Origin of the sequence: Bradyrhizobium sp. CCBAU 25338 (assembly GCF_028128965.1) — a bacterium.
Taxonomy (GTDB): domain Bacteria; phylum Pseudomonadota; class Alphaproteobacteria; order Rhizobiales; family Xanthobacteraceae; genus Bradyrhizobium; species Bradyrhizobium liaoningense.
Genome location: NZ_LFKY01000031.1, coordinates 57,672 through 114,185 on the forward strand (window position 1 = coordinate 57,672; position 56,514 = coordinate 114,185).

Below are 56,514 nucleotides of genomic sequence, written 5' to 3' on the forward strand. Positions count from 1 at the left end.
GAAACAAGCTTAGTGTCCTCGGCGAGATCGGGCATGCTCGGCGCGGCGGGTTCAGGAAACGCTGTCAAACTCGCTTTCTTCGACGTGGGGAACTGGATGTGTGACGAATACGTTTGATCGAGCCTAACCCGACGACAAGGTTATCTGCACGGTGGAAACGGCTGCCGACTGAAACCGCAGCGCTCAGGAGATGTCACCGCGTTCGGAAGGCGGTGTTTTCGGCAAACTGAAGGTTCGCGACTTGCTAGGTACAGCGGGACTCGGTCCCCTTCGGATGAACGCGAAGAAACGGCTGACGCTAGCGCCGAGGCACGAGCGATCTCAGTGCAGGCTTGACTCATTTGCTTAAGGCACCGGACGTGCGTTCCGTTCGCCGCAAAAAAACAGTTCGGCGGGTTGCATGTATGACGTGGTTGGTATCGGAATTGGTCCCTTCAATCTCAGCCTTGCCGCTCTCGTAAAGCCGACGGGCCTGCGGTGTGTGTTTTTTGAAGATAAGCCCGGTTTTTCCTGGCACGCCGGCATGGCCTTTTCCAGCGCCAGGTTACAAGTGTCACATCTCAAAGATTGTGTGTCGCTCGTAGATCCAACCAGTCCGTTCTCATTTCTCAATTTTCTGCTTCAGACCGGACGACTCCATGCGTTCGTCAATCGACGGTCCGGCGGGGTCTCCCGCAATGAGTTTGGTCAGTATTACGCCTGGGTTGCAGATCAGCTTCCGTATCTCAGATTTGGACAAAAAGTACTGGACGTGTGCTCCGAAACCACACATTTCCGCGTCTTGACAAGCCAGACGGAATGTCGCGCTCAACACGTCGTGCTTGGGCTCGGAATCTGTCCTGACGTCCCGGATTGCGCGCGGCCGTTGTTAGGCGAACGTGTCTATCACGTAGCAGAGTATCTAAATAGACCGCCGCTAGCCGCGGGAGAACGGGTCTTGCTCGTGGGTGCCGGGCAAAGCGGCAGCGAGGTGATGGAACAGTTGCTCTCCGGCCCACCCCTGAAGCAGATACTTTGGGTTACCCTCTACGATAACCTCGAACCAATGGATGATTGCGCATTCACGAACGAGTTCTACACGCCCGCCTATTTGCGCCACTTCCAAACTAAGGCCCTCTCGCGTCGACGAGAATGGGTGCAGGCCAAGAGGCTGAGCAGCGATGGAGTGTCGCGGGATCTCGCAAATCAGCTATTCTCCCAAATATATGAACACCGCTTCGTCGAGAACAAGAACGCCGGCGTCCAGCTGGTTGTCAGTGCTCGCCTTGACAGCCTGCGGCAGAACGATGCGGCTTTCGAAGCTGTCCTCAAGTGTACCGAGACAGCAGTAACGCGCAGGGTGGCGGTCGATCGTGTGATCCTTGCCACTGGTTTTGTGTCAAACACTGCGCCATTTCTTGACCGGATCATGCAGCTCGCCTGCACTGAGAATGGTTTGCCCAAGATCAGAGCAGATTGTTCACTGGAGAGTCGGATTGCCCTACCAGGCAAGATCTACCTCCAGAACAGAACACGCATCCAGCACGGTTTACAAAACCCGAATCTGTCTCTCGTCGCGTACCGCAACGCAACCATCATCAACAGCATCATGGGAAAGGAGTTCTATCCGCTGAACTCGAACCGCTCAATGCTTTCGCGTGTGGCCGAATTGCGAGAGGAGCGATGAAAAAGCTGCGCGACAACGTGGCTACCCGCCACTTCAACGCATCGAAGTTCTCTCTCGAGAGAGGCGAGTCCACAAGCTTTGACTGCCATGCCGATCACGAGATGCTGTTCGTGTTCTCCGGCGTCGGCGAGGTTACCTATGGTGACGGAACGCTTTCCACGGAGCAGCTCACCCCCGGAGACATGATACTGATGCCGCCGTTCGCTGCCCATCTTATAAAGAACACAGGAGCAGAAACCCTTGTGATGGGAAATGTGTGGTGGGAGGACCGGCAGACCATTGACGAACGGGTCAAGGCACCGAAAAGCGAGCGCCGTCTGCGCGTGGTTCTGCCAAGCTTTACGACACCCAATGGACGCATGCATCTCGGCCATCTGGCCGGGCCGGTCGTCGCTGCTGACATATTTACCCGGGCGCAACGGACACTCGGGTTCGATTGTTACCAGCTTTGTGGCTCATTGGGCTTTCAGACGCATGTGGGGATAACCGCTGCGCGCGAAGGGCGAAGCTATCGTGAAACGTCGCGAATGTACTCGGATGATTTCCTCGCCAATTACCGTCTGCTGAAAATAGATTTCGATGTGTTCGCGACGCTGGATGAGCTTCCGCGGTTCGAAGAGATCGCGCGCGAGTTCTTGAGCGCCCTGGACGCCTGCGGCCATCTGATCGAGAAAACCACTCGCGTTCCGTACTGTGAGCATGGGCACGGATACCTGTTTGAAGCAAACGTGCGAGGCTTGTGTCCGCACTGCGGCGAAAAAATAAGCTCGGAATGTGAGAACTGCGGGCTGTTTGTGCCTGATGAAGAACTGGTGGATCCGGTGTGCAATCACTGCGACCGCGCAGCAGCATGGCGCCCGCTAAAGCGCATGTTCGTGCCACTAGAGCCGCATCGGGTCGTGCTCGAGCGGCTCCTGATGTCGGGGGCCTACGTCGGCAAAATGCCGGATTTCGTCGCCAAGGTGCTGCAGCACAAGCTACCGAACATTCCACTCGGAATCTCTTCATCGGAGGGAGTCGCTCTCCCGTTCCGCGGGCAAGAGGACCTGAAGCTCTATTCGGCTGTTGAGCTCGTCCCCCGCTTCTTGACGGCACAGGATATGCTCGCCTCCAGTGCGGAACTCGGCTCGGGCGAAGTAGAGCTTGCGCTGTTCTTTGGCTCCGACAACGCGTATCTGCGCTGCATCATCTTTCCGATTTTGCTGCACCTTTTTGATGCCAGCAGATTTCGCATCGTGGGGTTTTTTGCCAACGAATTCTACCAACTTGACGGCTACAAGCTCTCCACCTCTCGGGGCCATGTCATATATGCTGATGATCTCATTCGCCGGGGAATTCCCGCCGACTGGCTGCGCTTATATGTTTGCCATACGCGTCCTGCGGTTGCCGCGACGAGCTTTAGCCTTGGTGAAGCGTTCGATTGGATCGAACGGCGCCGCAGACGACTCGCATCCGTCATTCAGATTATCAGCAACGCGGTCGAAACGCATCACCGCGGGACAGTGCCGGAGCCCGGCACTTGGGAGCGCCTGCATCGCGCATTTTATCAGCAGCTTTGCGAGCGCCGGCATGAGGGCGGGCGGCTATTCTCGGTCGAAGGTTTCGAGCCGCGGCAGATCGCAGAGTTAATCGATCGCTTGCTTCGCGATCTTGACAGGTTTGCAGTAGAATCGCTGCACTCTCGCTATCATCCGGGCATCGAGCGCGCCGCTTGCGCTCTCAGTCTTGTGGGCCTGCGGCTGTGGGCGACGCTTGCCTGGCCTGTGATGCCTGAGCTGTGCACCGCAGTCCTAGCGCGCCTCGGGAGCCGAGAAACGCCATGTCTGAACCGCGCCTTGCAGTGGGTTCCCGCCGGGCGATCCTTTGACATTGGAGGCTGGGCTGCATGACGGAGTTTCTACTCTATATCAATTATCGCCGACTCATACGAGAAAGCATTCGTGCATTCGAAGCGGCGCATCGGCTCGGTTACCGCGTTGCCGTGCTTGGTCAGCCGCTGCCCCCGGAACTTGCCAGCTACGTCGACGAGTGGCGTCAATGCAATCCGGCGAGCCTTGACTCGCTTGAGAGCGCGGTCGAGGAGTTCAGAAACTCTATCCAAATCGCCGGTGTGGTCTGCTTTACGGAAACTGCTGTCGAAGCCTGCGCCATCGTTGCCGCGAAATTGCGGCTGCCCGGGTTGCCGCGGGCATCCGTGTCTGGGGTGCGGGACAAATCGATACTGCGCGAGCGAACCCAGTCGGTTTCCGGCGTCACGCACCGCCTTTTGCACAATGATAGCGATCTGGAAGAGTTCATCGGTGTGGCGGGGCTCCCCGTCATCGTCAAGCCGTTGAATGCCTCGGGCAGCACCGGAATTTATCTCATTCGCGAGTCTGCCGACCTGGATGTCTTTCATTCCAGTAGCAAGAAGATCGGAAATCCGACGTACGACCCGACCTTGCGCCGGGAAACGCTCACGTTCCTGGCCGAACGTTATATCGCCGGGCAGGAAGTGAGTGTGGAAGGATACGTCTCCCACGGTGAAGTCACCGTTGTCGGGATCACGCACAAGCTCACCTCGGATCCTTATTGCCTAGAGGTGCGGCATATCTTCCCTGCCGACCTCGACGGTGAGATGCGCGGCATGATTGAAGAAAAGGCCAAAGACTGCGTGCTGGCGCTGCGTCTTGACAATGCATCCTTCCACCTCGAAGGCAAGTACGACGGCCCGCAGTTCACGGTCATTGAGGTCGCTGCCCGGCCGGGCGGGGATTACATCGCGTCGCATCTTGTCCCGCTTGCGTTGCAATATGACTTTTACGAAAACCTTGCTCGCATTGCAGTGGGCACGGTGCCTCTCCCCCCGCCCGCGCCGCAGCGCGTGGCAGGGATCCATTACGTCTTGGCCCAACAGGAGGGGCGGCTGCTCGGCTACCATGGCCTTGAGGCGGTTCTCGATCACCCTTGGGTTGAGCAGGCGATCGTCGAAACATCGGTCGGTACACACATTGTGCTTCCGCCAAACGATTTCCGTCTTCAACGTCTGATCGCGGTGATCAGCACCGCGCCGAGCCAAGCACTGCTCACAAAGCATCTCGATTGGGTATCGAAGACGATCACCCCGGTCTTCGCCCGCGAGTGAAACATGCAGGCTGACGTCATAGGCGCTGGTACGATGGGCAGGGGAATGGCGGCGCTCCTGCGCGAAGCGTTTCCGCGGTGGACGGTCCGTCTCATCGATCGCGATATGAGCGCGCTCACAGCTGCGCGAGACGCGTGGAGATGCGAGATCTTGTGCACCGACCAGCCGCAGCACGCAGGCCTCGCACCCGTCGTAATCTGTGCCGCCACGTGGCCGGTAACGCTCGGCGTGATCGAGAGCCTGGCGGGCCGCGCTGCACGTGGCTTGCTTGTGAGCATCAGTCGGCCCGCTAACAAGGACATGCCACGCGTGCAGCAGGCGCTGATCCAAGCTCCGACTCTTGCGGTGGTTCTGCCCTGCGGGCTGGAGCCGGGGCTGACGGAGATCCTGGCCTGCTATTTGCTGGAATCCACTCAGGAGGTGCAATCCCTTCGTATGTGCTGCGGTGGGATTGTGGTGCCACGCCCGGCCAATCCTCTCGGCTACAAAAGGCTCTTCGGAACTTCCCACCTCCCGCTCGCGAAGCGCGACGCCTATTGCATCCGCGATGGCGCCCTCTGCGTCGTTCCGCGCTTTTCCGATGTTCAGCAGCTCGCCTGGCCCGACATCGGAGTTCTTGAGCACTGGCATGACGGGATGCAACCGAGGCTATCGGAATATCCGAAATTGTCTCGGCCGGGAGCCAATGTCGACCAACGCACGTTGCGTTGGACGGGACATGCCGAAGTGGTCGCGTTGCTACACCATCTCGGCGTCCTGGCCGAGGATGCCGTAGATAGAGATACCGGGCTCACCTCAAAGCAGCTTTTCGAACGCGCCGCTCAGCGGACTCTTGGCCTGGCCGAAGGCGAACAGACAGTGACGCTTCTAGCAATCGATCTCGCCGGGCTTCGGCACGGACGACGGCACATGCACAGCTTGCGGCTTAATTTCACCGACCGCCCCGATATACGCTCGATGGCTCTTGCTACCTGCTTGCCAGTGATCTTCCTGATCAACTGCCTGATCAGCGCCGGAAACGCCGTTAGCGGATTGCATTACCCTGAAAACATCATCACGCCCCGGATGACGCCAGGCCTGCTCAGATGGCTGGCGCATCAAGGTGTGGCGATAACAATGGATAGATCCGGTGACAATGCAGAAAGAATTGCTGGTCTTGGGTGGAGTAAGCTCGATTCAGTCCCGCCACGTTTATGATCAGGCGCGCGCGCAAGGCCTGCGGGTGGTGTTGACGGACAGGCCCGAGCGTCTTGAGCCGGCCGGTCAGCTGTCGGATTTCGCCGATGAGGCCCATCCGCTCGATTTCGAGGATGTGAGCGCCTGCCTCGACTGGGTCAGTACCTATCCCCGGCGTGAGCTCCTTGCAGGAGTATTCAGCTTCAAAGAGAAAGCGCAGCCGGCGATCGCCGGACTTGTTCGCCGCTTTGGATTCAGGGGCCCGGGTGAACGTGCGCATGAGTGCACCACCAATAAGTCGGTTTGCCGCGAAACGTTGCGGGCAGCCGGGTTTGCGCAGCCGGAAATGGTGGTGTGCCGATCAGGCGAGGCGGTCGATCGAGCGTTCGCCGAGCTCTCGCGCCGGTATCGCAGGCTTATTCTCAAGCCGATGACCGGTTACGGCAGTGAGAGCGTCTTTCTGCTGGATAGTGCGACGTCTGTTGCCGTTGCGTTGGCGCAGGTTAGGCCGTCGGCCGAGCGACCATTCCTGCTCGAATCGTTTGTCCAGGGGCGAGAGTTCAGCGCGGAAGGGGTGTGTGTCCGTCGCTTGCCAATGGTCTTGAGTCTGACCCGAAAATTCCTGATCGGTGATCGCAATTTCGTCGAGTGCGGCCATGTCGCGCCGGCAGATCTCGCACCTTCCCTGAGTGAGCGCGCGATCAGCCTTGTGCAGGGCGCCGTTCACGCCGTCGGGCTGACTTTCGGCATATTCCATGCGGAATTCTGGGTTTGCGATACCGGTGAGATCGTTATGGGCGAAATTCATTCGCGACCCGGAGGCGATTACATTACGCACCTGACCCAGTACGTGACCGGCATCGCGTATTACGGCAGCGTCTTCGCCCAGATGCTGTGCCCGGAGGCCGGCCTGGTGATGCTTTCATCGGAAAGATACGGCGCGGCCGGCATCCGATATTTCCTTCCGCCCGCTGGCAAGGTGCGGCAAATAGCCGGATATGACCGGTTGGCCGAAATGCCCGGCTATGCCGGTGCCGAGTTGACGATCAAGGTCGGCGATACCGTGAAACCTGTCTGCCACTCGTTCGATCGTGTTGGTCATGTGCTTGCCACCGGGGCAAGCGCTGGCGAAGTCGACGACCGGCTCGACCGTATGATTATGACGGTCACCATCGCCGTTCAATAAAAAGCCTGTGCGCCACCATGCTGAAACTGAAACCCGCACAGCGAAAATTCTGCAATGTATTTGCTCTGAATTTCCTCAACAACTACGGCTACTTTGCGCCGCTCTCCGCGCTTGGCCTCTATCTTCTCGATCGATCCCTCTCGGCGGCTCAGGTCGGTACTCTCTTGCTGCTGCTGTCCGCTTCCGGGCGAGCCTCACGTGCCGTGTTCGCTCCGCTGCTTGATCGCACGCCCACCCGTTATGGTTTGACGATAGCCTATCTCGTGATGGGCGCGGGCCATATAATGGTGGCAGAGAGCGCCGCGCCTGTCGGAACCGCGCTCGGACTGGTTTTGGTCGGCACTTCTTACGGCGCCTGCAGCCTCCTGCTGCGGCTCATTACGGTCCACCTGGTGGAAGATCGATCAGTCCGTTTGACGCTGGCGAAGTTCGCCGTAGGAACGAATATCGCCGCCACGCTCGGACCGTTGCTCTCTAGCCTGATGTACGTGCAAATCGCACCAAACGCTCCTTTTCTCTTCACCGGCGTGGTGATGTTATTGGCTGGACTGCTCTGCCATGCCTCGTTGGGCAAGGGTCTGCACGTTCCGGATCGCCCTGGCAGTTGGTGGAAGCCACTGCTGCACAGCATAACGCGGTCCGACCTCCGTCTGGTATTCGTTGCAACTGCCTTTACTTGGTTCGCTTTGGCCCAGATCTTCTCATTTGCACCGATCGTACTCGGCCGCTTGCTGGCAGGCCCGCAGATTGTTTGGACGATTGCCGCCCTCAATGCAGCCTTGGTAGTTGGGGCATCGATCCCGTTAATGAAGACGCTCGATCGCGCGCATGCAGAGGACGTCGACATGTTGATCTTATCGGCCGTCCTGATCACGGCGTGCTTCGCGCTGTTATCAGCCCTTCTGAACTTGTTTACGCTTTACCTCGCCGTCGTATTGTTGACAGTTGTGGAGATTGTCGCCCTGCCATCGTTGTCTGTATTGCTCGTACGGAATACCCCAGGAAGGGATCACCTCGCCTTGCTAGGCATTAACGCTGTCGCTATGGGTATTGGAGAAGCGCTCGGCACATTTGCTGGCGCTCTGCTCAGCACATCAGGGCTTCAAAACACGTTCGCTTTCGCGGCGATCGCCGCCCTTTATGCCCTGGGCACGATTTGGCTCTACAGCTTTCGCGGTGAGATGCTGGGCCGGAAACCCACGCAGGACGGCGTTGACCTCGGGTAGCAGTTGAGGAGATTCCCTCACCCTAGAATTACGAAGCTGCGCATACAGCAAGCGACATTTGTACATCCGTGCATGCCGACCTTACACAGTCCCGCGGCTCGCACCATGAGTCTTGCTCGCCGGAAGCGCATCGCCGAAGTCGATGAGCAGCTCGATCGTAATAGAGTATGACGTTTACGGTTTTTTCTTCACCGAGCGTCCTGTGCCAATCGCGTCGTTGGCACCAACCCGCTCCTTCTACGTCACGTCCTACTCCAAATGTCTTGCGCCAGCCTTTCGGCTGGGCACATTGACGGTCCCGGCAGCCTACACTGCTCAAACTGAGCTCCTTCTGCACGCCTCCGCCTGGTTTGTGGCTCCGATACCGAGTGAGGTGGTGGTGCGGCTGATCGACGGCGGTCAGCTTGAAACGCTTCTGCGCGAGCGGCGCCTGCAGGCGCTTGAGCGCTACCGCGTGATCCTGCATATCTTTCCGAAAGCCGCAAAACTCCAGTTTCCGGCCTTCTACGGATGGTTGCCATTGCCTCAGGAGTGGTCCGCAGATCAATTTGCCGCCGCCGCCGCCCGCGGTCGCGGCATACTTGTGATCCCACGCATTGCGGCCGCGGTTGGGAAGGGCGACCCCGGCGCAAGCCGCATTTGCCTTGGCGCGCCTAGAGATGTTGTCGCACTGTCTGATGTGCTCCAGACTCTGCGGAATATCCTGGCTCGGCACGCAATAACGTTGTTTCTGTAGCCTGACCTGGGATCCCGTCGGCCAGAGGAAAGACTTACGCTACGCAGCCCGTCGCGGAATCGTACTCTCGACCAAACGCAAGAATCGGGTGTTGCGAGCCCCGGCAACCACCAACTCTTGCGTAACCGGCGACGGCACTCCGGAAAAGGCGCCGCTCGCGTCCCGAGTTCCATTTCGCAGCGATCGGGTGTTGCGGCTCCCCGATTTGAACCTATCGATCGATGGCTGGTAGTCGCAGTTGACCCCTGTAAAGTCCGAGTAGCGCGTGTTCGGATATCCGGCAGTGCAATCACTACGATCGTGCGACGAATGCCCACTTTCAGTCGGATAAGCCCAGTGGTGCGACCAGTAAGTCATTGATTGTTCTCAACCCAGGGCTGACTCTTAATCAGCGGGTCCCAGGTTCGAGCCCTGGTGCGCCCACCATATAAATCAAAGACTTACCTGAGCTGTGCACCAGAACGGACCTTTCAGTTGGGAGGTCAGTTGGGAGTTTTTGTTCGGTTTTCGTGCCCGTCGACAGTGCCTATCTGCTCAACAATTGACTGGCGGGATGGCTACGCGTTCCCGCAGCATTCCCGGCGGAGCGGAGCGCTCTCTCACGCAGAAGCCTTGGCGCCGGTGAACGCCTTCACCTGGAACCGTGCACATCTCAAATCCTCGCTGCTGCTCTATCCGTAGACCGCGCTCAGCTTCTTGATCGCTGATTCCGCGAGTTCGACGCGACCCCCGAGGTAGTGTGCGTCCAGTATCTGCTGCACCGTAGCCATGGAGTGTCCAGTAATCGCGGCGATCTCGGGCACCGAGCAATTCGACAGCGCAAGCCGGGTGACCGCCGTTCCGCGCAAATCATGGAAGTGTAAGTCTTTCAGCGACGTCTTTTTGAATGCCTTGTCCCAGCTCGTTCGGAAACCGTCCTCCGTCCACGGCCGACCAAACGAGTTGACCAAAATGGTGACGGCTGAACGCTCCTCCTTAAGCGCAGCATCAAGGGCCTCCTTTAGCGGCGGTCCGACCGGTATTGTTACGCGCTGTCGCCCCTTATTGCCCCGTCCCTTTGACTGACGCATCCGGATATAGGTGCCGTCGTAGTGGCTCCAGGTCAGCCGAAGCAGATCTCCCTGGCGCTGGCCTGTCCATAGTGCAAGCAGGAGAGCGGCCTGAAGTTCAATGGACGCCACACCGCAAAAGGCACGGATGTCGTCGGCGGTCCAGATTATCTCCGAGCGATCGGATTCATAAAGCCTACCGCCGCGTTCGCAGACGTTTACGCCGATCTTCCCGTGGTCCTTTGCGACCGAGAGCACACGCGCGATAGTCGTCCAGACGTAATCTGCCTTACGTGGTGTGGACGCGAACGTATTACGAAATGCCTTGAAGTCTCCCCGAGCACGTCTGTCCTCAATCGCGCCAAGCGGCATCGCGCCAAACTGGGCATCGATCAGCGCGAGATACTGATCGTAGGCGCGTTTGCTCTTGTCGCCAAGACCTGTGTATTCGCTCTGGTCCTTGAAATAGTCGATGAGCGAGCGAAAGGTTTCTGCGTCCTTGTTCGGTTTGGCCGCGATTGCCTCACTATACAGCCGCATGAAATCCGGTGTGCCAGGCTCTGCATCGATACGTGGACCACCCTTCCAAGCGTACCAGTACGTCTTGACCGTCCCGTCAGCGAGCCGCTTTGTTAAGCTGTTGATGCCTCTGAGCCGCATCCGCATTTTGCGAAGCCTTCCATTCGTCGTAGGGTGACAGCTGCGGTCGAATTTTAGAGTCGAGACCGGACATCCGGTCAAGGGCTGCGTCGATTGCTTTTCTATCCCATTTGCGTGTTCCAGGAATCGACTTCGGCATAATTCCGCGTCGGACCCAGTCGTTGAACGCCGAAATTGACTCGCAACCTGCGTAGGCGGCAGCCTGTTCTTTCGACATGCCACGGGACTCAATCACTCGTCGCGCTCCATTGCCACTTTTGAATGGTGTCGAATTTCGGCAGCTGTTGATCAATGCCGAGAACGTGGGCGGCAAAACAGTGGAAGGCTAAGCATCGCAAATTCGGCTAGCGCGGAGTGGGAATCGGATAGATCAATTCATGCGAACTACTCCAGAATTGACTTTGTTTTTCTGTGCGGTGAGCCTAACCCGCGTGCGGAAATCCTGTCTCAACGAAATGCACTTCGGAGGGCGCCGCGGAAAGTTCGCAAGAGGCGGCAGCGAAAGGGGCGGCTGTCCGGTCCCTGATGGATCGTTCGCACGAAGCGAAAAAGTGCCGGCCAGCCCTTGACTACATACGGCCCCTCTTTTTTGAAAGGCGGCAACGTCTGAGTAGGCTGGGTATCCCGGCCGCGCCGCCCTTGGAGGCGGTTAACCCTCCTCGGCACCCTATCTCGAAAAATAGCGTCAGCCCTTGATCTCGCGCGGCAGTTGCGTTTGGATATATCGCCTTTGGGGGAGAGGAAATGCGTTGGCCGAGTATTGCGGTGCTCTGTGTGGCACTGGGGGGATGTTACGCAACAGGCGCAGACGTTCGCGCGAAGTTAGGCCAAGAGTACGTCGGGAAAAACGTTGATGCTCTTGTCGTGCGGTGGGGGCCGCCCGCAAGCAGCTTCAAGATGAACAGCGGCGAAACCGCCTTTAGCTGGCAGCTAGCGAGTGGGAGTTCTGTTTCTGTCTCTCGTGATGGTCCGTCCAGCGCATCGGGAAATTCGCGAGCGTACGCTTGCAAAGTCAACGTCGTTGCAGCGCCAAACGGAACGATCAAAAGTCTCGATACCGAAGATAAAGACAGCAGCCTTTACTACGGGCCTATTCCCACTGGCGTCCAACTTGGCAGTGTTTGCGCAGAGCAACTTGGAATGAAACAGCAGTAGAGGCTGACGTTCCAGCCTCTTGACCTACTGACAGGCGGATGATCGCCTATGCGTCAAACGTCATGGCTCGTTCTTATTGGTCTGATTGCGATCTTCTCGCCAGCTTCAGCGGCAATCAATCCGATGGCTAGCTCCATGCACCTGGGCTACGCATCCGGGGCCGGTGATCAGTGGCAGCGGATTTATCTACGGCTTTCGGGCCTCTCCCAGCGAAATAGGACAGAGATCAAAGTCATCATCCGCACCAAGGGTCCCAGCATGCAGGGCTTGATCCGGGTGCCAGGTGCACCAGCATCCAACTTCGACACCGGCAACGGTATGACCGCTGTTGATCTAATCAACGTTCGAAGTGACAGCAGCGAGTATGCTGAAATTGCAATTCTAGAAATACTGTTCACCCAGTCGATGCCTGGGCAGTTCTATGAGGTGTTTGCCGTCGAGGACAGAGACCAAGCCAAGTAGATTTGCTAAAGTGCCATTAATGCGGACGTGCGCCGATGGCAAACTCGCTCGTCATACGCCGAGGAACGAACTTAGAGAAGCGTACCCGGGCTTTGCGTGCAGCGCAGTACGTCCGAATGTCGACTGAGCTTCAGCGGTATTCGATACAGAACCAAGCTGTTGCCATAGCCGCATATGCCCAGCAACGGAATCTCACGATAGTTCGAACCTATGTTGACGAAGGCCGCAGCGGCCTGAGGATCAAGGGTAGGCCGGGCCTTATTGAACTGATTGAGGACGTCCAATCTGGTAACGCGGATTTCGGTCACATCCTCGTTTACGATGTCAGTAGGTGGGGTCGCTTTCAGGATGTTGATGAAAGTGCGCACTACGAATTCATCTGCAAACAGAATGGCGTTTGCATCGCCTACTACGGACATTCATAGAGGACGAGCCCGCGTCCCTCGTGGCACGCACACTGCGCGCGATGTGGGCCTACCGTCAGGCCATTGCCTTTACGCCTTACGGGGCGACCCCAGAGGACTGCAAAAGGCAGGAAACTAATCTCTTCGGCATTATCAATCGCATCGAATCCGGTGGGGGAACGCCTGCGATCGATGCCGTGGTCGCGTTCACGCACGACGAGACGCTCGAGGAGCTGGTGCAGGCCATCCGCAGGGATGCTGAAGCGGACAAACCCCAGGCCGCTCTCGATCGCCTACACACTTATTCGATGAAGAAGTTTGCCCACCTCCTCAGGCTGCATGGCGCTCCAACCAGCCAAGAGGAGCCGCTGCATAGCCGGGTAGGGCGCTATATCAAATTGCTGGAAGCCGAGCGTGAGTTGAAGCCGATCACCAAGCAGATTTTGAAGAACTGCATCGGCATTTTCCAAAGCTATAACGACGTGCGTAACTCCCACTCGTTCGCGCACGACAATACGGTCATCGAGAAAGAAGAGGCCCGGTTCATTTTCGAGACCGTGGTTTCGATGTTGCGCTTTGTCCGGTCCGTCGAGGCTGCGAAATTCGAAGCGGCTAGCTAATAGTCAAAACCGCAAACGCCGCCGTACGGCTGTTGGAGCATGCGCCTCGTTCAATCAGCGTTCAGAAACTCATGGCGGTCATAGTTCCACTGGTCAAAGTTCACGCCGCTGAACGTTAAGCTGCTGGCTGCGCGTGCTTCGAGCGGATTGGTGCCTGACTGCATACGGTTCAACAGGATCTTGTGAATGATGGGCTTCTGCTCGTTCCACCAACTCATGCTCACGCACGTATTTTCAAGGTATTCGAACGCCGTTTGGATCGCCAAGGCGCTGTATTGCAATGAGTCTTGGGCAATGAACGAATCGGCGAACTGCCGACCGATCTTGGGCCGCCCTTTGGGCCAGAGCATGATGACAGCGGCGTGGTCCTTTGCCGCAAGAATATTGAAGCAAACAATGTCGGCGATGGTCTCAAGATCGTAGATGAGCTGTAACGGCTTTGCGTTGTAGTCATATAGAGGAAGAACGCTTCCCACAGCCATGATTGAGGGTAGCTTCTTAAAATGAACGACAAGCGCGCTGACTTGGTCGTACTTTTGTCCGAACAGATTCGTGGCGCATGCGTCGAAAGCTGTGCCGATATCTCGAACGCTGGCAAACGTGTTGATAGCCTGAGCTTTGAGAAACTCTATTGCTTCTTTGTCTTTTGGCTTCTTTGATTGCTGCTGTTCGATCTGATGCAGTGTCGACTGATAGCTGCTCACCCTCCGATAAAGTTCCGACGCCAGCGTTCGATATTGAAGGAGTGTCAGCTGATGGCTGTCAAAGACAAGCTCATCATCTTCAATGTGAGCGAAGATCTTCTTGTCATGCGTGGCGCAGAAGCAGTTCAAGACCGAGAAATTCCGGATGCCGTATTTCTTCATCGTGAATTGCCCATCTGATCGGGCAAGGTCTGCGAGAGTGGCGCCAATGGCATACACATGGCCATCAGACGCGATTTTGGCGAGTTGACTGTACGGAATGGTATGCGCGGCGATGATTTTCCCCTGGCAGGTCTCGGACGAGTGAGGCTTTGCCAGGCACGTCTTCGTCTCGAAGATGCCCTTCATGACCTCGGCAGTGGTCCAGTATTCGTTTGGCATTTTTGGTTCGGCCATCAGCCCAGCTCCCGTCTTCAGGCCGCCCTCCGACCGAGCGTCCCATTGGCTCAAAATAACCGGCTACTTAAGGTGGTCAACCGGAGCGCACCATTATGAAAGAGAATTCAATGGCTTAAGCGATGGCAGGGCGGGCCTGGGTGATTGTTGTCGGCTACTGTCGGCATTCTGCCGTGTTCGACCCTGGCGGGCCAGGCCTATGATCTGGGTCACAGGAGAACGAAATGAACATCACCTTGCTTGACCCTAAAATGCTCGGCTTTTGGGCCCGTTGCGTCCGGGACGCTCAGCATCTTTCCCAGGATGCGCTAGCCGCGAACGCCTCCGTCAACATTCGGACGGTCCAGCGATTTGAATCCGGACAGCCCATCAACGTGATGTCACGTCGCGCGATCGCCAAGGCGCTCGGCTACGACGATCCGGATATCTTTGATGACCCTAAATTCATCGAGAGCGTCCTGAGCTTCTTCGATAACCTCAAGGACGTGAAACAGAAGCAGCTGGATAACCAGCACCCCGATCAGATCCGGGTCAAGGCAGAGATCATTGCTTCTGGCGAAGACGCCGTCGGATTTGCGGATACCGTCAACGCGGCGTCGTTCACGATCGACGCCGACCTTGGTGAAGAGGCCAAGGAGCTCGGGGCTGCATTCTGCGACTATCTCCGGGATCTGATGGACGTGGACGATATCGCGATGTCGGCCCGCCTGGCGTTCGCGAAGGACGTAGGCGAGATGTTGGATGATCTTCGCAGCAAGGGGGCGTCGGTCTACAGTGCCATACGCGACCACCAGCTCCGTAATGACAGCTGGAATGACCAGTCTCCTTGGCCGGTCAAGGTCGGTTTTCTGGCCGTCGTCCCTGCGGACCGGCATCTCGAAGTCCTGTACGTCCCTAAGCGCACCCGCTTCGCCTAACGCGAGTCGCAGAGCCAGCGCTTAAAAGCTGCTTAGCCTTTCGGGTACCTGGGGTTATTCTGCTGCGGTTGGGGAGGCATGCGATGTGGTACGACGAGCTAGCAGGGAAATCTTGGTTCAGTCTCTGGTCCGGCTACATGTTGTGTGGAGGCGATTGTCCGGGTATCCGTCGGCACGAAGGTCCGTGCCCTGCCTGCGGTGCAGCCCCGGCTGATTTCTCGTCGACGAGAACAACCAGTGATGGTCGAACAACGTTAGCTTATATCGTCGCCGGGGCCGAAGGTCGCTATGAGGACTATATCTACCTTCAGATGCTTCAGCGTGAGTGGGAGCGACCGGTTGTCGAATTCCAAGCGCTTGCACACTCTTCCAATGTCGAGCGTCCATCTGCGCAAGCGGCCCTCGTACTGCTGTTCTGGGGGTACTTTGAGACCCGGATCGAGAGACTTCATCGCTCGGCGATGCGGAAGCTTCCACAGCGCGTTCTAGAGGATCAGCTGAAGCGCCATTCCGGAATCGGAAGCCGTCTGTTCGATCTGTACAGGATATTCTTCGGTACGACCTATTTCGATGATCTCCGCGACCAAGGTTTTGCGGCTGTTGCCGATCTGCTGAGCGACATTCACAAGCGCCGGAACGAGTTCAGTCACGGGAAGCCTCAGGCGATTAACGACGCGACCGTGAAGGCCCTGGTCGAAAATCTCAAGGCCGAGCATGAGGCCTGGATCGCGGTTTACAATAATCGTGTGAGGCCCTGAAAAAGTGGGCGAAGCGAAGCGAAAAAGAGAGGCGGTACTGAATGGCCCGTGCCCGTGCGGTTCAATGCGCCCTGGGCGGTCATGTTGTTTCAATGGCAAGGACTGGTACAAGCCATCCGCGGTCCTTGCGTTAAGGGCACTTCCCCAAGCATCAAGCGTCGCCAAATGCTATATGCGCGACCTTGGTTCGTGCGTCGGCCCTATTTCGGGCGAGCACATTATTTCGGAGTCGGTCATCCGCGTGTTGATGGGCGACGGCGATTTCTCCGTCGGCGGACTCCCGTGGCTCGCGCCGGACGAAGAGAGGGTACTCGCGCCCCAAAATCTGCGGACGAACTGTCTTTGCGCTAAGCACAACAGCACTCTTCATCCACTTGATGATGCCGCCAAGTATTTCTTCTCTTCGCTCAAATCGTACCTGGAAGTGGATGCGGGATCGCGACACGCCCTCGTGTCGGGGCATGACCTGGAAAGATGGCTGCTCAAGACGGCCAAGGCGGCGGCAGTCTCGAAGAATCTCGCAAGGGGAAGGGCGCCGCTATCTGGCGCCTTCTCGCGCGACGCAACGCTATTGGACATGCTCGACGATCCCCGTCATTGGCCGGAAGGTGCTGGGCTCTACTGCACCATGAATACGGGTGACCGAGCCCTCAACCATAAGCGCTTCCAGCTGCAGCCGCTCACAAATGCACAGGAAGATATCGAAGCGCTGGCGCTGAATATCTTAGGCCTAAGCTTTGTGTTGATGCTCGAACCTCTGGATGAGGGCAAGTATCCGTTTCTGCGCGGTGCTCGATATCGGCCGGGAAGAATCATCATCGCGTACCCCGCCTCGACCAACTGGCTGACAATGAGCTGGGATGACGGTAGGGCGCACGCGCCCCTGACGATGCAATTCGTGCGGCCGATATCCTAGGGGTTCAGACGATTTGCGAGGCGTGGGCCGACTCGTAGATCTTTTTGCCTTCTTGGGTTTCAAGGCGGAGCAGGCAGTAGAGCTGCCAATATTGGCCCCAACGCGCATCATCCGGCGAGAGATACTCAATCGGCAGACCAAGTTGCTTCGCATCGGCGAAGTCGATCGGCTGACCGTGGGTCTTCCATTGGCTGGCGCTCATCAAGGCTTGAGAAATCGTCGAACTCGGCGCGCCACGTCTCTTGAGCATATCCTCGGCAAACGTCCTCACGCGGTCGCGGATGCCCTGGAACTTCTTAACCGTCCTGGCGTCGAAGCTGTCGAGCATCAGCAGGGCAATTGGATCGTTAGGATTTTTGCGCATCGCCTCGCAGTGTTCCTCGTAAGCCTCCAAATAACCCATGACAGAATAGGGCAGGTCATTGCCGCGCGAGTCCTTAAGGAAGACCTGCGGATCGATCATGCCAAGCTCGGAGGTGTTGCTCATGATGATCTTGCTGGCGGCAAGCGCCATCAGGGTGCCGGCGCTCTTTGCCAAGTCGGGGACGATCACCCGGAAGGGCTGCGTGCCAGCTTTTGCGAGCATCAGCTTGACCAGCTTCTCGCAGGCATCGACGTCACCACCACCGGTGTTGAGAAGCAGATCGATCGCCGAATTTTCGCGTATATTGTGGAGCATCTCCACAAAGCCCATGACGTCGTTGCGATCAATCTCGGCTTCCAAGCTCGAAACGTAGCAGATGAGCTTTGTGCCCTCGGATGCGTTTATCTGCTTGATGAGTTCCTGCCGTTGGTAACGGCCCGCGTTCATTGCCGCATACATTGGCGTCTTTGTAAGTGGACGCTCGGTTTTGTGCGGTGCGGCTTCGGACGCCGGCAAGGTCTCCTGACCGTTATCGCTCACCAAATGAATCCCCCATCCAATCAACTTTTCCGTTTTTTATGAAGTAATGGCATCTGCGCCGACCATTATGGTAGTTCACGCTCGGCGAAAGCGACAGAGTACCCTCAACCGTAGATAATTGCCAGAACGGGCTGCGACCGCGATCGAGGTTCAGCATGATGCGATGGCCGCTTCTGCAGGGGCAATCGAACGCGATCCATTTCAGTCGCGAGGCGTCGCCGACAACGACTGCGGTATTGCTTGGCAGCTTCTCAGGTATCTCATCGGCTGATTCGACCTGACCGATGCAGTACAGCGGCGGCTGATCCGTTAGCCACTGAGGAAGCCAGCCGAGCTGTAGCCACTTCCATCGCGGCAAATGCGCCAGGCGCGGTGGAAGCCAGTCGGTCCATCGCCACTGCCACCAACGAATCTTCATGCGCCGGGCCACGCCTGTTCGAGGAAGGGATCGCCATCGCCCTTGCCGATCTTCTGGCTTTCCGGGTTGCAATAATGACCCGGCCGCGGCTTAGCGTTGTTGGTCGAAATTTCCCTCTCGTGCCAGCGGAAGAGCACCTCCGTCGGCCTCGGGCTCGGTCCAAACCCGATCAGGCGCTCCAGAAGCTCGTTAATGGCGGCTGAAGCGATGCTGGTCGTGAAGGTCACCACCGCTGGTTCTATGCCTCCCAGGACGGGCGCATAGCCCTCATTTTCAAGCCGTATCCGCTCCTCCGGCGTTCGCAGCTCTGTTTGCGCGCGCGCAAGGTCGATCCGGTCGCGGCAGACGAGGCAGGCGCCGCCTGGGGTGAGGGTGGTTACGCGGCCATTGATGCTTGCCAAGGCCCCATCGCCGCCCAGCAGCACGCCGCAATCGATCACGGGGGTAGCCAGGAAGGTCGAGAACCGCGACAGAACCAGGCGGCCGGCGTTGTCATCAGTGCAACCAAAGACAACGTCGCACGGGATCAGTTCGCGCGCCGTTTTCTCAAGGGTCACCATCGCCGGCACGGTATGGCAGTCGAGATCGGGTGCTATCGCTGTCAGATGGCTTTGCAGCATCTCCGTCTTTGGTTTGCCGACTGCGGCAGGCGTGGAGCCGTAGACACGGGTGACATTGCTCTCGGTCAGCGTATCGGCGTCGATCAGCGTAAGATGCCGCACGCCGATACGCACCAACTGCTCGGCGACCGCCGAGCCGGTGCCACCGCAGCCAACGACCCCTACTCGCAACGCCCCGAGGGTTTGCTGGACATCGGTGCCGAACGCACGGACGCTCCGGTCAAAGATCGCAGGGATCTGCGGCGCGCTCGAATTGAAAGAATTCACAAGCTGCCATTTGTCGCCGACGCGCCAAAGGCGATCGATCGGCGCTTTGCCGCCGTCGCCGAAATGTACCTCGCCGGTAAACGTGATCCCGTCGTCGCGCGGCGACGCGATAAGCGTGACGTACAGTTCCGAGCCCGAACGCAACCGGAAAAGGTCGGAGATGTCCTGGTCGACTTTGCGGTCGGCCATGCTCGGTGTGGGGTGACCGACCATGCCAGGATGCGTGTGAAACCAAATCGGAATGGCGCCAATGCTCTCGGCTTCGGCAAGGGCAGGCACGTACCCCTGTGACGCGATCGCGAGATGGTCTCCTTCACGCGCGAGATAGGCGTCTTGAGGCACCCAGCGCATTCCACGCCCGAGGAGCCGGATGTCGCCGTTCGGCGCGCGGGCGATACCCGCAAGCAGCACGCCCGCGGTTTCCACCGGAAGTCTAGCGGTCTGCTCGATCTCCTGGAAAAGCGGTTCTATCAGGACCAGTGTAATTGTCATGATGCTCCTGGGGCCGCTTTCAGCAGCTCATTTCTGATCAAGGCGAAGTAGCTTTGAAGCGAGTCGATGCCTGAGCGCCATTGGCCCGCTGTAAAATGCCGCGACCAGCGCTGCCATTGGCGCCCGAGATGGCCCTCGCGCGCTTCGGTAGCTGGAATGACAACACCGTCGGTTCGGCGTACCGGTGGGTCGAACCACCACATATCCGGCGGTACATCGGGATAACCAGGGGCCAGGCGAATCAGCAGGTCGCTGGCCTCCTGGTCGAACCCCTTAGGAAGCGGGTACGATGGAACGAGGACGCAGATGACGCCGCCTTCAGTCGTGACCTGATGGCCGGGGGCCTTGGCGCTCAGAAATTCCATATCGTGTGAAGGCAGCACGGCGGTCGTTCCTTAGACGAGGCCCGGATTGATCTGCGCGGGCGCGGTGAAAAAGCGCAGGCCGTCGCGCATTTTCACTTTCTGAGTGTCCGCGATCTTTTCGTCGGAGCCGCCCGGCACGACCTCGAACAGGTCCCGGTCGGGGCCGATGGGCGGATTGGGCAGTGCCCGCAGTTGGGCGCCCGTGAGGAAGTGCTCCGTCACCTTGAACTCGGTGCGGTCGATCTTGATCTCGTAGGGATGCTGACGCTCCTCGAACTCCTTTAGCTCTTCCAGCTCATGGCGCTCGAACTGTTCCAGCTCCTGTTTCTGGCGCTCCTCAAACTCCCGCAGCTCACGCAGCTGGCGCTCCCTGAAGGCTTCCAGCTCCTTCTCGCGGCTTGTCGAAGCGCCGGTCTCGTCATGCTCAGTCATCGTGGTACCTCCATTGATTGATACCAAGATACCACGATACTGTGGCGCTTGACAAGCCCGGTGTTAAGGTGCAGATTTCCCGCATGAAAACCACGAAAGCCATGACGATCCGCCTGACCGACGAGCAGGCCGAAGCGCTCGAAACCGTCGCATCGGTCGAGCAGCGGGCTATTTCGGATGTGATTCGTGCCGCGATCAGCGAGCACATCGAGAGCCGGCGCAAAGACCCCGCCTTTCAGGAAGACCTGAAGGCCCGTTTGGCCCGCGCGCGCAAACTCCTGGCGCGTCAGGCCGGCGAGTAGCTCAAAGCAGTTTCCGCAGCTCGTTTTTGAGCAGACCGATCTTACCGTGGAAGCTCGCGATCATCGCGGGCATGAAGGTTTCGGCGTCAACTCGATCAAAGTTGAGCGGGTAGCCGACATGGCGGCTGAAAAGATGCATGAAGGCCAATTGGGATCTGCCGTTCCCCTCGCGAAATGCATGAATGGCGTTGAGCTCAGCCAAAAAATCCGCGGCTGCATCCAAGAAGTCTTCTGCGGTTGTGCCACGCTGTAGCGCCGGAAGCTCAAGCTTCTTGAACAGCTGGTTCATGCTTGAGGAGATGTGTTCGGGGTAGCAGAACCAGTTCCCGCCCTTTGCCGTGCGGACTGTCCGGTATTTCCCGGCCCAAGTATAAACGTCCTGGAACAAATGGTGGTGGATGCTTCTATAATGCGTTGGCGTGAAGCGCCCCTCAGGCAAGGGCTCTCGCGACCTCAGCGCCATCATTTCGAGTTCAAACGCATCCAGGGTTTTCGCATCCCTGAGGCGGGCTCGGTTCTTAAGGACCGACGTGCCTTTGTAGCAATAGGGGTCGTCGGATACGTCGTAGCCGCTCAATTCGGTTAGCGGCCTTTGGGCTGAACGTACGCCCTCAATACCTCAGCTCGCTTTTGAGCGGGCGTCAGCTTCGATTTGTTGAGGGCTGACAGGCGCTCCTTAGAAGCTTTGCCAAGCTTCAACCCTTCGACAGCCGAAATGGCCGCAAAAGTCTTGTCTCCCAAAATGCGGGAGGAAGAATTGATGCTGGAGCCTTTGCGCTTGTCGGTCATGGGCGAACCATATCACGGATTCTAGGGGGTGGTGAACACGAACTTTCAGATACGCCATCAGGCGTTATCGCTACCTTATCGAAGATATAGGGGTGATCTTGCTAGGCGCACCACCTCGTATTTGCGATTTTGCGCCGCCTGCTGTGAGGGACAGGTAATGGGCCCGGACTTGCCAAGCCGCGCCAAAGCTTGAGTTGAAAGAGCTGGCTTGGCGTTGGTTGAGAGGCAGAGTTCGGACCAGGGGCTAAGGATGCCATCCTTTCCTTACTGTTCGCGTAAGGAAAGGAAAATGGACTTTCCTTTCCTTATTCCATCCTCGCCGTGAAAACGTGCAATCGCATTTGCGGGTTTACGACGTGCGCACCGAGAAAACCTCTGTGGCTCTGGCCATCGCTGATACGTCCACATTTGCCGCTTCCTCTGTCGCAAAATATCTCAGTAGAAGCAGAGCTTAAGGAATACCTAGGGTTGCCGGCTTGCCGCTTTGTTTGCCGGTTGGGTTAGCGGACCACACCTGCCGATAGCGGGAAATCAGTGGATTTCCAGCTGAAAATGCCCGGAAGCGATGCGTATCGCTTGACCGTCCAGATTGGCTTGTTCTAATTTTGTTCTCAAATGTGCGGGGGCGATTCTGTCAGCCCCGCAGCCAGCTTTTCAACGAAAACAGGAAACGCCCAGCCGGGCAGGAACCATGCACGAGATCATCTGCCCCCACTGTACCAAGGCCTTCAAGGTCGATGAGTCCGGTTATGCGGATATCCTGAAGCAGGTCCGTGACGGCGACTTTGAAAAGCAGCTGCACGAACGGCTGGAGTTGGCCGAGCGCGACAAGCAGAGCGCCGTAGAATTGGCCAAGGCCCAGGTCAGCGGCGATCTGCAGAAGACCGCCGCTGCCAAGGATGCCGAAATCCAGGAGCTGAAGTCCAAGCTTGAGGCCAGTGGAGTTTCGCAGAAGCTCGCGGTGAGCGAAGCGCTAAGCGCCGTCGAAAAAGAGCGGGACAGGCTCGCGAACGCGCTGGCCGAGTCCGAGCGCGAGAAGAAGGCGGCCTCGGAGCTTGCTGAGGCGCTTTTGGCCAGCGAGCAGCACAAGATCACGGCCGCCAAGGAAAAAGAAATCCAGGAGCTGAAGGCTAAGCTTCAAGCCGTCGAGCTGGAGAAGAAGCTCGCCGTGACCGAAGCCGTCGGCGCCGTCGAGAAGGAGCGCGATGAGCTGAAGAACGGCATCAAGCAGGTCCAGCTTGAAAAGCAGCTGTCCGAGCAGTCGCTCAAGGACAAGTACGAAACCCAGATCAAGGATCGCGATGACGCGATCGAACGCCTGAAGGATATGAAGGCCCGCCTGTCGACCAAGATGGTCGGCGAGACCCTCGAACAGCACTGCGAGGCCGAGTTCAACCGGGTGCGCTCGATGGCGTTTCCTCGGGCGTATTTCGAGAAAGACAACGACGCCCGGACCGGCAGCAAGGGCGACTACATCTTTCGCGATGCGGACGAATCCGGCACCGAGTTCATCTCGATCATGTTCGAGATGAAGAATGAAAGCGATAGAACCGCAACGAAGAGCAGGAACGAGGATTTCCTAAAGGAGCTTGACCGCGATCGCACCGAGAAGGGCTGCGAGTACGCGATCTTGGTCTCCTTGCTCGAACCCGACAACGAACTCTACAACACGGGCATCGTCGACGTCTTCCACCGCTATCCCAAGATGTACGTCATCCGGCCGCAGTTCTTCCTGCCGATGATCACGCTACTGCGGAATGCCTCTCTCAATTCCTTGAAATACCGGACTGAGCTGGCGCTGGTTAAGGCCCAGAATATCGACATCACCCAGTTCGAAAGCCAGTTAGAGACGTTCAAGACCGCGTTTTCAAAGAACTACGATCTCGCCTCTCGAAACTTCCAGACGGCAATTGCCGAGATCGACAAGTCCATCGACCATCTGCAGAAGACCAAGGATGCGTTGATGGGTACGGATCGCAACCTGCGCCTTGCGAACGACAAGGCGCAGGACGTGACGATCAAGAAGCTGACGCGGGGCAATCCCACGATGGCAGCGAAGTTCGCGGAGCTGAAGAGCTCGCCTGCGGAAGCGGCTGAATAGCTGATTCACGACTTCAAGATTCGTCTCTGGAAGGTCAGCGTTTCTAGGCTGAATAGACGTGATCCGTCCGGCCTAACGTCTATTTGAGTGTGGGGTGGTGTCTTGACAACCGAAGTCGAGCGCTCTCCATTGATGCAATCCATGATTTTGCATTTCCAGATATACAATTTCCGCCGGAACGCATATGGCAAGCGATAATGAACTATTCGATTGGTGCGTTGCACGCCCGCGCTGGCAACAGGAAGCCATACGGCTCCTCACCACCAAGCCGGCTCTCGACACAGATGAACTCAAACAGCTAGAAGATGCGGTAAGGGCGGAAGCAGGGATTACCGCCGGAAAGGCGCCCGACTGGCCTGCGCTGACGAAAACTCACCTCAAGGCGGGCAATCAGTTCGCGCCGGTCACCGTCCTGGGCTCGATCGGGCCGTTGCGCAATATCGACCGGTTGGCTGCGGCACAGCCGCCGCTCAAGTTTGCCATCAACGGCGTGACGCTGATTTACGGTCCGAACGGTTCGGGTAAGAGCGGGTATTGCCGTATTGCCAAGAAAATTTGCCATTGCCTGCACGACGTAACCCTACGGGGTAACGTGTTCGAGCCGGCCACATCCAATCCCCGGGAGGTGAGCCTGACCTTCCGCGTCGATGGTGACAAAACCCGCAGCGTGCTCTGGGATGACAGAAAGGCGGCGCCGCCGGAACTGGGCCGAATCTCGGTCTTCGACAGCGATGCTGCAGGACTGTACGTCGACGCCGAGCGCAACATCGAATTCTTGCCCTTCGAGCTTGCTCTGTTGACCAACCTCGCCGAGGTTCTGCGCATCCTGGACGCCCGCTTCAAGGCTGAGGAAGCGGCCTTGAACAAGGTGCATCAGGCGCCGTTGCCGCTCGGATACGAGAAGCGCACCAAGGTATCGGCGCTGATTGGGGCCTTGAAGGCGGACCAGAACCTTCCTGACGCCCAGGCGTTGCGGGCGTTGGCCGCTTGGACTGAAACGGACGAGTCTGCCTTTCAGGCGCTCGCGCTCGAGCTCAGCAAGGACCCGGTTCTTCTGTCGAAAGTGAAGGAGGCCACCAAGTCGACCGTCGAGACGCTGGTTGCTGATGCAAATACCCTCGTCGATGGGATCGGCAATGCCGGCCTTGCGAAACTGAAGGACGCGCGGGAAAAGGCAGCGGCCACGCGCGAGGCGGCGAAGGCAGCCGCTTCCTCCTTGGCCGAGGATTCGGCGGTTCCGCAGCTGGGCAGTGAGACCTGGCGCCAACTGCTGAGGTACGCGCGCGACTTCGCCGCCGAAGCATACCCGGACCTTCAGCCGCCCCAACTGGCTACCGCTGATACCTGTGTGCTCTGCCATCAGCCTCTCGATGGACCTGCCCGCACGCGACTCGTTGCTTTTGATGAGTACATCGAGGGCCGAGCTAACGCGGACGCCGAAAAGGCAAAGAAGGAGTTCGGGGATGCCGCGCGCACCATCCTTGAACTCAAGATTCTCAGCAGTCAGGAGATCAGGAGCCGCCTCGTCAACTTCGTCGAGGGCTCGCCGCCCCGTCAGGCGCTGGCGGACAAGCTTGAGCGGTTCTACGGCGTCTGCCAGGAACGTCACACTCTGGTTTCAACAGCCATCAAGACAGTCGAGTACGCAGGTCTTGAGGTGCTTGCGGATCTCGACCGGTCGATCATCGACGAACTGCTGGTTGAAGTCACCGTCCTTGCCAACGAGATCAAGGGGCTGAAACCAACGACCGACGAGACCGCCAAGCGGCTGAAGCGTCAGCAAGAGTTCGACGAGCTGGAAGCGCGGAAAAAGTTCTCGGCTGACATCGACACCTTCGTGGCGCGACGGAATTCACTCGATCTGTTCCTGAAGACCAAAGCGTGCGTCACCGCCTGTTCTGTCGCCGGGATTACCTCCCACATCACCCGCATCAGAAGGAAGGTACTGACCGCGTCCCTCCAAACCAGTCTTGAAGACGAGATCAAAGCCCTCGACCTTCAGCATCTACCCCTAAAACTTGCCGACCGAGGGGAGGTCGGCAAGAGCAAGGTGCACATTGGACTGGATGCCCAGCAGAAGGTCGGGAAGAACAGTGACATCCTGAGCGAAGGGGAAAAACGGGCGCTCGCCCTGGCAGGCTTCCTCGCCGAATTGAAAGAGGTCGGCGCCAGGCACGGAATCGTGGTCGATGATCCGGTGTCATCGCTGGATCATGCCCGTATGGAAGCGGTGGCGAAACGCCTGGTCAAAGAGGCCGCCGCCGGGCGGCAGGTCATTATCTTCACGCACAATCTCTTCTTTCACCATGCCGTGTTCGAAACCGCGCGGGACATGAAGGTGCCTCTGCGAGAGGAATGGATCGCCAAGCATGCGGACGGACGGTTCGGCATCATCGACGTCGGTCAGGAGCCCTGGATTTCCATGGGTGTGACGAAGCGGATCTCAATCATCGACGGCTTACTGCAAAAGAAGAAGCCGACCTATTCGGAAACCGATGAGACAGAGCGCTCGTTTGTCACCGATGTGTACAGCAAGATGCGCGAAACCTGGGAGCATGCCATCGAAGAAATTCTTTTCGCGGGCGTTGTCGGCCGCTTCCGCCCCAATGTCGCGACCCTCAAATTGAGGGCCGCCCGCGTCGAGCAAGCGGACTACGAGGCGGTGCACGCTGGCATGACGCGGTGTTCTAAGTATTCCGGCCACGACCAATCAGCGGGAGTGCCGGTTGATCTTCCCAAGTTTATTGAAATAAAAGCCGACCTCGACAAGCTAAACGCCTTTGTCACAGCCGCGAATACTCGTCGGAAGACACTCGAAAAAGAAGGTCAACTCTATGAGGCGGGACCCGTGACGGCCGAGGTTCTCGACTAGCAATCGCCGCCAGGTCACATCGCTTCCTGATTTTGCCGCAGCGGGCCGTGCCAGGGTTCAAAAACGAACGATCGGGGAGTGTGATGGTGGAAGCATGGTTTCCAATGGTCAGAGATGTGGTGCTATTCGCCATTGCTGTTTACGGCGCGGTGCTCTCGACATTTAACTGGCGGCAAGCGGCGCGAAAGGATCGCCGCCAAATCACCATCAGCGCTTCGACTGCAATGCCGACCTACGGCGACCAACTTGGAGCGCCTTACGCGAAATTGGAGGCGCTCAATACCGGCCATCGCGTCGTGACCGTTAAAACCCTGACGTTCGAGACCACTAGCGGCGCCCGCTTGGCACCCATGCTCACCGATCGCTCTCCAGGTATGCCGGACACCCGATTGACGGTGACGTTGTCAGATGGCCAGAGCGCGCATCTACTGTTGCCCTATTCTGACATCGCAGAAGCGTTGATGGCGAATCGCCAGGCCGGCGTAGTGAAACTTACGCCCATTTGCGTGGACTCGGCCGACAACGTCTATCGAGGCGAACCATGGGACGTTGATCCCCGCGAATTTCTGCAGATGGGTGTCAGCTAGGCGTCGCACTCCCCCATGAAGATCTGCACCCACCCGGCCGGTAAGGTCGGGTGAATAGGTCAGCAGCGCAACCCATCAAGGCATCCACGCGGCGTTGCACGCGGAGCCTCCTTGACTGGTCGCTCAGGCCTGCTGCCCTCGAATTCTCCCGACCGGCCGCGATGGAGCAGCCGATAACCAAAGGGAGATCCTCACATGACCGACACCATCAAAATCCGCAGCTTGAACGACAGCTTCCGCCAGACACTCGTTTTCGGCGGCACAGTTCTCGTCACGTCCGGTGTTACCCGCCTAACTATCGAGCGCCAGGCCAAATTGCTGGAGCTGGTACGGACGTTCGACCGCTTCACCCTGGGCAACGATTCCCATGGAGAGCACGACTTCGGCAGCATCGAGCTCGATGCCACGCGATTCTTCTTCAGGATCGACTACTACGACCGCGATGGCAGATTTGCATCGCCCGATCCGGCTGACGCGACCGTTACCAGGCGCGTGATGACGATCATGAAGACACTGCGGACTTCGCCACCCTGGACAATGCCCGGCGATGCCGGCGCCAAGGGCATTTCGCTGATCGTGGTCGAGACATCAGGTGCGGACGGCTACAAGCGCGGGCGCAACCTCGACAAGATCGGCCTGCACGCCTCCGACACCTCGGAGCTGTTCTTCGACAACGTGACCGTTCCGCCTGAGAACCTGCTGGGCAAGGAGGAAGGCCAGGGCTTCGTTCAGCTGATGCAGCAATTGCCGCAGGAGCGGCTATCGCTCGCGGTCGGCGCCGTCGCCTCGATGGAGCGCGCGGTCAAGCTCACCGCCGACTACACCAAGGAACGGAAGGCTTTCGGCAAGCCGCTGCTGGAGTTCCAGAACACCGCCTTCACGCTCGCCGAGCGCAAGACCGAGGCGATGATCGCGCGCGTCTTCGTCGACTGGTGCATTGAGCGCCTGGTCGCCAAGGACCTCGACACCGTCACGGCCTCGATGGCGAAATACTGGTGCTCGGACAAGCAGGTCCAGACCGCCGATGAATGCCTCCAGCTGTTCGGCGGCTACGGCTACATGCAGGAATATCCGATCTCGCGCATCTTCGTCGATTCCCGCATCCAGAAGATCTATGGCGGCACCAACGAGATCATGAAACTGCTGATTGCGAGATCGCTGTAGCGTCCTTCCGATCGCAGGCAGGATGTGGGCCCCGGTGAACTCATTTCATTCCGTTCCCGCTGGTTGTTGCGCCGACATCTCCATGAGGCCGTGGCTGATGAACTTACGATAAGTCTCTATTGCATCAGACATGGCGGCATCAATGTCTCGGCTGCGTGAGACCTGTTGCGAGAATACGTAGTCGCGGGCGGAGATCAGCAGATAGGCGAGGGTGTCGAGCTCGCTCTCCTTGTATTGCGGCAGCTCGCCATTGTCCCAGCTACGTTTCAGCGCGCGCCGGAAGCGCGACAGGATGTTGTCGATGTGCTTTCGATAGGCGGCCGGCGCGGCGACGGGAGCCTCGTGCAGCAACCGGAAAAACCAGGGATGCTGCCGGGCGTATTCCAGGAACCCGACGAATCCGCGGATCTCCATGTCGACGAAGCCCGATGCACCCTTGACCCGGGTGTGCAGGAACTGAAGCACCTCGCCACCCTTGATGGGCAGGAGCTGATCGAACAATTCGTCGCGGCTGTTGAAGTAGGCGTAGAACGTTCCATGGCCGAGGCCGGCCCGCTCCATGATCCGGGAAATGGATGCCTCTGTGTAGCCGTATTGCCCGACGATCTCTGCCGCCGCATCGTAGATCGCCTGCCGTGTTCGCTCGGATTTCTCTGCCCGGGTCAGCTTGCGAATCCGCTCGTTGGGTGCGCGCGACGCGGGGATACGATTGATCGGCCTGATGCCGCGCGCAGTCTTCGTTCTCGCCATGGTCGCGGTTCAATTGCCTCTGGTGTCGGCCTGGATGCTCGCCCAAGGACCGGGCGGGCATCGATACTCTAACCGCCCCGATCGGGGGAGGCCAGCCGCAGGCAGGCTCGACCATACGACGGCTCGGACCCGAGAGACGACATCATTTGATCAGCGGACAGGCCTTGTCGCTCAGGGGGCGCCAGGTGGCCTCGGGCGCGATCTCGGAGACGATCTTGTAATAGTCCCACGGCTCCCTCGACTCCTCCGGCGACTTCGTCCGCGCGACATAGGCCTTGCGCGGCAGCCGGCCGTCCTCGCGCAGCTTGATGCCGTCGGTGTAGAAATCGTTGACGGGAAGCTCCCGCATCTTCGCCATGACCTTTTCGGTATCGGTGCTGCCGGCAGCACTGACGGCTTTGAGAAGATGCATCGTCGAGCTGTAGACGGCCGCATGGGCTTCCGCCGGCATCACCTTGTTGCGCACAAAGAACCGTTCGGACCATTCGCGCGCCCGCTTGTCGAGATTCCAGTACCACACGGTGGCGAACAGGATGCCTTCGGCCTGTTGGGGACCGAGACCATGGGCGTCGGCCAGCAGGAAGGCGAGCGCAACGAGTTGCTGATTGCCGTTGGCGAGCCCGAATTCGTGCGCCTGCTTGATCATGTTGGTGAGGTCCTGCCCCGCCGAGAGAAAGGCCACGGTATCGGCCCCGGAAGATTGTGCGCGCACGAGAAACGAGGAAAAGTCCATGGTGCCCGGCGGATGGCGGACGCTGTCGACGATCTCGCCGCCATTCTCGGACACGACCTTCTTGACCTCGCTTTCCAGCGAATGGCCGAACGCCCAATCCTGCACGATCAGGAACCATTTCTTGCGGCCCTGCCGCAGCAGCGCGGCTGGAAGCGCGTGAGCGAACAGGTAGGAATCGTGACTCCACTGCACGGTGTTCGGCGAGCACGACTTGCCGGTGAGGTCTGCGCTGGAAGCGCCGGAATAGATGGCGATCTTGTTCTTGCTCTGGACGAGCTCGCGGACCGCAAGCGCGACCGCGGAGTTTCCGATGTCCATGATCGCGTCGACGCCGTCGACATCGAACCATTTCCGGGCGATTGCGGCACCGATGTCGGGCTTGTTCTGGTGATCGGCAAAGACGAGCTCGATGGGTTGACCGTTGACGGTCTTGCCGAAGTCCTCGATTGCCATGCGTGCGCCATCCACCGAGCCGGCGCCGAGCGATGATGACAGGATCCCGGTCATGTCGGTGAGCACGCCGATCTTGTAGGGCCGCTTGTCCTGGGCCGTGGCCGAGCCGGCCAGCAGCACCAGGCTTGCAGCGAACGCGGCCGTCCAGATTTTCATGATTTTACCTCCCTGCATTTTGTTTCCAACAAATCATCATTGTTTCAATGCGTTGTCAAATGATTTGACTTTCGAATCGAAAGTCGAATATCTCGTCATCAGAAACGAAAAGGGAGACGTGCATGGATGGGGCGGCACGCGGCGCCGGCTTTCGGATTCCTGACGCGGCTCGGGAAGCCACGGTCTTCGATCTGGTGCGGCGCCAGTCCGAGCAGCGGCCCGACAGCGTCGCGTTGATTGCCGCCTCCCGGTTCGGAGGCGAGCACCACCTGAGCAATGGCGCGCTCCATGACCGGGCCACGGCGCTTGCCGCGGGACTGCGGCGACTGAATCTTGCGCAGGGCGATCGTGTCGGGCTGATGTTCGACAACGAGTCCGGCCTCGAAGCCGCGGTGACGATGATGGCGCTGCACCGGCTTGGGCTCGTCGTCGTGCCCGTCAACACGCGCTTTGCGGCCGAGGAAATCATCTACGTGCTCAACAAGGCGGGTTGCGCGGCAATCGTCGCCGCGCAGGAGTTCCTGGCGCAATTGACGGATCTGAAGCCGCGAATCCCGTCGTTGCTCTCGATCGTCGGTGTCGGAACGAGCTTTCCGGGCAACATAGTCGATTGGCGGGAGCTGGCCTCGGCCGATGCCGCCTCGGTCAAGTCCTGGCCGGAGGTCTCGCCGGATGCGATCTCGGAGATCCTCTTCACATCCGGCACCACCGCGCACCCGAAAGGCGCCGTGATGACGCACAGCCGCAGCGTGACGTCAGCCTACGGCTTCGCCGATGCGCTGAGCCTGGAAGCGAGCGACGTGTTCGGGAGCTTCTTTCCGTTCTTCACCACGGCTTCGCTGCATTGTCTGCTGCTGCCGTCATGGTGGGCGGGCGCGACCGCCGTGCTCGATCCGCGCTTCGACGTGCCGGAGATCATCGCCCGCATGCAGCGCGAGCGCAGCACGAAATATATCGGTGCGCCGACCTTCTACGTCTTTCTGCTCGATGCCTATGATCCCGCGAGGCAGGACCTGTCGTCGATACGGATGTTCGATTATGGCGGTGCCTCGATGTCGGTCGAAGTGATCCGCAAGCTTGCCGCCACGTTTCCGTGGGTCGAGCTGCGCCAGACCTACGGGATGACCGAAAGCGGACCATCCGGCACCGTCATGCATGGCGAGGACAATCTGACCAAGTTGGGCGCGGTCGGCCGCCCCTGGGCCCTGACCGAAGTTCGAATCGCCGGCGAGGACGGCTCCATCCTCGGACCGGGCGACAAGGGCGAAATCGAGATCCGCAGCCCGGCCGTGATGCGGGAATATTTCGGCGAGCCTGGGCTGACCGAGCAGACCTTCCACGATGGCTGGTTGCGCACCGGTGACGTCGGTTACCTCGACGAGGACGGCTACCTCTTCCATGTCGATCGCAAGAAGGACATGATCATCCGCGGCGGTCACAACATCGGCTCGCTCGAGGTCGAGGAGGTGTTTTTCGCGCACCCTGCCGTTCGGGAGGCGGCGGTGGTCTCGGTGCCGCATCTCAAATTGGGCGAAGATATCTGCGCCTTCGTTGTCCTGCAGGCCGGCCAGGCCGCCACCGCGGATGATCTGCGTGCGTTCTGCGCCGACAAGCTCGCCGACTACAAGATTCCCCGTCGCATCGAATTCGCCAGCTCATTGCCGCGCGGTCCGATGGGGAAGGTGTTGAAGACGCTGCTGCGCGATCAGGTTCAGGGGCGGCTTGCGGAAGGAGTGTAGGAATGCAGTTTCAGGATTACAGCGCTCTGCGCTTCGATCGGCGCGGTCGCGTGCTCACCATCACGATGAACAGGCCGGAGACCCTCAATGCGGTCGATGCGACCTTGCATCGCGAATTGTCGCGCGTTTTCGTCGATGCGGCGCTCGATGCCGACTCCGACGTGATCGTGCTGACCGGCGCCGGACGGGCGTTCTGCGCGGGCGGCGATGTGGCCTGGATGCAGGACGCCATCGACCATCCGGCGAGTTTCGAGACCACCGTCTCGGAGGCCAAGGCGATCATCTTCACGCTGCTCGATTGCGAGAAGCCGATCATCGCCAGGATCAACGGCCCGGCGGTCGGACTTGGCGCCACGCTCGGCCTGTTCTGCGACGTGATCTTCGCCGACGAGGCGACCTACATCGCCGATCCCCACGTGTCGATCGGGATGGTGGCCGGCGATGGCGGTGCCGTGATCTGGCCGCAGCTCATCGGCTTCGCGCGCGCCAAGGAATATCTGCTGACAGGCGATCGCATCACGGCGCGTCGCGCGGCCGAGATCGGCCTGATCAACCACGCGGTCCCGGGCGACGCGCTGTCGGCTGCGGTCGACGCCTTTGCCGACCGGCTCGCCAGCGGCTCCACCAAGGCCATTCGCTGGACCAAGGTCACCGCGAATATCGCATTGAAGCAGCTCGCCCACGGCATGATGGATACGGGCCTGGCCTATGAGGCGCTGACGAATATCAGCGAGGATCATCGCAAGCGCGTGGACGCTTTCCTCAAGCGTGCCGCGACCGGGAGCAAGGCACGATGACGGGACGTCTGGAAGGCAGGACGGCTCTGGTGACTGGCGCCGCCGGCGGCATCGGTCTTGCGATTGCCCGCCGTCTTGCGGCTGACGGTGCGCGGGTGGCGATTGCCGATCTCCAGGCCGAACGATTGGCGGTCGCGCTGAATCAACTGCCGGGCACGGCGGTTGCGCTGGTGGCCGACATCTCCTCGGAAGCCGGCGTGGACCGGATGATCGCGGAGGCGGAGGAGCGGCTCGGTTCGCTCGATATCCTCGTCAACAATGCCGGCGTCGCGGAGCCGATCGTCCGCACCGTCGACCAGAGGCTCGCCGATTGGGAGCGCGTCATGGACGTGAATCTCCGCGGCACCTTCCTGGCCTGTCGCGCCTTTGCCGCACGTGCACTGCCGCGCCGCAAGCCGGGCGCCATCGTCAACATCGGCTCGGTGGCGGGGCTGGGTGGCATTCCTAGCTCCAACGGCTACGGTGTCTCGAAGGCGGCGATCGCGCATCTGACGCGTAATCTCGCCTGCGAATGGTCCGCGAAGGGGATTCGCGTCAATTGCGTCGCACCCGGCTACATCGAGGCGCCGATGTCTGCCGAGATGTTCGCTGAATCGCGCGTCGACCGCGGCCGCATCGAGCAGCGGCTGCCGTTGCGCCGCCTTGGCGCCGCCGATGAAATCGCCTCCGCCGTGGCATTTCTCGTGTCCGACGATGCGTCCTATGTGGCCGGCGTCGTGCTGCCGGTCGATGGTGGCTGGTGCGCTTATGGCGGGCCATAGCAGGGCGACAAACCGACCGTCATTCTCGGCTTCGCCAACTGACACGGTGTCCGTATCCCGAGTGAGCGATATTTCACTAGCTGCGATCAACTAGGATAGGATGTCTGTATCGAAATGAATGGGCAAGCCCAAAGTTGCCTTTAGTTACCTCCGACTCGAACAGCGTATTGCGGCAACTTTGGATCAAATTCGGCGGTCCGGATCGGTCGCAATGCGCTTCCGGCTTCCGCCCGACAGCCGGCACCTAGACGAGCGTCGCGCAAATCCAGTGCGCAACCACGATTGCAATAAGAGTTAGCGCATATGCGAGCAGAATCATCGGTTCTTCAACAGGATCAAACAATGTCGTCGCGTGGCGACCCGCTTGCGGGAAACTACCTTGCCTTCATCCAACTCGCATCTATCCAGCTTTGGCTGGCCGCACGTTTTGAGTCCAGCCCCTAGCACTACTTTGGCAGATTGTTGATTTTGTCGCGTTTTATAGGATTCCCGAATCGATTTTTCAATGATTCATGAGTGGTCGGCTCTTGGAGGGCTGACCATGCCGGGATGGGAAGACGAACTCGAACGCTGGCTGATGCCGTTCTTGGACCGGCTGGGTCATAAGACCCGGCAGCGGATGTGCCCTCTGTATGTTGCGGGATTGATCGGTCCTGGCGATCGTAAGAGCGTTCAGCCGATGGCGGAACGCCTTGCCACGGGCAACTACGATCAGCTGCACCATTTCATTGCGGACGGTGTCTGGGACGCGACGCCGCTTGAAACAGAGTTGCTCAACCAGGCGAACCGACTTGTCGGTGGCAGAGATGCGGTGCTGGTTATTGATGACACCTCGCTGCCGAAGAAGGGGGAGCGCTCAGTCGGTGTCGCAGCTCAATATGCGTCGGCGCTCGGCAAGACGGCAAATTGCCAAACGCTGGTGTCGCTGACCCTTGCGCGCGGTGAAGTGCCGGTAATGGTCGCGTTGCGTCTCTTTCTGCCCGACAGTTGGACGAGCGACGTGTCTCGTTTGAAGCACGCTCGCGTGCCCGTCGAACACCGAACCCCACGGTCCAAGCCGGAGATTGCTTTGGCCGAGATCGACCGCGCGATGGCAGCCAACGTGCGCTTTGGATGTGTGCTGGCGGATGCAGGATACGGCCTCAGCGCACCGTTTCGACAAGGGCTAACAGAGCGCGGGCTGGCCTGGGCTGTCGGCATTCCTCGGCACCTGAAAGTGTATCCGGTCGATGTGAAGCTCATTTGGCCGATCACCAAAGTCCGCGGGAAACCACGAAAGCACCACGTGCCCGATATCTTATCGATTGCGGCAGAACAAATGCTGGCCAGCGCCAAATGGAAAACCGTGAGTTGGCGTAGCGGGACGAAAGGTCGGCTCAAAGCCCGATTTGCTGCTCTCCGTGTCCGGACCGCCGACGGCCCTCCGCAGCGGATATGGGATAAAGGTCAGCAGCATCTCCCAGGCGACGAAGCCTGGCTCATTGGCGAGCAACGTGCCTCCGGGGAGAGAAATACTATCTCGCCAATCTTCCGGCGGCGACGAATCTGCGCACGCTGGCCGCCACCATCAAGGCACGGTGGATTTGTGAGCAGGCGCATCAGCAGTTGAAGGAAGAGCTTGGACTTGATCACTTCGAAGGGCGATCATGGCAAAGTCTTCATCGCCACGCCCTTATGACAATGATTGCCTACACCTTCCTGCAATATCGTCGCCTCGCGTACGCGGGGCGGAAAAAAAAGAAGCAACGGGCCTCCGCCCCAACCAACGATGCCCGCCGTACGTCACGCCATCGTCGATCCCATCCTCCGGCCGTCGCCTCAGCGGTGCCCATATTGCCGAAAGCAGATCATTGAAAAACAGCGACGAAAACACATTCTGCCAAAGTAGTGCTAGATTGGCTCTTGATGGCCTTGGCTTCCCGCGAGATAGCGAAACACGCCTCGTCAAGTCCTCGGAGGCGTGGGGCAGATTGTTACAATGCGCCCTCTTCAACCGCCTGGAAGGTCGTTCGAATCTCAGGCTTGAAACCCAGGTCTTGCGCCAGCGATCCATCAAGAACGCCCGACCAGGGATTGGTCAGCGGCGTTGCGATCGGGTCCATCGGAACGCCAGCCAATCAATTCAAAGATGGTCATTGGCTCATCGTCCACTGTGTTAACGACGCGGCCGTCCAGTTTGCCGTTTAACCCCATCTTCACGAACGTGGCGATGTCGCGGTGGTGGATCATGCTCAGCCGGTTGGCCGGATGCAGTTTGAGGATCTGCGCGATATGAGGGATCTGCCCGATATGTCCATCGCCGTCGCCATAGACGAAGCCAAAGCGCAGGATCGACCAGTTAAGACCACTCTCGCGCAACACTTCTCGACCGCAACCTTGCTGGCGGGATAGTCGCGCTCTGGCGCCACCTGGTCGATTTCTAGCGAAGGCCTGGAACTGTTTGCGCTATAGACGAGGCCAGTGCTCGCCATGATGAAACGCGCATTGGGCGCATGTGCGGTGGCCGCCGCGATCAGGTTGCGCGTGCCTTCTAGGTTGACGGTCCAGATCTGCTCTGGCTGCGGCGTACGAAGGACGGCGGCGAGGTGGACGATGGCTTCCACCCCCTGCATTGCTGTCGCCAACGAGGCTGGATTGTCAATCGGCCTGCAAATTTGGCGCTGACTCAATTTTGATGATGAACGTTCAATCTCGTCGATAAACGTAGCGGTCGATCGTGCTGAAAAAACTCCCGATTTTCGACGGGCCCGCAGCCAATTGGAGTCCGATCGGTAGAGTCATCGCTATTCAATCGTGGCGGCAACCTAACTTGTTGATCGGACTCATTGAATGCGTTTGTGAAGCGATGGAGCATCATCAAAAGTGCGTAAGAGCCCCCTTTGGATGCCGATCGGGGGTCCCAGTCCAAAGCCGATTGACAGTTGAGTCGGCAACCAAGTTGGTAGGCTGTCATTTGCGCTTGCCAGGTCATTCTCCTGGGCGCGACGATCCATTCTCCTAGCGAGCATATTTTTGCCGGCGCACACTTGGGTCACGTCGCCGGCCTGTAGTCGTAGGCATCTCCGTGACGGACCACACGCCCGATGCCCGGCCAGCCAAGATGGGCGCCTGCAATCCAAGTCCCGGTCGCAACCGCCTCGTCGAAAACCCTGCGGCGGGTCGCGCGCGCCGTCGGTTGATCGTCGTCATAGCTCCAACTGAACGCAGCATTGGCGAACTGAAGGGCCGGTACATGAACGACGTCGCCGAAGAACAGGAAACTGTTTTCGTCCGTGCGAAACGCGTAACCGGTGTGGCCGGGAGCATGACCGGGCAGGGCGACAGCCGTGAGCCGCTCGGCCACGTGTTCGCCATCTCGAATAGGCGTCAATAACGGCCTGAACTGAGCCAGCTGGGCTTCGGCATGAAAGCCGCTCACCGCCGCCTCGGGTATCACGATCGACTTCAGATTCGGAAAAAGAACACGGCTGTCAGGGGTTAGCAAGCCGTGTACATGATCCTGATGGGTGTGTGTAAGCGCTAAGACCGTAATCAGCGCGGGATCAATTTCGGCTTCGATCATGGTCTTTTCGAGACGACCCAAAGTCGGGGCCCATCCTCCCCCGCCGCTGTCGATGAGAATCCCTTCGACGCCCGGGCCGGCCAGTGCGAAACAATTGACCGATAGACGGAGCGTTTCATCCGCCTTCGCGTCGGCATGGACCGGATTGTTGTCGGCGTCTCGCAGAAGGCTCGCCGGCATATCGAGGTAGCCGTCAGAGAGCGCCCAAACGTGCCATGAGCCGGACGTCGTCTTGAAGACGTTTTCGTTCGAGGATGTCACGATCAAAGGATCACCTGTCGCAAAAGCAAATGTTTTTCCTCTGCAAGATCGGCCGGAACGATGACGAGCAAATATGCGAGGGTCCGCGTCCGACGCATCGGTCAAAGCGTACGATTCAGTTCGAAGATGGCGTCGACTTCGACGACCGCATTTCCGGGCAAGGCCGAGACACCCACTGCCGTTCTCACGTGGCGTCCCGCGTCTCCCAGCAGATCGATCAGCAGATCTGACGCGCCGTTGCCCACCGACGGGCTGTCGGCGAAGCCGGGCGGAGCGTTCACGAAGACTCCGACGCGAAGACATCTGCCGACCAAGTCGAGATCGCCATCGCATGCGTCGCGCAGGTGAAAGAGCAGGTTCAACGCGCAATCCCGGGCGGCCTCGCGGGCCCGTTCGACTGTGACTTCCTCACCTGCCCTACCTTTCGCCGTGATTGTGCCGTCCCGCTCGCAGATCTGGCCGGCCAGCAGGACTAGCCTGTCCGACCGGATCCATGGGAGAAAACGACCTCGCGAGACGCAGCTTCCGGGAAGGGACAGGCCGAGCTCAAGCAGCCGGCGCTCTATCGTGCTCGTCATCGATCTTCTCGCTTCAGATGGCGCGGCCGGTTTCTTTCCAGAAGTGGGCGCGGATATCCTTCTTGAGCACTTTGCCGACGGTGCTGCGGGGCAGAGCGTCCCAGATCACGATCTTCTTGGGCGCCTTCACGCTGCCCAGCTGCAGCCGGCACTGCTCGATGAGCTCCTGCTCGACAAGCGTCTGGCCCGGCTTCAGTTCGACGACGGCTGTGACCGCTTCGCCCCATTTCTCGTCGGGCAGGCCGACCACCGCGCAATCCTTAACCGACGGGTGCTTCCAGACGATCTGTTCGACTTCGCCCGGGTAGACGTTGAAGCCTCCGGAGATGATCAGATCCTTCTTGCGGTCGACCAGGTACAGATATCCGCTTTCGTCGAGATATCCGATGTCTCCGGTCCGGAACCAACCGTCGCGGACGGCGGCGCCCGTCGCTTCTGCGTTTCCGAAGTAGCCTCGCATCAGCGCGTTTCCGCGCAGCGCGACCTCGCCGCGTTCGCCGACCCGAACGGGCTTTCCGTCGTCGTCGACGACGCCGACCACGATCGACGGGCTGCCCCGGCCGCAGCTGGCCAGGCGGGCAGGACACTCGCGCAGCGCGGCGTCGTGCTCCCCGGGCGACATGATCGCGGCGGTGCTCGTGATCTCGGTGAGCCCGTAGATCTGCGTCATCACGGGGCCGAACACTTCCCAGGCCTCCCGCAATTTCGCCAGCGACATCGGCGCCGAACCGTAGATGAGATATCTCAGGGACGAGAAGTCGCGCGTTCGCACGCCGTCCTCGGCCAGCAGTCCGTAGGCGAGCGTCGGCGGAAGGAATGCCGTGCTTATCCGATGCTTCTCGATCTGATCGAGTACGGTGCCCGGCTTCGTGTCCGGACACAGAACGACCGTGCCGCCCTGCGCGAAGGTAGCGAGCGCAATGTCGCCGGCGACGTGCGACAACGGCGTGACAGCGAGGTTGACCGGCGGCGCGTCGAGAGGCAGCGCCATCCGGTAGTTGGCGATCATCGTCGTCCAGTTGAGGCTCGTGCGCTCGACGCCTTTCGGCAATCCGGTCGATCCCCCGGTCGTCAGAAGCGTGACGAAATCGAGCGGTCCGACGTCGGCGTCCCGATAGGCGTCGGCTTGAGATCCGATCCAGTCCGCAAGCGAGGGATAGGCGCCGACTGTGCCGCCGGCGACGACCAGGCCCACGAGGCCGGGGACTTGAGCGCGTATCTCGTCGAGCCGAGCGGCAAATCCGTGGTGGACGACGAGCCAACGCACCCCGAACGCGTTCAGGAGCTCGACCGCTTCGTTGCGGGTCGCCCGAGGGCTGATGGGCATCCACACCTTCTTCGTCCGATGCGTGCCGTACTGGCAGACGAAGAACGACGTGTCGTTGGGCAGCCAAGTCGCCACGATCGCGCCGTCTTCCAATTCCGAAGCGTTCAACGCATTGGCGAAACGCCGACTTTCGGCCGCGAGCTCGCCGTAGCTGACGGTCGTCTCGCCTTGCACGATCGCGACCGACGTCGGGGCGGCCTCGGCCGCCTTGTCGAGATAGTCGAATAAACGCATGGGGGGTCCTAATTGCTCGCCTGTCGATCGGACAGAAGACGTGCGGGAATCGCGACCACGAGCAGAAGGGCCCCGAAGCAGAGCAAGACCGCGAAGAAGTATAGGCCCAGGTTCACGCTGCCGGTCGTGGTCTTGATCCACCCGAGGAGCGAAGGGCTCGCCATGCCGGACAGCTGTGCGATAGTGTTCACGAAGGCGATGCCGGCGGCGACCGACACCGAGTCGAAATAGCGCATCGTTATCGCCCAGAAGACCGGGTACGCGCCGAACAGACCGAACGACGCCAGCGACAGCACGACGAGGCCGAACGGCAGGTTGTTCGTGAAAAACGTGCTGGCGACAAGGCCGGCTGCGCCGAGCGCCATGGGCACGGCTGTATGCAGGATGCGTTCGGCCCGCCGATCCGAGCTACTGCCGAAGAAGAGCATGCCCGCGCCGGCCGCGACATAGGGAACGGCCGTCAGCAGACCTATCGTCGAAGGATCGGCGACGCCGTATTCCTTGACCAGCGTCGGCAGCCAGAAGCTGATGATGTAGATGCCGCTCGCGATCACGAAGAATGTCGCGCCGAGCGCGTAGGTGCGCGGATCGCGGACGACGTCGCGGAGGCCGCTTCCTTCGTTCTCGGACGCCGCGCCGACTTCGGCGATCACGCGGGCACGCTCCTTCACCGTCAGCCACGAAGCGTCCGCGGGCGTGTCCGTCAACGTAAAGGCCGCAACGAGACCAAGCAACGCGGTCGGAATTCCTTCGATCAGGAACATCCACTGCCATCCGTGCCATCCGTTCATTCCGTCGAGATGTCCCATGACGAAGCCCGAGAGGGGAGCGCCGAGGACTCCCGAAACCGGAATCGCCAGGCCGAAGGTCGCCACGATGGCGCCTCGCATCTTGTCCGGAAACCAGTAGGTCAGATACAGCACCACGCCCGGACCGAAGCCGGCTTCGAAAGCGCCGAGAAGAAAGCGGACCGCGTAGAACTGCATCGGCGTCTGCACGAACATCGTCGAAGCCGATAGGATTCCCCAACCGATCATGATGCGGGTGAAGGTCTTGCGGGCGCCGATGCGCGCCAGAAGGATGTTGCTGGGCACTTCGCAAAGCACGTAACCGATGAAGAAGATGCCCGCTCCGAAGCCGTAGATCGCGGCGCTGAAGGAGAGGTCGGACTGCATGCGTACGGCGGCGAAGCCGACGTTGACGCGATCAAGGAAGGCGAGGATGTAGCCGAAGAAGAGGAACGGCAGAATCCGCCAAGCGATGCGGCGATAAACATCAGGCTCTATGCCGACGACCGGCCGTTCGAAATTTGTGGCGACGATGGACATGTCTAAGACCCTCTTGTCACGAGCGAAGGCTGCCGGCGAACTTCGCGTCGGCTGAGAAATCCGATGGGAAGAGAAGAATCCGATCGGTCGATCGAGACGTTGGGGTACGCTTACCGCCGGGACAAATACGGATTTCCGCTGCGTCCCATAGGTCCGGATTATGTGCAGCACGCTGCTCATCGAAGCGGCGGCGATCTGCTCATGCCGTATGCATTGATGGGCTTAGGCAGCCCGCGCGCCGACCCACCGACCGTTCGCGAGGGCTTCGTGCGCTACGCCGCGAATTAGATGCAGAACGGCTTCGGTCGCCCGTGTTGGAGAGCGCTTCGGCGACGTCTCGATCGTCGTCGCAAGCGCGATGTCGGGCGATACGATTCGGCACGCATGGCCGGTCGCAAGAGCGCTCGGCGGAATGGAAGCCAACGGAAAAACGGTGATTCCGTTGCTGCCCAGAGCCATTTCGTTCAAGCGAACGATCGAATCGACTTCTGCGACGACCCTCAGCTGCACTCTTTTCGAAGATGCCGCACTCATGAGTGCTTCGCGACAAACGTGCGAAGGGGATGTGTGATAGATCGCCAGACTTTCGAGTTCGTCGAGCGGTATCTCCGCGCCGAATTGCTCGAGAGTAGACTTCCTTCCGAATGCCCAGAGGTCTTCGACAACCAAAGGAACGACTTCCTCGTCGTAAGCCGGCGTAAACCGGTACAAAACCGAAAGGTCGAAGCGACCATCGACGTGCCACCGCGCTATTTCGCCACTCAGCGCTTCGACAATCGCGAGCTCTATATTCGGATGCTGCGAGTTTACCGCCGCAAGTATAGGTCCCGTCAGAACGTTCGCTACCGTGATCGGAAGACCGATCGTTACGGGACCGCCTATCTCCTGGTTTAGCGTCTTAACCGCGTGTTCTGCTGCCTCAAATCGCGCTACGATTAGGTCGGCATGTACGCTGAAAACCTCGCCGTGAGGCGTTAAGCTGACGCCTCTAGCGTGCCTCGAAAAGAGTGGTTGTCCCAATTTCTGCTCTAGGCTCATAATCTGTGCGCTGAGAGCAGGTTGAGCGATGTGAAGCTTTGCCGCCGCGGCAGAAATGCTCCCGCAGCTCGCTACAGCCCTGAAGTAAAGAACCTGGCGATATTCGAACATCGTCCTCGGGCTCGAATTTCAGAACGAATCCGGCCAGCTTGAGCCGTCGTTCCGTTAATCGTGACGATAGCGTGAAAGGACTGGTTGGACGTGCTCAAAGGTCGTGCATCTATGCTCGTTGCTGCCTTTTAATCGTGCTGTCGAGGTCGGCTGCGGGAGACAGATGCGCGCCTCGCGCTGCGTTGAACGCTAGTTCGATCTCGCGTCCGAGTTGGCTAAAAGATCGACGATCGCGTGGGCAATCGCACCTATTTCTAGGCCTGCGGTCGATGTGGCAAATGTCTTGCAGTATCTACTTGCCACTCGGAGATCGCCGACATGAAACTCGAGCTACCTCAGATTAAGTCCATAAGCGTGCCAAGCGAGCCGCCGATGGTTCAACCTGCTGAGGCATCGAAGATCGGCTATCGGCCAGAGGTACGCACGGCCGAGGGGACCGCAGTCGTGGAAACGGACCCTATTCGGTATCTGGTGCAGCACGGCGCGCCCTTGGCCTTCTAAGGCCAAGGGATCGGCACACCATTTGCTTACTCGTCCGCATGGACATCAAACAAATCCTGTACTTCAAGGCGGTCGCCGACGGGGGCAGTTTCGCCAAGGCGTCCGACCGTCTGCACATCTCCCAGCCCGCGATCAGCACTCAGATCAGTCAACTCGAGGCCGAATTGGGCGCCGATCTCCTCGTGCGACATCCGCGTGGCGTGCGCCTGACGACGGCCGGGGCTGTGTTCTTGGAACACGGGTGCGATATTTTGGCGCGGATCGAGCAGGCGAGGATGGCCGTGCGCGAGCTCGACAGCGAGGTGTCCGGTAGCGTGACGATCGCGATGATGACCAGCATCGCCAACATCGTGACGCCGATCCTGATCGAGCGGGCCAAGCGGCTTCATCCCAAGCTCGACGTGAAGGTCTTCGAGGCTCTGAGCGGCGAGGTCAGCGCCTGGCATTCGCACAGCCGGTTCGACCTGTCCGTCCTGTACCTTCCGGACTCGCACAACGTCGTCGGCGCGACGCCGTTCGCGAAGGAGTCGCTTTATCTGCTCGGACCCATCGTCAAAGGATGCGGGCTTGGGCGGCCGATCGATTTTTCGGATCTGGCCGGTCTTCCGCTCCATCACACTTCCCGCATCCACGGCTGCCGTCTTCTTCTCGACCGGACCGCCGACGAGCGCGGCATCGATCTCGACATCGTCGCGGAAATGGACTCCATCGCGCTCCTCTACGACTTCGTCGCGTCGCGCGGCGCCTTCAGCGTCTTTCCGAGCGTCGGCGTTCCGCCGCTCACGCAGCGGGGCGTCGACTATCGTCTCATCCGGAATCCGGAGATGGCGCTGCAGAGCTACATCGTACGCGGCGCAAACACACCCAAGTCCAAATCGGTCTCGGCGGTAGTGGCCATGCTCGAAGACATCGCGCGCGATATAGAGACGCCGGCGGCGGCCGCGAGGGCCTGCGCCTGACGGCCACGCGGACGAAACGTCGTTTCTCCGCGTGGCCATCGTGCCCAAGACGTTCGCATCCTGCACAGCCTTAACGAAAACCTTTCGATGCCTTCGGAAATCGGTATTGGCGCCCATGCACGTCGTCGTGTGAGGCTTTTCCGGTCGGGACCGTATCCGGAGAACACGTGATGAAAGCCATCGGCGCAGCGGCGTTTGCGATTTCCGCCATATGTTCGTGGAGCGCTTGCGCTCAGGACGTCGACCTCTCGGTACCGATCATCGTACCGATCACCGGGTTGCTGGCGCTCGAAGGAACGTCGCAACTGAACGGCGCCAATATGGCCGTCGCGCACGCCCCCCCAGGCCTGAAAGTCAAATCCCAAGTGATCGATTCCGGCACCGCGGCCGAAGGCGGAGCGAACGCGCTCGAGCGCGTCGCCGCCGGCAAGGACGTCGACTTCGTTGTGGCTCCGCTGTTCGGTACGCAGGTCCTCGCGATGCTGCCGACGGCGCTGGACTACAAGATGCCGATCCTCGCGCCGACGGGCACGGGTCCCGTGACGGAACAGGGTAACCCCTACATGTTCCGCCTCTATCCGAGCGATGCGATCTCCAAGGCCGCGCACATCCGCTACGTGGTCGACGATCTCAAGCTGAAGAAGGCCGCCATCCTCTACAACACGACCGGATACGGGCAGAGCGGCTTCAAGTACATGTCCGAATACATCGCGAAGCTCGGCGGTGAGGTGGTGTTCTCCGAAGGAATAGATCTCAGCACCAAGGAAATCTCTGCGACGCTCGCCAAACTGCAAGCCGCGAAGCCGGACGTCATTCTGGTGCAGATGCACAGCGCATCGATCGCGATGGTCGTGAAGCAGATCGCGGCATCCGGCATCAAGACGCCGGTAGTCGGCAACACCACCATCGCCATGCCGGCGACCGCGGCGCTGCTGCAGCCTTCCGACCTCAAGGGTGTGTGCGCCGAAAGCGCCTCGTGGATCGAGAAGGGCAAGGACGCAACGTCCGGCAAGTTCCTGGAGGAATACACCGCGAAATACGGCTTTGCGCCGGACGCCTACGCGATCCAGCAGTACGATGGCCTGATGATGGCGCTGACGGCGGTGAAGAACGGCGCGCGTTCGGCCGAGGACGTCAGGAAGTACATGTCGTCCAACAGCTACCAGGGCGTCGCCATGACCTACAAGTCGGACGGGAAGGGCAACCTGGCGCACTCGGTGGTCATCGTCTGCTACGACGGCACCTCGCTGACGCCCAAGCTGGTCAAGCGCTACGACGACGTCGCCGCATTCTGACGGCAGTCCGGCATCGATGGGTCGCTCGGGGCAACCATGATTCAGCTTCTGCTCAACGCTCTATCGCTGACGGCCGCCTACTCGCTGCTGGCGATGGGCTTCGTGCTGGTGCTCAACGCGACCGGTGCCGTCAACCTGGCGCACGGCAGCTTCGTGATCGTCGGCGGATTGATCGCTGCGGCGCTCGGGTCGTGGCTCGGTCTTCCCGGCATCGCGCTTCTGCCCTTCGTGCTCGTGGGGATGATCGTGATCGGCGGCGGTCTGGCGCTCGTCGCCTACTATCCGCTGCGGGACCGACCTGCGGTTTCGGTCTTCATCTCCACCATCTCGATGGGAGCGATCCTGGAGACCGCGTCCCGCATGCTCTTCGGGCCGTCGCCGCGCGTCGCACCGCCGATCGTCTCGTCCGGATCCTTCCAGTTCGGAGGCGTCACGATCGGCATCCAGGCGATCTCGATGGTGGCTCTCGCCGTCGTCCTGGTGGGCGCGCAATACCTGATCCTGTCCCGGACTACTCTCGGCAAGCGCCTCAGGGCGGTGGCCGAGGACCGAGAAATCGCGGCCACTCTCGGGATCAACGTCAACGCGATGATCCTCGTGACGTTCGGGATCGCGGCAGCTCTGGCGGGCAGCGCTGGCCTGATGTTCGCCAACACGTTCTACATCACGCCCGGCGACGGCGAAGCATACATGATCAAGACCTACGTCGCGGCGACGATGGGCGGGTGGGGAAGCCTCCGTGGAGCGGTCGCCGGCGCGCTCATCGTCTCGGTCTTCGAGGTCCTGGTCCCGTCCTTGCCCGTAATCCTGCCGGCCGTCGCCGGCGCGCAGAGCCTGTTCTCGCCGACTGCTTCGACGATCTGGCTCTATCTCGCCTTTCTCGTCGTACTCTTCTTCCGTCCACAGGGACTGTTCGGCGAAGCCGTCCAGCAACGCGCGTGAGCCCGATGTCCCGATTGCGTCCGTTTCTCGCCGTCCTCGGCCTGGTCGCGCTCGTGGCGTGGCCGCTTGTGATGTCGTCTCCCTACGATCTGCGTCTCTTCACGCTCGCGGGGGTGTTCGCGATCCTGGCGATCGGCTACCAGTTCATCTTCGGATATGTCGGCGAACTGTCGCTGGCACAGGGCGCGTTCTTCGGCTTTTCCGCCTACGTCACCGGGATCCTCGCCGCCAAAGCGGGGCAGGGATTCCTGGCGACCTTCCCGGCGTCGATACTCGCATCCCTGCTTCTGGCTTCGCTGGTCGCGGTGCCGGTGCTGCGGCTCGCCTCGCACTACTTCGCGCTGGCCACCTTGGGCATCGGCCAGGTGCTTCTGCTCCTGGCGATCGATTGGCAGTCGCTGACCGGCGGCGCCATCGGGTTGTCCGGCGTGCCGCTTCCGAACGTGCTCGGCGCCCAGATCGGCCGGGGATGGCCAATGCTTCTGCTGGTCTGGGCCTTCGTGGGCGTGGCGGCTCTGGTCGCCTTCCAGACGAAGCGCGGCCTTTACGGCCTGGCCTGCCACGTCGTGCGCCAGAACGCTGTCGCGGCGAAGGCGCTTGCCATCGATCCGAATGCGCTGCGTTTCGCGATGTTCCTTCTGAGCGCTGCCATGGCGGGCATGGCGGGCGCGCTGTACGCGCACACAATCCGGATCGTCTCGCCCGAAGGCCTCGACTTCAAGGTCATGATCTCCTGCCTGACCATCGCGGTGATCGGCGGCCGGACCCACATCTGGGGCGCCATCGCCGGTGCGCTGATCGTCGTCCATCTGCCGGAATGGCTGCGCTCGTTCGAGCAGAGCTATCTGATCATCACGAGCGCAGTGCTGATCCTGATCCTGATCGTGGCGCCCGAGGGGCTCGCCGGTCTCGTCGACCGCCTCCTGCCTCCGCAGCCGGGCGTACCGAACACGGCGACGACCGTCGCTGCCGCAGCGGAGAGCACCGGATCTGGCCTCCTGATGCCGTCGGAGACGCCCATCCTGACCGTCGACGGCCTGACGAAGACGTTCGGCGGCGTCCACGCGCTCGACGCCGTCAGCTTTTCCCTGATGCGCGGCTCGATCACCGCGGTGATCGGCCCCAACGGCAGCGGCAAGACGACGTTGGTCAACTGCATCACGGGTCTCTATCGCGCGAATGCGGGTGCGATCACGCTCGGCGGCGGCGCGATCACGACGCTCGATCCTCATCTGATCTCCGGTCTGGGCATCGGCCGCACCTTCCAGAACCTACGGCTGGTCGAGGACATGAGCGTTCTCGACAACGTCGCCGTCGCCCGCTTCCAGGCGGAGAAGGCATCTTTCCGCGAAACGCTTCTCGTCGGCGCGCGCGACCCGAAGCTCGATCTGGCCCGACACCATGCGATGCAGGCGCTGCGGCAACTGAGGCTGGAGAAGATCGCCGGCGACAAATGCGGGTCGCTGGCGCACGGCACCAAACGGTTGGTCGAGATCGCTCGAGCCCTATGCCTCGATCCGGCAGTTCTGCTGCTCGACGAGCCGGCGGCCGGACTGAACGAGACCGAGCAGGCCGATCTCGCCGTCCATCTCGAAAGCCTGGCCGCGCGCGGGCTCACGATGCTGATCATCGAGCACAACATGGAATTCCTGCGCAGCCTCGCGACGCAGATGATCTGCCTCGACTACGGCCAGCTGATCGCGTCCGGACGGCCGAAGGAGATCTACGACAACGAACGCGTCATCGAAGCTTACGTCGGCCGGCGCCAGGCGGCGGAGATGACCGCGTGAAATACATCCTCGAAACCCGCAACCTGCGCGTTCAGTATGGAGAGATCGCCGCCCTTAGGGACGTGACCTTCCGGATCGCCCCCGGCGAGGCCGTGGCTCTCGTCGGCGCGAACGGGGCTGGGAAGTCCACCCTGATCAAGACGATCACCGGACTGCTGCGCCCCAAGGACGGCCAGCTGCTGCTCGACGGCGCCGACGTCAGGACGGTACCGGCCAATCGCCGTGCGCGCATGGGCATCGGGTACTCGCCCGAAGGCCGCCGCGTCTTTCCGGGGCTGTCGGTCCGCGAAAATCTCGAGGTCGCCTCGTTCGGCTCGCGGCGGGAAACGCGCCGGCTGATCGACGACATGTACGCGATCTTTCCGGCGCTCAAGGAGAAGGAGACGTCGCTCGGCTGGACGCTCTCCGGGGGCCAGCAGCAGATGCTGGCCATCTGCCGCGCTCTGATGAGCCGGCCGCGCCTGCTGCTGCTGGACGAGCCGTCGCTCGGACTGTCGCCGAAGCTGACGGACGACGTCCTGTTCCGGATCCCGGAGATCGCGAAGGCGGGTACCGCCGTCGTTCTCGCCGAGCAGAACCTGACAAAGGCGCTCGAGGTCACCGACCGTGCCTACGTGCTGCGCGTGGGATCGATCGTCCTCGACGGCGCATCGAGCGACCTGCGCTCCAACCCGACCGTCCGTAGCAGTTTCCTCGGCGGTCTCTGAAAAGGCGAATCCGATGAGCGTCGTAGAAATACTGCACCGTAGACGATCCGTCAGGGGCTTCCTTCCGAAGCCGGTCCCGCGGGAGACGATCGCGAAGCTGCTCGAAGCCGCGGCACGGTCGCCGAGCGGCACCAACATGCAGCCGTGGCGCGTCTACGTTCTGACGGGCCCCGCCAAGGAACGCCTGACCCGCGACGTGTTGAAGATGCGCGAATTGGAGCCTCACCGCGAGAAGCCTCCGAAGCCCTATGGCGAATACGACTACAATCCAGAGCCGTTGTTCGAACCCTACCTGACCAGGCGCCGTACCGTCGGGTTTGCGCTCTATCAGCTGCTCGGCGTGGAGCGCGGCGACCGGTCGGCGAGCTGGGCGATGGCCGGCCGGAATTTCGAGTTCTTCGGGGCCCCCGTCGGCCTGATCTTCACGATCGACCGTTCGCTGCAGCAGGGCAGCTGGCTCGACTACGGAATCTTCCTGCAGTCGTTCATGCTGGCGGCCCACGACTACGGCCTGGAGACCTGCGCCCAGGCCGCCTGGCGGCACTATCACGACGTCATCCGCCCGCTCTGCGGACTGCCTGAGCGCGAGATCGTCGTATGCGGAATGTCGCTCGGCTACGCCGACGAATCCGCGCCCTCCAACAAGCTGATCACAGAACGCGAGCCGGTCGAGAATTTCGCGACATTCGTCGAATTGCCGAACCTGGAAGTCGAAGGAGGGCCCGATGCGTCTGTACGAGTTCTTTGACAAGCAGACGGACGCGACCCCCGACGCGCCGGCCGTCGTCTGCGACGACCGCGTCACGACCTACCGCGAGATCCGGGACCAGAGCCGCAGGATCGCGCGTGCGCTCGCGGAGACGGGCCTGACACCGGGCGCCAAGGTGGCCAGTTGGCTGCCGAACTATCCGGCGTTCTTCTCGGTACAGCTGGGCATTCACCGCACGGCGTTCGTCTGGATGCCTGTGAACCCGAAGGCGACCGCCGCAGAGTGCGCCGGCAACATGGAAGCGTTCGGCGCCGAATGGCTGTTCGTCGACGTCCAGTTCGCCGAACATCTCGCGATGATCCGGACGAAGGTGCCGACGCTGAAGGGCGTGGTGGTCGTCAACGGGGAAGCGCCGGGCGAGATCTCGCTCGGACGGTTCTGCGCCGACTTCTCTCCCGGGCCGTTCTTCGCCGCGATCGATCCGGCCGCGCCCGTCACGCTGATCTCCACGGGCGGTTCGACCGGCCGGCCCAAAGGCGTGCGCCGCACGTCCGCGAATTGGCTGACGCTGATCGTCAACTACCGTCTCAAATGCTTCGCCGGCACCAAGCCCATCAACCTGGTCGCGACGCCGCTGTCGCACGTCGCCGGCGAGGTCGCGCAGGGCGTGTTCGCCGAAGGAGGGGTCAACGTCATCCTCCCCAAGCCGGATCCGGCGTTGATCCTGCAGGCCATCGAGACCCACAAGGTCACGTGTCTCTTCGTACCGCCGACGCTGCTCTACATGATGCTCGCCCGGCACGTCGAAGGCAGGCACGACTACGGTTCGCTACGACATCTCATGTACGGCGCGGCCCCCATCTCGGTCGAGAAGCTGAAGGAAGCATGGACCGTCTTCGGTCCCGTGATGACGCAGCTGTACGGCCTGATGGAGGCGACCAGCACCGTGTCGATCATGGCTCCTTCGGAACACGCAGCCTCGATCGAGACCGACCGTTTTTCGAGCGTCGGCCGCGGGAGCCCGCTCGTCATGATCGACGTCGTCGACGAGAACGGACGGATCGCCGCGACCGGCGAAAAGGGCGAAGTCGTCTGTCGCGGCTCCAACCTCTGCGACGGTTACGAGAAGAACCCAGAGGCGACCGCCGCCGCCTTCAAGGCCGGTTGGTTTCACACGGGCGACCTCGGCTTCCGGGACGAGGGCGGATACGTCCACCTGCTCGACCGCAGCAAGGACATCATCATCAGCGGCGGCTTCAACGTCTATCCGGGCGAAGTCGAACAGGTGATCTGGACCCATCCGGCGATCCAGGACTGCGCGGTGGTCGGCGTTCCGCACGAAAAATGGGGCGAGGCGGTCACGGCCGTCGTCGAACTCAAGCCCGGAGCGACCGTGCAGGAGAACGATCTCATCGAACTCTGCAAGCGCCAGCTCGGAAGCATCAGGACCCCGAAGTCCGTCGAGATCTGGGACGCGCTTCCCCGCAGCATCGTCGGCAAGGTTCTGAAGAAGGACATCCGGGAACACTACTGGAAGTCCTCTGGACGTCGCATCTAACGAAATCGCACAACAGAGGAGACCCAAGGCGATGACGAACACGACTACCGTCGAACAGCAGAAGCAGGCCGTGAACGAGGTTATCTCGAAATATCTCACCGCGGTCAGGACGTGGGACGAGAGCGGATTCCGCGAAACGTTCCATCCGAAGGCCAACATCCAGCACTATTACGTCAAGGGTGACGACATAAAGACGATCACGCTCGACGAATTCGTCGCCTCGATCGCATCGCTGCACTCGAAATACGACAACGCCGAGGAGAAGGCGCGGGAGATCGAGATCCAGATGGTCGACCACCTAGCCAGCGTCCGCGTCGCCTTCAGCTTCGTGATGGGGCCGCGCACGATGGACGGTCAAGATCTGTTCAATTTGGCCTTCTGCAAAGGCAAATGGGTGATCGTCCACAAGAGCTACTACCTTTAAGAGGCGCCCACATGCACGTCTATTCCAAGGTTCCGCAGGGCGCGGGATCCACCAGTTTCTTCCGTCTGGGCGATGCCGAACCGTCGATCGATCCGACGGCGTGGATCGCACCGACCGCCGCGATCATCGGCGACGTTAGGATCGGTGCCCGATCGGGCATTTGGTTTCACTGCGTCCTTCGCGGCGACGCCAACTCCATCAAGATCGGTGAACGCTCGAACATCCAGGACGGCACGATCGTCCACGTCGATCCCGGCGAGTTCTCGACCGTCATCGGCGACGACGTGACGGTCGGCCACGGATGCATCATCCACGGCTGCCGTCTCGAGGACAAAGCGTTCGTCGGCATGGGGGCCACCGTCATGAACGGCGCCGTCGTCGAAGGCGGAGGCGTGTTGGGCGCCGGAGGCCTGCTGCTGGAAGGCCGCCGCATAAAAGCAGGCGAGCTCTGGACCGGAGCGCCGGCGAAGCTGCGTCGCGTGCTGACCGACGAGGAACGCGACGCCTTCATCTCTACGGCCGCTCACTACGCACGCAACGCAGGGCGTTTCGGAAGCGCGCTGATACCTGCTTGGACGTGATTTCTCCGGACCGGCCTCGCACGCCAACCACTCTCGAAGCCGCTCGAAGAAAGAACGCCGCGCCGATGATTCCATCGCGCGGCGTTCTGCCGACTCGTGCGGCTTTCCGAACTCGGAGCTGTCCTCGCCGGTAGCGCTACGCGATCGCGGGTCGCGTCGCGCCACCGCATCCGAAGAGCATTCGGAAACCGACGCGCATCGGGAATGAGCAGAGCCGTGCGACTTCCTTATGCAGCGAGTCCCACATAGCGAAAGCCTCTGGGACGTAGCCGAAATCGGTATTTGTAGGGCCGATGGATAATTCCCAATGTGCCCTCGAACCGGCCGAACGAAGCTTCGACGGCGCCGACCAACGGTCGGCGCCCAGCGAGAGCGGCGTTCGGGCCGCTCTCAAAATCATCGGGGGTCGAAGATATCATGATCAGATGTTTCCTATGCGGCGGGGCCGCACTGGCGGCGCTCGCATCGTCTTCTTCGTACGCGACCGAAGGGGGTCTTCCCCTCACGAAGGCGGGTATTCTCATAGGCGCAAGCGCAGGCGTTCCAGGTCCAGGAATCTATGGGTTCGACCAAGTCTTCACCTATCAAGGAAATCTGACGGGGCCCGGGACCAACGCGCTCAACCCTCCCGGCACCGGCAAGACGGGAGTGCAAGCAGCCGTAGCTGCACAGGGCATCCTATTCGTGCCGGGCTGGTCATTCCTCGGCGCCACGTACGACGCTGTCATCGTTCAACCGTTCGTCATGCAGAGCGTGGGTTCGCCCGTCAACGCGCAAGCCGCCGGCGTCTTCAATACCTACGTCGTGCCAGTGGAATTGAGTTGGAAGCTTGGGGCCAGCGGCTTCGTCGTGAAGGCCGGCCTCGGGTTCGGCCTGGACGACGGTACGGTGACAGGTGCCAACGGGTTAGGCAACGTCGCGAATCCCTATTGGACGGTCCAACCCGAACTGATCGTATCCTATCTGAAGGATGGCTGGAACGTCACCGCCGCCATGTACGAGGAATTCAACACGCCGAACAGGATCACCCATTATACGACGGGAAACATCCTTCACGCGGACTTCACCGCGACCAAGACCATCGACAAGTGGACGATTGGTCCGGTCGCCTACTATATCGGCCAGGTCACCGACGACTCCTGCCCGGCGTCTTGCGCCGCGCTCGGCGGCAGCAAGCTGGCTCACGTCCAACGATACGACACTTGGTCCGTCGGGGGGCTGGTGGGATACGATTTCGGTCCGGCGAGCGTCTCGGTATGGGCGACCAAAGAGGTGTACTCCAAGGCGTCGAACGCCGCCGCATCGCCCGACCCTTCGGTCCAGCCGATGGGAACGACGGTGCTTGCCACCCTCAGTTATCGGATCTGGGCGCCGGACGCGCCCGCGCCCACGCAACCCAAGCTGTTCCACAAGTAGGGTCCCGAGAGGGATTCCGACGATCAACATCTTATGAGCACGTCGAGGACTTCATGATGCAAAAAGAAAAACATCGGATTCGCATCGAATCCGGAAAGCCATTGTGCGACCAGCCATGCTGCACGGGGCACAACAGATGGCATCCCGACATCGAGCCCGCGATAACCGTTTCTTCGGGATCGACGGTCGAGATCGAAACGCTCGACGGTCTCGACGGGCAGATAAATCCCAAGATGACCGGCTCCGATTTGGAGAGCGTCAATCTGAACCGAATCCATCCTCTCACCGGACCGGTCTATGTCGAAGGGGCCGAACCCGGCGACCTGCTGGCCGTGAAGATCGAGGCGGTGGAGACCGCGGATCGCGGCTTCACGCTGATCTCTCCAGCCTTCGGGTTTCTGCGCGATCATTTCCAGACCCCTCATCTAATCCATTGGGAAATGTCCGGCGGGTTCGCACGCTCTCCCGGTCTGCCCGGCGTGAAGATTCGCGGCGCCCCATTCATGGGCGTGATGGGGGTGGCTCCGTCCCACGATCTGCTGAACAAGATAAACACTCGGGAGAAGAATCTGCTGGGGCGTGGCGGCTTCGTGCTGCTCTCCGAACCAGACGCAGCGGTGCCGTCGATCCCCTCGATAGCGGCGAACGCGATCCGGACGTTCGCGCCACACGAAACCGGCGGAAACATCGACATCAAGCAGATGACCGTCGGCACGACACTGTATTTGCCGGTATTCCAGAAAGGGGGCCTGTTCTCGGTCGGCGACGCGCATTTCGCGCAAGGCGACGGCGAATCCTGCGGAACGGCGGTCGAGACAAGCGCGACCTTCGCGGCGAAATTCGAGGTGCTGAAGGGCGAGGCGAGGCGGCGCAAGCAGAACGACCCGTCTTTCGAGCGCTCGGACTACTTCGCCGAGCCGTCGATGGCGGTGCCGAAGCGCTTCTACGCGACGACGGGGACTTCGGTGAGCCGCGACGGCCTGCACAACGAGTCCGAGGATCTTACGATGGCCGCGCGCAACGCGCTGCTGAACATGATCGAATACATCGTGGATACGCGCGGCTTCACGCGGGAGCAGGCATATTGCCTGACCAGCGTCGCCGTGGACCTGAAGATCAGCCAGGTCGTCGACGTTCCGAATCTCATCGTTTCGGCATTTCTCCCTCTCGATGTCTTCGATGCCTGAACGGCTTCGAAGAATGCGCGGCGCCCGGCGGGCTGGGCGACAGTCGCGTGACGAAAGCACGCCGTTCGCTCGCACGTTTCATGATCAGCAAACATAGGGGTAACGAGGATGACTTCGTATGACAGCAAGTTTCGTGCGGCCGCGATCCAGGCGGAGCCGGTCTGGATGGACGTCGACGCGACGATCGACAAGACAATCGCCATGATGGAGGAGGCTGCGCGCAACGGCGCGCAGATCATGGCTACCCCCGAGGTCTGGCTTCCCGGCTATCCTCAGTTCATTTGGGTGAACGACCAACTCGGAGCCTACAGCCATTACCTCAAATACCACGAGAACTCGCTGGAGCTCGGCGACGAGAGGATGCAACGCATCCAGCGGGCCGCGGCCTTCAACAACATCGCCATCATTCTCGGATATTCCGAGCGCGAGGGCGGCAGCCGGTACATGGCACAGGCCTTCATCGACCAGACTGGCGAGATCGTCGGCAACCGACGGAAGCTCAAGCCCAGCCATGCCGAGCGCACTCTGTACGGGGAAGGCAAGGGCATCGACTTCTTCACGCACGATTTCCCGTTCGGGCGCGTCGGCGCGCTGCAGTGCTGGGAGCACTTTCAGCCTTTGAACAAGCAACTCATGTACAGCCTCGGCGAACAGGTCCATATCGCGTCCTGGCCGGCCCTGTTCGCGTTCAGACAGCACGTGTTCCAGTTCGGCCTGGAGGCGAACGAGACCGTTACCCGGTCGTACGCGCTCGAAGGCCAAGTGTTCGTGATCGCCGCCTCGCAGTTGATCGGAGAAGCGACGCTCGACTACTTCGGCAACACCGAGGAGCGACGGGGATACCTGGCGGGCCCTGACGGCAAGTCGCCGGTAGGGGGCGGCTGGGCCCGCATCTTCGGGCCCGACGGATCTTCGCTGGCCGATCCGTTGCCGGAGCACATCGAGGGCATCATCTACGGCGACATCGACCTGAGCGCCATCATTCTGGCGAAAGGGGCCGCGGACCCGGTGGGACACTACGCGCGGCCGGACGTGCTCTCGCTGAACTTCGACAACCGCGAACACCGTCCGCTCCGCTACGTCGGCGACAACGGCGCGGCCGCCCCCGCAGCGCTGAGCCGGGTGGAGATGTATCGGCAGAAACTTCTCGCCAAGGAAAGCCGGCAGAGGCACCTCGCCGTTCAGCATGAGAACCATGCCACCATAGGTCAGTCTTCGCCCATGCTTCTCGAACGCCCCATGTCCGCAGAAATCGAGCCGGAAGAGAGCAAGGCTCCCAGGCGGGCAGGCGCATAGACGCGGTTCTCGTGGACGGATGGAGCATCCGTCCACGGCAATCGACTGCCGGATGCCGAATGAGAGCATCGACCCAACGTTTGCACGTCGGCGATCGGGCGCCGCCGACGCACGTCGCGATGACATAGATCCGTCATCGTAGTCGGAAGATGAATTCGGTCGCGGTCCTGCGGCTATCGACGGAACGGACGGCAGACTCGACGTCGGTCCATGCTCCTCGAGCAACCGTCATCCTATGTCGGGCATCAAACACTGCTGACATATCACTGGCAGCAGCCGAGGATTACGCTGAAAGCCGCGAGGAATCGATGGATGGCTTATAGGCTGCATTGCGTCGGAGCTTCGGGCAATTCGTTCAAGGTCGCATTGTTCCTTAATTGTGCCGGGCTCGACTGGAAGCCGGTCGGTGTCGATTTCGCCGGTGGCCAGACTCGTGGCCCTGCCTGGCGCGCCGCAACGAGCGGGATGGGTGAAATTCCGGTTCTCGAGTGCGACGGTAGGCGGATGAGCCAGTCCGGGGCGATCCTGATCGCCGCCGGCGAAGCTGGCTTACGGTCTTGCAGTATCCCGTCCGGTCACCGGGCGCCGATCCAATCCAAAATTGATTGCGCGCGTGCGCTGTGGAAGCGCCACTGCTGTCAGAGCGGTTCAACCGGGAACGCAAAGACGTAGCCGACCCCACGCTTCGTTTGAATCGCACGGGGTGCGCTGGGATCGACTTCCAGCTTGCGCCTCAACCGCAGCACCTGGACGTCGATGCTCCGATCTAAGATGTCCTTGTGAATACGTGTGGTCTGCAGCAACTGCTCGCGCGACAGTGGACGCTGCGGCGCTTCCAAAAATGCCAGCAGCA

52 protein-coding genes, 1 tRNA gene and 4 pseudogenes (1 of these 57 cut by a window edge) are annotated in these 56,514 nt (G+C 60.3%); 37 read left to right on the forward strand and 20 right to left on the reverse strand.

What is annotated here, in order from left to right:
• Positions 1-400: 400 nt before the first annotated feature.
• The 8 genes from ACM42_RS11670 to ACM42_RS11705 all read left to right on the forward strand — a co-directional run bounded on the left by ACM42_RS11670 (position 401) and on the right by ACM42_RS11705 (position 9,540).
• Positions 401-1,666 (forward strand): lysine N(6)-hydroxylase/L-ornithine N(5)-oxygenase family protein, encoded by a 1,266-nt coding sequence (locus ACM42_RS11670; RefSeq protein ID WP_271528061.1) that lies wholly within the window; start codon positions 401-403, stop codon positions 1,664-1,666.
• Positions 1,663-3,555: a class I tRNA ligase family protein gene (locus ACM42_RS11675; protein WP_128948141.1), complete on the forward strand. Its 1,893-nt coding sequence runs from the start codon at positions 1,663-1,665 to the stop codon at positions 3,553-3,555. The genes ACM42_RS11670 and ACM42_RS11675 overlap by 4 nt, the downstream gene beginning before the upstream one ends.
• Complete coding sequence (locus ACM42_RS11680) at positions 3,552-4,790, forward strand: ATP-grasp domain-containing protein (RefSeq protein WP_128948140.1); 1,239 nt, start codon at positions 3,552-3,554, stop codon at positions 4,788-4,790. The genes ACM42_RS11675 and ACM42_RS11680 overlap by 4 nt, the downstream gene beginning before the upstream one ends.
• A 3-nt stretch (positions 4,791-4,793) precedes the next feature.
• Positions 4,794-5,987 carry a saccharopine dehydrogenase C-terminal domain-containing protein gene (locus tag ACM42_RS11685; RefSeq protein WP_271528062.1) on the forward strand — a complete coding sequence of 398 codons (1,194 nt, stop codon included), beginning with the start codon at positions 4,794-4,796 and terminating at the stop codon, positions 5,985-5,987.
• The gene (locus tag ACM42_RS11690) at positions 5,926-7,152 is read left to right on the forward strand and encodes an ATP-grasp domain-containing protein (protein ID WP_271528131.1); all 1,227 of its coding nucleotides are present in this window, start codon (positions 5,926-5,928) and stop codon (positions 7,150-7,152) included. Before ACM42_RS11685 ends, ACM42_RS11690 begins: the two co-directional genes overlap by 62 nt.
• Positions 7,153-7,169: 17 nt before the next feature.
• A complete protein-coding gene (locus ACM42_RS11695; protein WP_271528063.1) occupies positions 7,170-8,378 on the forward strand; it encodes an MFS transporter in 1,209 nt (402 codons plus the stop codon).
• Positions 8,379-8,520: 142 nt separating this feature from the next.
• Positions 8,521-9,114: a hypothetical protein gene (locus ACM42_RS11700; RefSeq protein ID WP_333921682.1), complete on the forward strand. Its 594-nt coding sequence runs from the start codon at positions 8,521-8,523 to the stop codon at positions 9,112-9,114.
• Positions 9,115-9,439: 325 nt separating this feature from the next.
• Positions 9,440-9,540, forward strand: a tRNA-Ser gene (locus tag ACM42_RS11705).
• A gap of 245 nt (positions 9,541-9,785) precedes the next feature.
• Here ACM42_RS11705 and ACM42_RS11710 read toward each other — a convergent pair.
• Positions 9,786-10,829 (reverse strand): tyrosine-type recombinase/integrase, encoded by a 1,044-nt coding sequence (locus tag ACM42_RS11710; protein ID WP_271528064.1) that lies wholly within the window; start codon positions 10,827-10,829, stop codon positions 9,786-9,788.
• Between the two features lie 1,197 nt (positions 10,830-12,026).
• Between ACM42_RS11710 and ACM42_RS11715 the strand changes: the two genes are divergently transcribed.
• From ACM42_RS11715 to ACM42_RS11725, 3 genes are all read left to right on the forward strand, one after another.
• Positions 12,027-12,440, forward strand: coding sequence for a hypothetical protein (locus ACM42_RS11715; RefSeq protein ID WP_271528065.1), 414 nt, complete (start codon positions 12,027-12,029; stop codon positions 12,438-12,440).
• A 116-nt stretch (positions 12,441-12,556) separates the two neighbouring features.
• Positions 12,557-12,865: a recombinase family protein gene (locus ACM42_RS11720; protein WP_442868924.1), complete on the forward strand. Its 309-nt coding sequence runs from the start codon at positions 12,557-12,559 to the stop codon at positions 12,863-12,865.
• 20 nt (positions 12,866-12,885) lie between these two features.
• Positions 12,886-13,464, forward strand: a complete 579-nt coding sequence (locus tag ACM42_RS11725) for an abortive infection family protein (protein WP_271528066.1) — start codon at positions 12,886-12,888, stop codon at positions 13,462-13,464.
• A 50-nt stretch (positions 13,465-13,514) separates the two neighbouring features.
• On the opposite strand, the gene ACM42_RS11730 is transcribed toward ACM42_RS11725, so the two are convergent.
• Positions 13,515-14,564 (reverse strand): hypothetical protein, encoded by a 1,050-nt coding sequence (locus ACM42_RS11730; RefSeq protein ID WP_271528067.1) that lies wholly within the window; start codon positions 14,562-14,564, stop codon positions 13,515-13,517.
• 224 nt (positions 14,565-14,788) lie between these two features.
• Here ACM42_RS11730 and ACM42_RS11735 point away from each other — a divergent pair, with 224 nt between their 5' ends.
• The 3 genes from ACM42_RS11735 to ACM42_RS11745 all read left to right on the forward strand — a co-directional run bounded on the left by ACM42_RS11735 (position 14,789) and on the right by ACM42_RS11745 (position 17,155).
• On the forward strand, positions 14,789-15,481 hold the full coding sequence (locus tag ACM42_RS11735; RefSeq protein ID WP_271528068.1) for a helix-turn-helix domain-containing protein: 693 nt from the start codon (positions 14,789-14,791) through the stop codon (positions 15,479-15,481).
• Positions 15,482-15,564: 83 nt separating this feature from the next.
• Complete coding sequence (locus ACM42_RS11740) at positions 15,565-16,239, forward strand: hypothetical protein (RefSeq protein WP_271528069.1); 675 nt, start codon at positions 15,565-15,567, stop codon at positions 16,237-16,239.
• Between the two features lie 172 nt (positions 16,240-16,411).
• Positions 16,412-17,155, forward strand: coding sequence for a hypothetical protein (locus tag ACM42_RS11745; protein WP_271528070.1), 744 nt, complete (start codon positions 16,412-16,414; stop codon positions 17,153-17,155).
• Positions 17,156-17,159: 4 nt separating this feature from the next.
• On the opposite strand, the gene ACM42_RS11750 is transcribed toward ACM42_RS11745, so the two are convergent.
• From ACM42_RS11750 to ACM42_RS11770, 5 genes are read right to left on the reverse strand one after another with little or no spacing between them, the layout of a single operon-like run.
• Positions 17,160-18,059, reverse strand: coding sequence for an SDH family Clp fold serine proteinase (locus ACM42_RS11750; protein WP_271528071.1), 900 nt, complete (start codon positions 18,057-18,059; stop codon positions 17,160-17,162).
• On the reverse strand, positions 18,049-18,477 hold the full coding sequence (locus tag ACM42_RS11755; RefSeq protein ID WP_271528072.1) for a DUF6527 family protein: 429 nt from the start codon (positions 18,475-18,477) through the stop codon (positions 18,049-18,051). Before ACM42_RS11755 ends, ACM42_RS11750 begins: the two co-directional genes overlap by 11 nt.
• Positions 18,474-19,856 carry a ThiF family adenylyltransferase gene (locus tag ACM42_RS11760; protein ID WP_271528073.1) on the reverse strand — a complete coding sequence of 461 codons (1,383 nt, stop codon included), beginning with the start codon at positions 19,854-19,856 and terminating at the stop codon, positions 18,474-18,476. Before ACM42_RS11760 ends, ACM42_RS11755 begins: the two co-directional genes overlap by 4 nt.
• A complete protein-coding gene (locus tag ACM42_RS11765) occupies positions 19,853-20,239 on the reverse strand; it encodes an E2/UBC family protein (RefSeq protein ID WP_271528074.1) in 387 nt (128 codons plus the stop codon). Before ACM42_RS11765 ends, ACM42_RS11760 begins: the two co-directional genes overlap by 4 nt.
• A gap of 12 nt (positions 20,240-20,251) precedes the next feature.
• Entirely contained in the window at positions 20,252-20,653 is a 402-nt protein-coding gene (locus ACM42_RS11770; protein ID WP_271528075.1) for a multiubiquitin domain-containing protein, read from the reverse strand.
• An 83-nt stretch (positions 20,654-20,736) separates the two neighbouring features.
• Between ACM42_RS11770 and ACM42_RS11775 the strand changes: the two genes are divergently transcribed.
• Positions 20,737-20,955, forward strand: a complete 219-nt coding sequence (locus ACM42_RS11775) for a DUF6290 family protein (RefSeq protein WP_247439684.1) — start codon at positions 20,737-20,739, stop codon at positions 20,953-20,955.
• Position 20,956: 1 nt separating this feature from the next.
• Here ACM42_RS11775 and ACM42_RS11780 read toward each other — a convergent pair whose 3' ends face one another.
• The gene (locus ACM42_RS11780) at positions 20,957-21,532 is read right to left on the reverse strand and encodes a Fic/DOC family protein (RefSeq protein WP_271528076.1); all 576 of its coding nucleotides are present in this window, start codon (positions 21,530-21,532) and stop codon (positions 20,957-20,959) included.
• A gap of 5 nt (positions 21,533-21,537) precedes the next feature.
• The gene (locus ACM42_RS11785; RefSeq protein WP_271528077.1) at positions 21,538-21,744 is read right to left on the reverse strand and encodes a hypothetical protein; all 207 of its coding nucleotides are present in this window, start codon (positions 21,742-21,744) and stop codon (positions 21,538-21,540) included.
• Positions 21,745-22,435: 691 nt separating this feature from the next.
• On the opposite strand from ACM42_RS11785, the gene ACM42_RS11790 reads away from it, so the two are divergent.
• From ACM42_RS11790 to ACM42_RS11805, 4 genes and pseudogenes are all read left to right on the forward strand, one after another.
• A complete protein-coding gene (locus ACM42_RS11790) occupies positions 22,436-23,845 on the forward strand; it encodes a DUF2130 domain-containing protein (protein WP_271528078.1) in 1,410 nt (469 codons plus the stop codon).
• A gap of 184 nt (positions 23,846-24,029) precedes the next feature.
• Positions 24,030-26,717, forward strand: a complete 2,688-nt coding sequence (locus ACM42_RS11795; RefSeq protein WP_271528079.1) for an AAA family ATPase — start codon at positions 24,030-24,032, stop codon at positions 26,715-26,717.
• A gap of 83 nt (positions 26,718-26,800) precedes the next feature.
• Positions 26,801-27,304 (forward strand): hypothetical protein, encoded by a 504-nt coding sequence (locus ACM42_RS11800; RefSeq protein WP_271528080.1) that lies wholly within the window; start codon positions 26,801-26,803, stop codon positions 27,302-27,304.
• Between the two features lie 282 nt (positions 27,305-27,586).
• Positions 27,587-28,468 (forward strand): annotated as a pseudogene (locus tag ACM42_RS11805) (acyl-CoA dehydrogenase family protein); the annotation flags it as partial.
• A gap of 45 nt (positions 28,469-28,513) precedes the next feature.
• Here the strand turns inward: ACM42_RS11805 and ACM42_RS11810 are convergent.
• Both ACM42_RS11810 and ACM42_RS11815 read right to left on the reverse strand, forming a co-directional pair.
• Entirely contained in the window at positions 28,514-29,218 is a 705-nt protein-coding gene (locus ACM42_RS11810) for a TetR/AcrR family transcriptional regulator (protein WP_271528082.1), read from the reverse strand.
• A gap of 142 nt (positions 29,219-29,360) precedes the next feature.
• A complete protein-coding gene (locus ACM42_RS11815) occupies positions 29,361-30,560 on the reverse strand; it encodes an ABC transporter substrate-binding protein (RefSeq protein WP_271528083.1) in 1,200 nt (399 codons plus the stop codon).
• A gap of 122 nt (positions 30,561-30,682) precedes the next feature.
• On the opposite strand from ACM42_RS11815, the gene ACM42_RS11820 reads away from it, so the two are divergent.
• The 5 genes and pseudogenes from ACM42_RS11820 to ACM42_RS11840 all read left to right on the forward strand — a co-directional run bounded on the left by ACM42_RS11820 (position 30,683) and on the right by ACM42_RS11840 (position 35,711).
• The gene (locus ACM42_RS11820) at positions 30,683-32,299 is read left to right on the forward strand and encodes a class I adenylate-forming enzyme family protein (protein WP_271528084.1); all 1,617 of its coding nucleotides are present in this window, start codon (positions 30,683-30,685) and stop codon (positions 32,297-32,299) included.
• A 2-nt stretch (positions 32,300-32,301) separates the two neighbouring features.
• The gene (locus ACM42_RS11825) at positions 32,302-33,096 is read left to right on the forward strand and encodes an enoyl-CoA hydratase/isomerase family protein (RefSeq protein WP_271528085.1); all 795 of its coding nucleotides are present in this window, start codon (positions 32,302-32,304) and stop codon (positions 33,094-33,096) included.
• Positions 33,093-33,857, forward strand: a complete 765-nt coding sequence (locus tag ACM42_RS11830) for an SDR family NAD(P)-dependent oxidoreductase (protein ID WP_271528086.1) — start codon at positions 33,093-33,095, stop codon at positions 33,855-33,857. The genes ACM42_RS11825 and ACM42_RS11830 overlap by 4 nt, the downstream gene beginning before the upstream one ends.
• 319 nt (positions 33,858-34,176) lie before the next feature.
• A pseudogene (locus ACM42_RS11835) lies at positions 34,177-34,301 on the forward strand (IS5/IS1182 family transposase); the annotation flags it as partial.
• Between the two features lie 61 nt (positions 34,302-34,362).
• Positions 34,363-35,711 (forward strand): annotated as a pseudogene (locus ACM42_RS11840) (IS701 family transposase).
• A 119-nt stretch (positions 35,712-35,830) separates the two neighbouring features.
• Here the strand turns inward: ACM42_RS11840 and ACM42_RS38695 are convergent.
• From ACM42_RS38695 to ACM42_RS11870, 8 genes and pseudogenes are all read right to left on the reverse strand, one after another.
• Positions 35,831-35,959, reverse strand: coding sequence for a hypothetical protein (locus ACM42_RS38695; RefSeq protein WP_442868921.1), 129 nt, complete (start codon positions 35,957-35,959; stop codon positions 35,831-35,833).
• On the reverse strand, positions 35,910-36,215 hold the full coding sequence (locus tag ACM42_RS11845) for a hypothetical protein (protein ID WP_271528087.1): 306 nt from the start codon (positions 36,213-36,215) through the stop codon (positions 35,910-35,912). Before ACM42_RS11845 ends, ACM42_RS38695 begins: the two co-directional genes overlap by 50 nt.
• A gap of 44 nt (positions 36,216-36,259) precedes the next feature.
• Positions 36,260-36,526 (reverse strand): annotated as a pseudogene (locus tag ACM42_RS38700) (NAD-dependent epimerase/dehydratase family protein); the annotation flags it as partial.
• A 362-nt stretch (positions 36,527-36,888) separates the two neighbouring features.
• On the reverse strand, positions 36,889-37,680 hold the full coding sequence (locus ACM42_RS11850; protein ID WP_271528132.1) for an MBL fold metallo-hydrolase: 792 nt from the start codon (positions 37,678-37,680) through the stop codon (positions 36,889-36,891).
• 101 nt (positions 37,681-37,781) lie between these two features.
• Complete coding sequence (locus ACM42_RS11855; protein ID WP_271528088.1) at positions 37,782-38,258, reverse strand: RidA family protein; 477 nt, start codon at positions 38,256-38,258, stop codon at positions 37,782-37,784.
• Positions 38,259-38,271: 13 nt separating this feature from the next.
• Entirely contained in the window at positions 38,272-39,819 is a 1,548-nt protein-coding gene (locus ACM42_RS11860; RefSeq protein ID WP_271528133.1) for a class I adenylate-forming enzyme family protein, read from the reverse strand.
• Positions 39,820-39,827: 8 nt separating this feature from the next.
• A complete protein-coding gene (locus ACM42_RS11865; RefSeq protein ID WP_271528089.1) occupies positions 39,828-41,147 on the reverse strand; it encodes an MFS transporter in 1,320 nt (439 codons plus the stop codon).
• A gap of 222 nt (positions 41,148-41,369) precedes the next feature.
• Positions 41,370-42,296: a LysR family transcriptional regulator gene (locus ACM42_RS11870; protein ID WP_271528090.1), complete on the reverse strand. Its 927-nt coding sequence runs from the start codon at positions 42,294-42,296 to the stop codon at positions 41,370-41,372.
• Between the two features lie 539 nt (positions 42,297-42,835).
• Between ACM42_RS11870 and ACM42_RS11875 the strand changes: the two genes are divergently transcribed.
• The 13 genes from ACM42_RS11875 (at position 42,836) to ACM42_RS11935 (ending at position 56,333) form a co-directional block, all read left to right on the forward strand.
• Entirely contained in the window at positions 42,836-43,756 is a 921-nt protein-coding gene (locus tag ACM42_RS11875) for a LysR family transcriptional regulator (RefSeq protein WP_271528091.1), read from the forward strand.
• Positions 43,757-43,926: 170 nt separating this feature from the next.
• Positions 43,927-45,051: an ABC transporter substrate-binding protein gene (locus ACM42_RS11880; RefSeq protein WP_271528134.1), complete on the forward strand. Its 1,125-nt coding sequence runs from the start codon at positions 43,927-43,929 to the stop codon at positions 45,049-45,051.
• Positions 45,052-45,087: 36 nt separating this feature from the next.
• The gene (locus tag ACM42_RS11885) at positions 45,088-45,993 is read left to right on the forward strand and encodes a branched-chain amino acid ABC transporter permease (protein WP_271528092.1); all 906 of its coding nucleotides are present in this window, start codon (positions 45,088-45,090) and stop codon (positions 45,991-45,993) included.
• 5 nt (positions 45,994-45,998) lie between these two features.
• Positions 45,999-47,783 (forward strand): branched-chain amino acid ABC transporter ATP-binding protein/permease, encoded by a 1,785-nt coding sequence (locus ACM42_RS11890; protein WP_271528093.1) that lies wholly within the window; start codon positions 45,999-46,001, stop codon positions 47,781-47,783.
• Positions 47,780-48,490, forward strand: coding sequence for an ABC transporter ATP-binding protein (locus ACM42_RS11895; protein WP_271528094.1), 711 nt, complete (start codon positions 47,780-47,782; stop codon positions 48,488-48,490). Before ACM42_RS11890 ends, ACM42_RS11895 begins: the two co-directional genes overlap by 4 nt.
• A gap of 13 nt (positions 48,491-48,503) precedes the next feature.
• Positions 48,504-49,238, forward strand: a complete 735-nt coding sequence (locus tag ACM42_RS11900; RefSeq protein ID WP_271528095.1) for a nitroreductase — start codon at positions 48,504-48,506, stop codon at positions 49,236-49,238.
• On the forward strand, positions 49,216-50,757 hold the full coding sequence (locus tag ACM42_RS11905; protein ID WP_271528096.1) for an AMP-binding protein: 1,542 nt from the start codon (positions 49,216-49,218) through the stop codon (positions 50,755-50,757). The genes ACM42_RS11900 and ACM42_RS11905 overlap by 23 nt, the downstream gene beginning before the upstream one ends.
• A gap of 31 nt (positions 50,758-50,788) precedes the next feature.
• Entirely contained in the window at positions 50,789-51,181 is a 393-nt protein-coding gene (locus tag ACM42_RS11910) for a nuclear transport factor 2 family protein (protein ID WP_271528097.1), read from the forward strand.
• Positions 51,182-51,192: 11 nt separating this feature from the next.
• Complete coding sequence (locus ACM42_RS11915; protein ID WP_271528098.1) at positions 51,193-51,762, forward strand: gamma carbonic anhydrase family protein; 570 nt, start codon at positions 51,193-51,195, stop codon at positions 51,760-51,762.
• 417 nt (positions 51,763-52,179) lie between these two features.
• Complete coding sequence (locus tag ACM42_RS11920) at positions 52,180-53,178, forward strand: SphA family protein (protein ID WP_271528099.1); 999 nt, start codon at positions 52,180-52,182, stop codon at positions 53,176-53,178.
• Positions 53,179-53,234: 56 nt separating this feature from the next.
• A complete protein-coding gene (locus ACM42_RS11925; protein WP_271528135.1) occupies positions 53,235-54,365 on the forward strand; it encodes an acetamidase/formamidase family protein in 1,131 nt (376 codons plus the stop codon).
• A gap of 108 nt (positions 54,366-54,473) precedes the next feature.
• Positions 54,474-55,661 carry a carbon-nitrogen hydrolase family protein gene (locus tag ACM42_RS11930; protein WP_271528100.1) on the forward strand — a complete coding sequence of 396 codons (1,188 nt, stop codon included), beginning with the start codon at positions 54,474-54,476 and terminating at the stop codon, positions 55,659-55,661.
• 312 nt (positions 55,662-55,973) lie between these two features.
• Positions 55,974-56,333, forward strand: coding sequence for a glutathione S-transferase N-terminal domain-containing protein (locus tag ACM42_RS11935; RefSeq protein ID WP_271528136.1), 360 nt, complete (start codon positions 55,974-55,976; stop codon positions 56,331-56,333).
• Here ACM42_RS11935 and ACM42_RS11940 read toward each other — a convergent pair.
• Positions 56,300-56,514, reverse strand: the end of a protein-coding gene (locus tag ACM42_RS11940) for a winged helix-turn-helix domain-containing protein (protein WP_271528101.1). The gene runs 604 nt beyond the window's last position; 215 of the gene's 819 nt are visible here — the last part of the coding sequence; the start codon falls outside the window, past its right edge; it ends in the stop codon at positions 56,300-56,302. The two genes, ACM42_RS11935 and ACM42_RS11940, sit on opposite strands and share 34 nt — an antisense overlap.

Excerpts from the sequence above, each read along its gene's own strand:
- ACM42_RS11870 (WP_271528090.1), bottom strand. The coding sequence starts at position 42,296 with ATGTTCGAATATCGCCAGGTTCTTTACTTCAGGGCTGTAGCGAGCTGC.
- ACM42_RS11770 (WP_271528075.1), bottom strand. The coding sequence starts at position 20,653 with ATGACTGAGCATGACGAGACCGGCGCTTCGACAAGCCGCGAGAAGGAG.
- ACM42_RS11875 (WP_271528091.1), top strand. The coding sequence starts at position 42,836 with ATGGACATCAAACAAATCCTGTACTTCAAGGCGGTCGCCGACGGGGGC.
- ACM42_RS11925 (WP_271528135.1), top strand. The coding sequence starts at position 53,235 with ATGCAAAAAGAAAAACATCGGATTCGCATCGAATCCGGAAAGCCATTG.
- ACM42_RS11860 (WP_271528133.1), bottom strand. The coding sequence starts at position 39,819 with ATGCGTTTATTCGACTATCTCGACAAGGCGGCCGAGGCCGCCCCGACG.
- ACM42_RS11900 (WP_271528095.1), top strand. The coding sequence starts at position 48,504 with ATGAGCGTCGTAGAAATACTGCACCGTAGACGATCCGTCAGGGGCTTC.
- ACM42_RS11735 (WP_271528068.1), top strand. The coding sequence starts at position 14,789 with ATGAACATCACCTTGCTTGACCCTAAAATGCTCGGCTTTTGGGCCCGT.
- ACM42_RS11885 (WP_271528092.1), top strand. The coding sequence starts at position 45,088 with ATGATTCAGCTTCTGCTCAACGCTCTATCGCTGACGGCCGCCTACTCG.
- ACM42_RS11795 (WP_271528079.1), top strand. The coding sequence starts at position 24,030 with ATGGCAAGCGATAATGAACTATTCGATTGGTGCGTTGCACGCCCGCGC.
- ACM42_RS11695 (WP_271528063.1), top strand. The coding sequence starts at position 7,170 with ATGCTGAAACTGAAACCCGCACAGCGAAAATTCTGCAATGTATTTGCT.
- ACM42_RS11675 (WP_128948141.1), top strand. The coding sequence starts at position 1,663 with ATGAAAAAGCTGCGCGACAACGTGGCTACCCGCCACTTCAACGCATCG.
- ACM42_RS11865 (WP_271528089.1), bottom strand. The coding sequence starts at position 41,147 with ATGTCCATCGTCGCCACAAATTTCGAACGGCCGGTCGTCGGCATAGAG.
- ACM42_RS11915 (WP_271528098.1), top strand. The coding sequence starts at position 51,193 with ATGCACGTCTATTCCAAGGTTCCGCAGGGCGCGGGATCCACCAGTTTC.
- ACM42_RS11910 (WP_271528097.1), top strand. The coding sequence starts at position 50,789 with ATGACGAACACGACTACCGTCGAACAGCAGAAGCAGGCCGTGAACGAG.
- ACM42_RS11710 (WP_271528064.1), bottom strand. The coding sequence starts at position 10,829 with ATGCGGATGCGGCTCAGAGGCATCAACAGCTTAACAAAGCGGCTCGCT.
- ACM42_RS11775 (WP_247439684.1), top strand. The coding sequence starts at position 20,737 with ATGAAAACCACGAAAGCCATGACGATCCGCCTGACCGACGAGCAGGCC.
- ACM42_RS11790 (WP_271528078.1), top strand. The coding sequence starts at position 22,436 with ATGCACGAGATCATCTGCCCCCACTGTACCAAGGCCTTCAAGGTCGAT.
- ACM42_RS11740 (WP_271528069.1), top strand. The coding sequence starts at position 15,565 with ATGTGGTACGACGAGCTAGCAGGGAAATCTTGGTTCAGTCTCTGGTCC.
- ACM42_RS11685 (WP_271528062.1), top strand. The coding sequence starts at position 4,794 with ATGCAGGCTGACGTCATAGGCGCTGGTACGATGGGCAGGGGAATGGCG.
- ACM42_RS11745 (WP_271528070.1), top strand. The coding sequence starts at position 16,412 with ATGCGCGACCTTGGTTCGTGCGTCGGCCCTATTTCGGGCGAGCACATT.
- ACM42_RS11720 (WP_442868924.1), top strand. The coding sequence starts at position 12,557 with ATGTCGACTGAGCTTCAGCGGTATTCGATACAGAACCAAGCTGTTGCC.
- ACM42_RS11730 (WP_271528067.1), bottom strand. The coding sequence starts at position 14,564 with ATGGCCGAACCAAAAATGCCAAACGAATACTGGACCACTGCCGAGGTC.
- ACM42_RS11830 (WP_271528086.1), top strand. The coding sequence starts at position 33,093 with ATGACGGGACGTCTGGAAGGCAGGACGGCTCTGGTGACTGGCGCCGCC.
- ACM42_RS11930 (WP_271528100.1), top strand. The coding sequence starts at position 54,474 with ATGACTTCGTATGACAGCAAGTTTCGTGCGGCCGCGATCCAGGCGGAG.
- ACM42_RS11810 (WP_271528082.1), bottom strand. The coding sequence starts at position 29,218 with ATGGCGAGAACGAAGACTGCGCGCGGCATCAGGCCGATCAATCGTATC.
- ACM42_RS11700 (WP_333921682.1), top strand. The coding sequence starts at position 8,521 with ATGAGCAGCTCGATCGTAATAGAGTATGACGTTTACGGTTTTTTCTTC.
- ACM42_RS11800 (WP_271528080.1), top strand. The coding sequence starts at position 26,801 with ATGGTGGAAGCATGGTTTCCAATGGTCAGAGATGTGGTGCTATTCGCC.
- ACM42_RS11760 (WP_271528073.1), bottom strand. The coding sequence starts at position 19,856 with ATGACAATTACACTGGTCCTGATAGAACCGCTTTTCCAGGAGATCGAG.
- ACM42_RS11670 (WP_271528061.1), top strand. The coding sequence starts at position 401 with ATGTATGACGTGGTTGGTATCGGAATTGGTCCCTTCAATCTCAGCCTT.
- ACM42_RS11935 (WP_271528136.1), top strand. The coding sequence starts at position 55,974 with ATGGCTTATAGGCTGCATTGCGTCGGAGCTTCGGGCAATTCGTTCAAG.
- ACM42_RS11785 (WP_271528077.1), bottom strand. The coding sequence starts at position 21,744 with ATGACCGACAAGCGCAAAGGCTCCAGCATCAATTCTTCCTCCCGCATT.
- ACM42_RS11715 (WP_271528065.1), top strand. The coding sequence starts at position 12,027 with ATGCGTCAAACGTCATGGCTCGTTCTTATTGGTCTGATTGCGATCTTC.
- ACM42_RS11815 (WP_271528083.1), bottom strand. The coding sequence starts at position 30,560 with ATGAAAATCTGGACGGCCGCGTTCGCTGCAAGCCTGGTGCTGCTGGCC.
- ACM42_RS11890 (WP_271528093.1), top strand. The coding sequence starts at position 45,999 with ATGTCCCGATTGCGTCCGTTTCTCGCCGTCCTCGGCCTGGTCGCGCTC.
- ACM42_RS11905 (WP_271528096.1), top strand. The coding sequence starts at position 49,216 with ATGCGTCTGTACGAGTTCTTTGACAAGCAGACGGACGCGACCCCCGAC.
- ACM42_RS11920 (WP_271528099.1), top strand. The coding sequence starts at position 52,180 with ATGATCAGATGTTTCCTATGCGGCGGGGCCGCACTGGCGGCGCTCGCA.
- ACM42_RS11755 (WP_271528072.1), bottom strand. The coding sequence starts at position 18,477 with ATGAAGATTCGTTGGTGGCAGTGGCGATGGACCGACTGGCTTCCACCG.
- ACM42_RS11680 (WP_128948140.1), top strand. The coding sequence starts at position 3,552 with ATGACGGAGTTTCTACTCTATATCAATTATCGCCGACTCATACGAGAA.
- ACM42_RS11820 (WP_271528084.1), top strand. The coding sequence starts at position 30,683 with ATGGATGGGGCGGCACGCGGCGCCGGCTTTCGGATTCCTGACGCGGCT.
- ACM42_RS11880 (WP_271528134.1), top strand. The coding sequence starts at position 43,927 with ATGAAAGCCATCGGCGCAGCGGCGTTTGCGATTTCCGCCATATGTTCG.
- ACM42_RS38695 (WP_442868921.1), bottom strand. The coding sequence starts at position 35,959 with ATGGACCCGATCGCAACGCCGCTGACCAATCCCTGGTCGGGCGTTCTT.
- ACM42_RS11825 (WP_271528085.1), top strand. The coding sequence starts at position 32,302 with ATGCAGTTTCAGGATTACAGCGCTCTGCGCTTCGATCGGCGCGGTCGC.
- ACM42_RS11690 (WP_271528131.1), top strand. The coding sequence starts at position 5,926 with ATGCAGAAAGAATTGCTGGTCTTGGGTGGAGTAAGCTCGATTCAGTCC.
- ACM42_RS11855 (WP_271528088.1), bottom strand. The coding sequence starts at position 38,258 with ATGACGAGCACGATAGAGCGCCGGCTGCTTGAGCTCGGCCTGTCCCTT.